52 protein-coding genes (2 of these 52 running past the window's edge) are annotated in these 57,132 nt (G+C 64.3%); 34 read left to right on the plus strand and 18 right to left on the minus strand.

Going from position 1 to position 57,132, the window contains the following annotated elements; translation table 11 throughout:
* A protein-coding gene (ilvD, locus tag AC0NID_RS03115) for a dihydroxy-acid dehydratase (protein ID WP_473450728.1) crosses the window boundary here: on the minus strand, positions 1-1,002 show its 5' portion. 843 nt of this gene lie to the left of the window's left edge; 1,002 of the gene's 1,845 nt are visible here — the first part of the coding sequence; its start codon is at positions 1,000-1,002; its stop codon lies beyond the left edge, outside the window.
* Positions 1,003-1,257: 255 nt separating this feature from the next.
* Here ilvD and AC0NID_RS03120 point away from each other — a divergent pair, with 255 nt between their 5' ends.
* Positions 1,258-1,731, plus strand: coding sequence for a VOC family protein (locus AC0NID_RS03120; RefSeq protein WP_473450730.1), 474 nt, complete (start codon positions 1,258-1,260; stop codon positions 1,729-1,731).
* Positions 1,732-2,017: 286 nt separating this feature from the next.
* Here the strand turns inward: AC0NID_RS03120 and AC0NID_RS03125 are convergent, their stop codons facing one another.
* The gene (locus AC0NID_RS03125) at positions 2,018-3,610 is read right to left on the minus strand and encodes a peptide chain release factor 3 (RefSeq protein WP_473450731.1); all 1,593 of its coding nucleotides are present in this window, start codon (positions 3,608-3,610) and stop codon (positions 2,018-2,020) included.
* Positions 3,611-3,754: 144 nt separating this feature from the next.
* Here AC0NID_RS03125 and AC0NID_RS03130 point away from each other — a divergent pair, with 144 nt between their 5' ends.
* Positions 3,755-4,831: an NAD(P)/FAD-dependent oxidoreductase gene (locus tag AC0NID_RS03130; RefSeq protein WP_473450733.1), complete on the plus strand. Its 1,077-nt coding sequence runs from the start codon at positions 3,755-3,757 to the stop codon at positions 4,829-4,831.
* Between the two features lie 59 nt (positions 4,832-4,890).
* Here AC0NID_RS03130 and AC0NID_RS03135 read toward each other — a convergent pair whose 3' ends face one another.
* A complete protein-coding gene (locus tag AC0NID_RS03135) occupies positions 4,891-5,106 on the minus strand; it encodes a DUF6356 family protein (RefSeq protein ID WP_473450735.1) in 216 nt (71 codons plus the stop codon).
* A gap of 113 nt (positions 5,107-5,219) precedes the next feature.
* On the opposite strand from AC0NID_RS03135, the gene AC0NID_RS03140 reads away from it, so the two are divergent.
* The 6 genes from AC0NID_RS03140 (at position 5,220) to AC0NID_RS03165 (ending at position 9,738) form a co-directional block, all read left to right on the plus strand.
* A complete protein-coding gene (locus tag AC0NID_RS03140; RefSeq protein WP_473450737.1) occupies positions 5,220-5,690 on the plus strand; it encodes an Lrp/AsnC family transcriptional regulator in 471 nt (156 codons plus the stop codon).
* A gap of 84 nt (positions 5,691-5,774) precedes the next feature.
* Positions 5,775-6,260, plus strand: coding sequence for a dUTP diphosphatase (gene dut / locus AC0NID_RS03145; RefSeq protein ID WP_473450739.1), 486 nt, complete (start codon positions 5,775-5,777; stop codon positions 6,258-6,260).
* Entirely contained in the window at positions 6,260-6,922 is a 663-nt protein-coding gene (locus AC0NID_RS03150) for an HAD family hydrolase (RefSeq protein WP_473450741.1), read from the plus strand. Before dut ends, AC0NID_RS03150 begins: the two co-directional genes overlap by 1 nt.
* A gap of 82 nt (positions 6,923-7,004) precedes the next feature.
* On the plus strand, positions 7,005-7,853 hold the full coding sequence (locus tag AC0NID_RS03155) for a hypothetical protein (RefSeq protein WP_473450743.1): 849 nt from the start codon (positions 7,005-7,007) through the stop codon (positions 7,851-7,853).
* 68 nt (positions 7,854-7,921) lie between these two features.
* Positions 7,922-8,725, plus strand: a complete 804-nt coding sequence (locus AC0NID_RS03160; protein WP_473450745.1) for an isocitrate lyase/PEP mutase family protein — start codon at positions 7,922-7,924, stop codon at positions 8,723-8,725.
* 14 nt (positions 8,726-8,739) lie between these two features.
* Positions 8,740-9,738 (plus strand): proline racemase family protein, encoded by a 999-nt coding sequence (locus AC0NID_RS03165; RefSeq protein WP_473450747.1) that lies wholly within the window; start codon positions 8,740-8,742, stop codon positions 9,736-9,738.
* On the opposite strand, the gene AC0NID_RS03170 is transcribed toward AC0NID_RS03165, so the two are convergent.
* Both AC0NID_RS03170 and AC0NID_RS03175 read right to left on the minus strand, forming a co-directional pair.
* On the minus strand, positions 9,735-10,451 hold the full coding sequence (locus AC0NID_RS03170) for a sulfate transporter family protein (RefSeq protein ID WP_473450749.1): 717 nt from the start codon (positions 10,449-10,451) through the stop codon (positions 9,735-9,737). The genes AC0NID_RS03165 and AC0NID_RS03170 overlap by 4 nt on opposite strands.
* A 119-nt stretch (positions 10,452-10,570) precedes the next feature.
* The gene (locus tag AC0NID_RS03175; protein WP_473450751.1) at positions 10,571-11,473 is read right to left on the minus strand and encodes a DMT family transporter; all 903 of its coding nucleotides are present in this window, start codon (positions 11,471-11,473) and stop codon (positions 10,571-10,573) included.
* A gap of 184 nt (positions 11,474-11,657) precedes the next feature.
* On the opposite strand from AC0NID_RS03175, the gene AC0NID_RS03180 reads away from it, so the two are divergent.
* Both AC0NID_RS03180 and AC0NID_RS03185 read left to right on the plus strand, forming a co-directional pair.
* On the plus strand, positions 11,658-12,650 hold the full coding sequence (locus AC0NID_RS03180) for an adenosine kinase (RefSeq protein WP_473450753.1): 993 nt from the start codon (positions 11,658-11,660) through the stop codon (positions 12,648-12,650).
* Between the two features lie 219 nt (positions 12,651-12,869).
* The gene (locus AC0NID_RS03185) at positions 12,870-13,535 is read left to right on the plus strand and encodes a hypothetical protein (protein ID WP_473450754.1); all 666 of its coding nucleotides are present in this window, start codon (positions 12,870-12,872) and stop codon (positions 13,533-13,535) included.
* 160 nt (positions 13,536-13,695) lie between these two features.
* Here the strand turns inward: AC0NID_RS03185 and AC0NID_RS03190 are convergent, their stop codons facing one another.
* Entirely contained in the window at positions 13,696-15,975 is a 2,280-nt protein-coding gene (locus AC0NID_RS03190) for an NADP-dependent malic enzyme (RefSeq protein WP_473450756.1), read from the minus strand.
* A 245-nt stretch (positions 15,976-16,220) separates the two neighbouring features.
* Here AC0NID_RS03190 and mutS point away from each other — a divergent pair, with 245 nt between their 5' ends.
* Entirely contained in the window at positions 16,221-18,950 is a 2,730-nt protein-coding gene (mutS, locus tag AC0NID_RS03195) for a DNA mismatch repair protein MutS (protein ID WP_473450758.1), read from the plus strand.
* Positions 18,951-19,070: 120 nt separating this feature from the next.
* Here mutS and AC0NID_RS03200 read toward each other — a convergent pair whose 3' ends face one another.
* The 3 genes from AC0NID_RS03200 to AC0NID_RS03210 form a co-directional block, all read right to left on the minus strand.
* Positions 19,071-19,916: an aldo/keto reductase gene (locus AC0NID_RS03200; protein ID WP_473450760.1), complete on the minus strand. Its 846-nt coding sequence runs from the start codon at positions 19,914-19,916 to the stop codon at positions 19,071-19,073.
* A gap of 88 nt (positions 19,917-20,004) precedes the next feature.
* The gene (gene copM, locus AC0NID_RS03205; RefSeq protein ID WP_473450762.1) at positions 20,005-20,391 is read right to left on the minus strand and encodes a CopM family metallochaperone; all 387 of its coding nucleotides are present in this window, start codon (positions 20,389-20,391) and stop codon (positions 20,005-20,007) included.
* Positions 20,392-20,435: 44 nt separating this feature from the next.
* Complete coding sequence (locus tag AC0NID_RS03210) at positions 20,436-22,946, minus strand: heavy metal translocating P-type ATPase (RefSeq protein WP_473450764.1); 2,511 nt, start codon at positions 22,944-22,946, stop codon at positions 20,436-20,438.
* 333 nt (positions 22,947-23,279) lie between these two features.
* On the opposite strand from AC0NID_RS03210, the gene AC0NID_RS03215 reads away from it, so the two are divergent.
* The 3 genes from AC0NID_RS03215 (at position 23,280) to trpS (ending at position 29,104) form a co-directional block, all read left to right on the plus strand.
* Positions 23,280-26,081 (plus strand): [protein-PII] uridylyltransferase, encoded by a 2,802-nt coding sequence (locus AC0NID_RS03215; RefSeq protein WP_473450766.1) that lies wholly within the window; start codon positions 23,280-23,282, stop codon positions 26,079-26,081.
* Between the two features lie 46 nt (positions 26,082-26,127).
* Complete coding sequence (gene murJ / locus AC0NID_RS03220) at positions 26,128-27,726, plus strand: murein biosynthesis integral membrane protein MurJ (RefSeq protein WP_473450768.1); 1,599 nt, start codon at positions 26,128-26,130, stop codon at positions 27,724-27,726.
* A 310-nt stretch (positions 27,727-28,036) separates the two neighbouring features.
* On the plus strand, positions 28,037-29,104 hold the full coding sequence (gene trpS / locus AC0NID_RS03225) for a tryptophan--tRNA ligase (protein WP_473450769.1): 1,068 nt from the start codon (positions 28,037-28,039) through the stop codon (positions 29,102-29,104).
* 251 nt (positions 29,105-29,355) lie between these two features.
* Here the strand turns inward: trpS and AC0NID_RS03230 are convergent, their stop codons facing one another.
* Positions 29,356-30,294, minus strand: coding sequence for an IS110 family RNA-guided transposase (locus tag AC0NID_RS03230; protein WP_473450771.1), 939 nt, complete (start codon positions 30,292-30,294; stop codon positions 29,356-29,358).
* Between the two features lie 301 nt (positions 30,295-30,595).
* On the opposite strand from AC0NID_RS03230, the gene AC0NID_RS03235 reads away from it, so the two are divergent.
* Positions 30,596-31,087, plus strand: a complete 492-nt coding sequence (locus tag AC0NID_RS03235) for a universal stress protein (protein WP_473522220.1) — start codon at positions 30,596-30,598, stop codon at positions 31,085-31,087.
* A gap of 189 nt (positions 31,088-31,276) precedes the next feature.
* The gene (locus tag AC0NID_RS03240) at positions 31,277-31,846 is read left to right on the plus strand and encodes a NifU family protein (protein WP_145721860.1); all 570 of its coding nucleotides are present in this window, start codon (positions 31,277-31,279) and stop codon (positions 31,844-31,846) included.
* A 120-nt stretch (positions 31,847-31,966) separates the two neighbouring features.
* On the opposite strand, the gene AC0NID_RS03245 is transcribed toward AC0NID_RS03240, so the two are convergent.
* Positions 31,967-32,584 carry a L,D-transpeptidase gene (locus AC0NID_RS03245; RefSeq protein WP_473522219.1) on the minus strand — a complete coding sequence of 206 codons (618 nt, stop codon included), beginning with the start codon at positions 32,582-32,584 and terminating at the stop codon, positions 31,967-31,969.
* Positions 32,585-32,806: 222 nt separating this feature from the next.
* Here AC0NID_RS03245 and cueR point away from each other — a divergent pair, with 222 nt between their 5' ends.
* Positions 32,807-33,229: a Cu(I)-responsive transcriptional regulator gene (cueR, locus tag AC0NID_RS03250; RefSeq protein ID WP_473522218.1), complete on the plus strand. Its 423-nt coding sequence runs from the start codon at positions 32,807-32,809 to the stop codon at positions 33,227-33,229.
* Between the two features lie 55 nt (positions 33,230-33,284).
* Positions 33,285-33,704, plus strand: coding sequence for an OsmC family protein (locus AC0NID_RS03255; RefSeq protein ID WP_473522217.1), 420 nt, complete (start codon positions 33,285-33,287; stop codon positions 33,702-33,704).
* Positions 33,705-33,770: 66 nt separating this feature from the next.
* Here the strand turns inward: AC0NID_RS03255 and AC0NID_RS03260 are convergent, their stop codons facing one another.
* Positions 33,771-34,097, minus strand: a complete 327-nt coding sequence (locus tag AC0NID_RS03260) for a GYD domain-containing protein (RefSeq protein ID WP_473522216.1) — start codon at positions 34,095-34,097, stop codon at positions 33,771-33,773.
* Positions 34,098-34,247: 150 nt separating this feature from the next.
* Between AC0NID_RS03260 and AC0NID_RS03265 the strand changes: the two genes are divergently transcribed.
* Together AC0NID_RS03265 and AC0NID_RS03270 are read left to right on the plus strand one after the other, a co-directional pair.
* Positions 34,248-34,502, plus strand: a complete 255-nt coding sequence (locus AC0NID_RS03265; protein WP_473522215.1) for a DUF1330 domain-containing protein — start codon at positions 34,248-34,250, stop codon at positions 34,500-34,502.
* A 91-nt stretch (positions 34,503-34,593) separates the two neighbouring features.
* Positions 34,594-35,094 (plus strand): MmcB family DNA repair protein, encoded by a 501-nt coding sequence (locus tag AC0NID_RS03270; protein WP_473522229.1) that lies wholly within the window; start codon positions 34,594-34,596, stop codon positions 35,092-35,094.
* Between the two features lie 220 nt (positions 35,095-35,314).
* Here AC0NID_RS03270 and AC0NID_RS03275 read toward each other — a convergent pair whose 3' ends face one another.
* The 6 genes from AC0NID_RS03275 to AC0NID_RS03300 all read right to left on the minus strand — a co-directional run bounded on the left by AC0NID_RS03275 (position 35,315) and on the right by AC0NID_RS03300 (position 43,721).
* Positions 35,315-36,253: an IS110 family RNA-guided transposase gene (locus AC0NID_RS03275; RefSeq protein ID WP_473450771.1), complete on the minus strand. Its 939-nt coding sequence runs from the start codon at positions 36,251-36,253 to the stop codon at positions 35,315-35,317.
* Between the two features lie 245 nt (positions 36,254-36,498).
* Positions 36,499-37,692: a Na+/H+ antiporter NhaA gene (gene nhaA / locus AC0NID_RS03280; protein ID WP_473450773.1), complete on the minus strand. Its 1,194-nt coding sequence runs from the start codon at positions 37,690-37,692 to the stop codon at positions 36,499-36,501.
* Positions 37,693-38,051: 359 nt separating this feature from the next.
* On the minus strand, positions 38,052-38,615 hold the full coding sequence (locus tag AC0NID_RS03285) for an ActR/PrrA/RegA family redox response regulator transcription factor (RefSeq protein WP_473450775.1): 564 nt from the start codon (positions 38,613-38,615) through the stop codon (positions 38,052-38,054).
* 86 nt (positions 38,616-38,701) lie between these two features.
* A complete protein-coding gene (locus AC0NID_RS03290) occupies positions 38,702-40,027 on the minus strand; it encodes an ActS/PrrB/RegB family redox-sensitive histidine kinase (RefSeq protein ID WP_473451483.1) in 1,326 nt (441 codons plus the stop codon).
* Between the two features lie 134 nt (positions 40,028-40,161).
* Positions 40,162-42,741, minus strand: coding sequence for an ATP-dependent helicase HrpB (gene hrpB, locus AC0NID_RS03295; protein WP_473522214.1), 2,580 nt, complete (start codon positions 42,739-42,741; stop codon positions 40,162-40,164).
* Between the two features lie 89 nt (positions 42,742-42,830).
* Positions 42,831-43,721, minus strand: coding sequence for a DMT family transporter (locus tag AC0NID_RS03300; protein WP_473450779.1), 891 nt, complete (start codon positions 43,719-43,721; stop codon positions 42,831-42,833).
* Between the two features lie 479 nt (positions 43,722-44,200).
* On the opposite strand from AC0NID_RS03300, the gene AC0NID_RS03305 reads away from it, so the two are divergent.
* The 14 genes from AC0NID_RS03305 to AC0NID_RS03370 form a co-directional block, all read left to right on the plus strand.
* Positions 44,201-45,532, plus strand: a complete 1,332-nt coding sequence (locus AC0NID_RS03305) for an ABC transporter substrate-binding protein (protein ID WP_473450781.1) — start codon at positions 44,201-44,203, stop codon at positions 45,530-45,532.
* Positions 45,533-45,652: 120 nt separating this feature from the next.
* Positions 45,653-46,600: a carbohydrate ABC transporter permease gene (locus AC0NID_RS03310; RefSeq protein WP_473451485.1), complete on the plus strand. Its 948-nt coding sequence runs from the start codon at positions 45,653-45,655 to the stop codon at positions 46,598-46,600.
* Positions 46,597-47,547 carry a carbohydrate ABC transporter permease gene (locus AC0NID_RS03315; protein ID WP_473450782.1) on the plus strand — a complete coding sequence of 317 codons (951 nt, stop codon included), beginning with the start codon at positions 46,597-46,599 and terminating at the stop codon, positions 47,545-47,547. The genes AC0NID_RS03310 and AC0NID_RS03315 overlap by 4 nt, the downstream gene beginning before the upstream one ends.
* Complete coding sequence (locus tag AC0NID_RS03320) at positions 47,544-47,750, plus strand: hypothetical protein (RefSeq protein ID WP_145721874.1); 207 nt, start codon at positions 47,544-47,546, stop codon at positions 47,748-47,750. Before AC0NID_RS03315 ends, AC0NID_RS03320 begins: the two co-directional genes overlap by 4 nt.
* A gap of 3 nt (positions 47,751-47,753) precedes the next feature.
* Positions 47,754-48,860, plus strand: coding sequence for an ABC transporter ATP-binding protein (locus AC0NID_RS03325; protein WP_473450784.1), 1,107 nt, complete (start codon positions 47,754-47,756; stop codon positions 48,858-48,860).
* Complete coding sequence (locus AC0NID_RS03330; RefSeq protein ID WP_473450786.1) at positions 48,853-49,872, plus strand: ABC transporter ATP-binding protein; 1,020 nt, start codon at positions 48,853-48,855, stop codon at positions 49,870-49,872. Before AC0NID_RS03325 ends, AC0NID_RS03330 begins: the two co-directional genes overlap by 8 nt.
* The gene (gene dhaL, locus AC0NID_RS03335; protein WP_473450788.1) at positions 49,869-50,504 is read left to right on the plus strand and encodes a dihydroxyacetone kinase subunit DhaL; all 636 of its coding nucleotides are present in this window, start codon (positions 49,869-49,871) and stop codon (positions 50,502-50,504) included. Before AC0NID_RS03330 ends, dhaL begins: the two co-directional genes overlap by 4 nt.
* Positions 50,501-50,890, plus strand: coding sequence for a dihydroxyacetone kinase phosphoryl donor subunit DhaM (gene dhaM / locus AC0NID_RS03340; RefSeq protein WP_127278068.1), 390 nt, complete (start codon positions 50,501-50,503; stop codon positions 50,888-50,890). The genes dhaL and dhaM overlap by 4 nt, the downstream gene beginning before the upstream one ends.
* Before the next feature lie 21 nt (positions 50,891-50,911).
* Entirely contained in the window at positions 50,912-51,214 is a 303-nt protein-coding gene (locus AC0NID_RS03345; RefSeq protein WP_473450790.1) for an HPr family phosphocarrier protein, read from the plus strand.
* Positions 51,198-52,799: a phosphoenolpyruvate--protein phosphotransferase gene (ptsP, locus tag AC0NID_RS03350; protein WP_473450792.1), complete on the plus strand. Its 1,602-nt coding sequence runs from the start codon at positions 51,198-51,200 to the stop codon at positions 52,797-52,799. Before AC0NID_RS03345 ends, ptsP begins: the two co-directional genes overlap by 17 nt.
* Positions 52,800-52,807: 8 nt before the next feature.
* A complete protein-coding gene (locus AC0NID_RS03355) occupies positions 52,808-53,233 on the plus strand; it encodes a hypothetical protein (RefSeq protein WP_473450794.1) in 426 nt (141 codons plus the stop codon).
* Between the two features lie 36 nt (positions 53,234-53,269).
* Positions 53,270-54,256 carry a dihydroxyacetone kinase subunit DhaK gene (gene dhaK / locus AC0NID_RS03360; RefSeq protein ID WP_473450796.1) on the plus strand — a complete coding sequence of 329 codons (987 nt, stop codon included), beginning with the start codon at positions 53,270-53,272 and terminating at the stop codon, positions 54,254-54,256.
* A 447-nt stretch (positions 54,257-54,703) separates the two neighbouring features.
* The gene (locus tag AC0NID_RS03365; RefSeq protein WP_473450798.1) at positions 54,704-56,611 is read left to right on the plus strand and encodes a propionyl-CoA synthetase; all 1,908 of its coding nucleotides are present in this window, start codon (positions 54,704-54,706) and stop codon (positions 56,609-56,611) included.
* An 85-nt stretch (positions 56,612-56,696) separates the two neighbouring features.
* On the plus strand, positions 56,697-57,132 hold the 5' portion of the coding sequence (locus tag AC0NID_RS03370; protein WP_473450800.1) for an acyltransferase family protein. 644 nt of this gene lie beyond the right edge of the window; the window shows 436 of its 1,080 coding nt (coding positions 1-436); the start codon lies at positions 56,697-56,699; its stop codon lies off the right edge, out of view.

Raw genomic sequence — 57,132 nt, forward strand, 5'->3', positions numbered from 1 at the left:
CGCCATGATGCCGCCGGCGCGGTGGACGTCTTCCATGTGAACATCGGATTTCGCCGGCGCCACCTTGCACAGGACAGGTACCCGCCGCGACAGCCGGTCGATGTCCTCCATGGTGAAGTCGACCTCGCCCTCATGCGCCGCAGCCAGAATGTGCAGCACGGTGTTGGTCGAGCCGCCCATGGCGATGTCGAGCGTCATGGCGTTCTCGAAGGCGCCCTTCGAGGCGATGCTGCGCGGCAGCGCGGTTTCGTCGTCCTGCTCGTAGTAGCGCTGGGCGAGATCGACGATCAGATGGCCGGCCTCGACGAACAGCCGCTTGCGGTCGGCATGGGTGGCCAGCGCCGAGCCATTGCCGGGCAGCGAGAGGCCGAGCGCCTCGGTCAGGCAGTTCATTGAATTGGCGGTGAACATGCCCGAGCAGGAGCCGCAGGTCGGACAGGCCGAGCGCTCGATGGTCTTGACGTCCTCGTCGGAGATCTTGTCGTCGGCGGCCGCAACCATGGCGTCGACCAGATCGAGCGCCTGCGTCCTGCCGGCGAGCACCACCTTGCCGGCTTCCATCGGCCCGCCGGAGACGAAGACGGTGGGAATGTTGAGGCGCAGCGACGCCATCAGCATGCCCGGCGTGATCTTGTCGCAATTGGAGATGCAGACCATGGCGTCGGCGCAGTGGGCGTTGACCATGTATTCGACCGAGTCGGCGATCAGCTCGCGCGACGGCAGCGAATAGAGCATGCCGTCATGGCCCATGGCGATGCCGTCGTCGACGGCGATGGTGTTGAACTCCTTGGCCACGCCGCCGGCCTTTTCGATCTCGCGGGCAACCAGCTGGCCGAGATCCTTGAGATGGACATGGCCTGGCACGAACTGGGTGAAGGAATTGACCACGGCTATGATCGGCTTGCCGAAGTCCGAATCCTTCATCCCGGTGGCGCGCCACAGGCCGCGGGCGCCGGCCATGTTGCGGCCATGGGTGGTGGTGCGGGAACGATAGGCGGGCATGCGTCTTTCCTTGCTGACTGGCGCGCGCTGGACTGGCCGAGCCGCGGAGCGGAATTCGGGTCGCAGGCGTTATAGACGCCGGGGTGTGGTCTGGCCACAATTTTGCGATGCGCCAGAACCTCCAAAAAAATCGTCGCCCGGGTGTCGGGTCGTGCTGTGCTCGAACGTCCTTGAGCAACGGCAGGGCAATTAACACCGACGCCAAGCCGGGCCGTTTCACTGTGATAGCCAACTGCAACGCCGAGGAGCAAGCAAATGCAGAAGATCACCCCCTGCCTGTGGTTTGACGACCAGGCCGAGGACGCGATGAACCACTACATCTCCATCTTCAAGAATTCGAGGGTGCTGAGCGTGATGCGCTGGCCCAAGGGCAGCGGCGATCATGAGGGAAAGGTGTTGGTGGCCGAATTCGAGCTCGACGGCGTGCGGTTTCAGGCGCTCAACGGCGGGCCGCAATTCAAGTTCACCGAGGCAGTCTCGCTGTCCATCAACTGCAAGACGCAGGAAGAGGTCGACCATTTCTGGAACAGGCTAATCGAGGGCGGTGGCGAGCCCAGCCAGTGCAGCTGGCTGAAGGACAAATTCGGCCTTTCCTGGCAGGTCGTTCCCGAGCAATTGCCGAAGCTGCTGCAGGATCCCGACAAGGAAAAGGCCGGCCGGGTGATGCAAGCGATGATGCAGATGAGCAAGATCGACATCGCCAAGCTCGAAGAGGCAGCCAAGGGGTGAGTGCGATCACGCCAATTATCGATCTGGCGCCGCCCCTCATCACCCTGCCGGGCTTTCTCCCCGTAAAACGGGGAGAAAGCGGCGGACCGCAACCTCGGCATCCTTCCTGCAACGTTGGTGATTGGCGAAATCATCGATGACGGCGTCCTTCTCCCCGTCGCTATACGGGGAGAAGGACCCGGCAGGGTGATGAGGGCAGCGCAAACGCCTGTACGGGTGGGCGAGACTCAACCTGAAGCGATCGCCTAGTGACTTCCGGAACTACTCACGTCGCACAAGCAGCGCATCAAGCCGCCTTGTCGCGGACCTGATAATCCTTGACCGCGGCGAAGCGGATCGCCTTCCAGCGCTCGGCCTCGTAGTTGAGCGAAAAGGCGTGCTGGGCCAAAAACACCGGGTCGTGGTCGAGGTCGCGGGCGATATCGCCGCGATGCGCCTCGATGAAGCGATGCACCTCGGCCTTGTCGTCGGCCGAGATCCAGCGGCAGACGGAAAAGCGCGACATCTCGAAATCGACGGGCAGCGCGTATTCGACGTTCAGGCGCTCTTTCAGGACGTCGAGCTGCAGCGCGCCGACGACACCGACGATCGCCGGTGAGCCGTCCTCCGGCGAGAACAGTTGCACGACGCCTTCCTCGGCCATCTGGTGCAGCGCTTCCTTCAGCTTCTTGGCCTTCATCGCGTCGCCGAGGCGGACGCGGCGCAGGATTTCCGGCGCGAAATTCGGCACCCCGCGAAACAGGATCTCCTCGCCCTCGGTCAGCGTGTCGCCGATGCGCAGCGTGCCGTGATTGGGGATGCCGACCACATCGCCGGCAAAAGCCTCGTCGGCGGTGACGCGGGTACGGGCAAAGAAGAATTGCGGCGCCGACAGCGACATCGGCTTGCCGGTGCGCACCAGCTTGGCCTTCATGCCGCGCTCGAGCTTGCCCGAGCAGACGCGGACGAAGGCGATGCGGTCGCGGTGGTTGGGGTCCATGTTGGCCTGGATCTTGAAGACGAAGGAGGTCATCTTGTCCTCGGTCGCCTCGACCTTGCGGGTGTCGGCTTCCTGCGCGCGCGGCGGCGGTCCGTAGGCGCCAAGCGCTTCGATCAGGTCGCGCACGCCAAAATTGCGCAGCGCCGAACCGAAATAGACCGGCGTCAGATGGCCCTCGCGAAACGCGTCGATGTCGAGCGGACGGCAGGCTTCGCGCGCCAGCTCCAGCTCCTCGATGAAATCCTCGCGCTCGTTTTCCGGCAACAGGCCGGCGACGCGGTTGGAGTCGGGACCGTTGACCGGCGTGCGTTCCTTTTCCGCGTCGCCCCTGCGCACCGCGTTCAGCGCCAGGTGATAGGTGCCGGAAAAGGTTTTTCCCCGGCCGATCGGCCAGGTGACGGGTGCCGTATCCAGCGCCAGCTTCTGCTCGATCTCGTCGAGGATCTCGAACGGGTCGCGGCTTTCGCGGTCCATCTTGTTGACGAAGGTGATGATCGGAATGTCGCGCAGCCGGCAGACCTCGAACAGCTTCAGCGTGCGCGGCTCGATACCCTTGGCGGCATCGATGACCATGACCGCCGCGTCGACCGCCGATAGCGTGCGATAGGTGTCGTCGGCAAAATCCTCGTGGCCGGGCGTGTCGAGCAGGTTGAAGACATTGTCCTCGTACTCGAAGGTCATCACCGAGGTGACGACCGAAATGCCGCGCTCGCGCTCAATCTTCATCCAGTCCGAGCGGGTCTGGATGCGGTCCTTCTTGGCCTTGACCTCGCCGGCAAGCTGGATGGCGCCGCCGAACAGAAGCAGCTTTTCGGTGAGCGTCGTCTTGCCGGCGTCGGGGTGCGCGATGATCGCGAAAGTGCGGCGGCGCGCCACCGCGTGCGTGATGTCTTCAGCCAATTTATGGAATCCCATGTGGTGCGCGGCTTCTAGCAGCGCTTTTGTGGCCTGTCGAACAGTTTTGGGTGGATGGCCCGCTCGCCCGGCCTTGAGATAGGATCGCCGCAACGACATCAGAAGACCCGATTCGACAAAGGACCATCCATGAGCGCAGCCAAGCAAGTCATCGTCATCGGGGCCGGCATCGTCGGCGCCTCCATCGCCTGGCATCTGGCGAGGGCCGGGGCAAAGGTGACGGTCGTCGCCGACAGCGGCGCCGGCGGGCTCGCCACGCCGAATTCCTTTGCCTGGATCAATGCCAGCTGGGGCAATCCTGAACCCTACTTTCGGCTGCGCACCCGCTCGATGGCCGAATGGACGCGGCTGGCAGAGGACCTGCCCGGCATACCGCTCGCCTGGTGCGGCGGCCTGTGCTGGGACCTGCCGGCGGCAGAACTAGAAACCTATGCCTCAAGACATTCCTCTTGGGGCTATGGTATCGAGCGCGTCGATCGTGCGGGGGCCGCACGCATCGAGCCCAATCTTGCCGAGCTTCCCGAATTCGCCCTGCATGTGCCTGGGGAAGGCGTTGCCGAGCCGGTCGTGGCCACGCGGGCGCTGCTGGCCGATGCCGAGCGCCACGGCGCGCGGGTGATGGCCGGAACCGCCGTGACCGCGTTGGTGGAGGCCAACGGCAGGGTTACCGGCGTGGATACGTCAGGCGGGCGCATTGCCGCCGACGAGGTGGTGATCGCGGCGGGCGCCGGCGCTCCGGCAATCGCCGCGACCGCCGGGGTAAAACTGCCGATCGAGACGCCGCCCGGCCTGATCGTCCACTCGCGGCCCCATGAAAAGCTGCTCAACGGCCTGGTGCTCGCCGAACGGCTGCACATGCGCCAGACGGCGGAAGGCCGCATCATCGCAGGCTCGGATTTCGGCGGCGCCGATCCGGGTATGGATGCCGAAGCCACCGCCCGCGCGTTGCTCGCTGCGATGAAGGGCCTGCTGCGCGGTGCCGACGGGCTGGAACTGGATTTCCACACGGTCGGTTACCGGCCGACGCCAATCGACGGCTTTCCGATCGTCGGACGCGCTGAAGACGTGAGCGGCCTTTATGTCGCGGTCATGCATTCCGGCATCACGCTGGCGCCAGCCGTCGGCCTGTTCGCCACCCGGGAAATCCTCGACGGCGCGCGTGATCGTCTACTCGAGCCCTATGGCCTGGGGCGCTTCTCTCAGTAGCCGGGAGGCCTGCGAACAAGGCAATCGCCTTGGGTTAGCGTCGCCCACCGGCACATCGCTCACCGTCCCCTGTTGTGCGCCCGCTCGTAAAGCTCGCGGATGATTCCGCTTGCCGTGGAATCGAACAGGAACGGCAGGAAAGCGTGAATGAGCGCGGCGAATGCCGCCATGAATAGTCGCGACGAGAACCAGGCGGCGAAAGCCATGTGGCCGAAATAGGTTTCGCCCACCGAAGCCGGGTGAGAGGTGAAAAGTCGCGCAAGCCGTGCTGTCATGTCTCCTCCTGTCGGGCATGCAGACCCGATAACGAGTAGATTGACACGAATCTCCGGTTCATTGGTCCCAAATCATCCTTGTATCTGGTCAATTTTTGGGACAAACATCCCACATGACGCTGAACATCGATGAGATTGACCGAAGGTTGCTGGCCGAGCTGCAACGCGACGGTACGCTGTCGGTCGACCAATTGTCGGAAAGGGTGTCGCTGTCGCGCAACGCCTGCTGGCGCCGGGTCAAGCGGCTGGAAGAGGACGGCGTCATCACCGGCCGGGTGGCGCTGGTCGATGCCGACAAGCTTGGGCTTGGCCTATCGGTGTTCATCCTGGTCCGAACCTCCAATCACGATCCGGACTGGCTGCAGAAATTCCGCGCGGCAGTGACCGGTTTTCCCGAGATCACCGGCGTCTACCGCATGTCCGGCGACCTCGACTATGTGCTGCGCGCCCGCGTCGCCGACGTCAGGGCTTATGACCGGCTCTATCAGCGTCTGATCGCCAAGGTGGCGCTGTCGGACGTCTCGGCCTCCTTCGTCATGGAGGAGATCAAGGAGACGACGGTCGTTCCCGTGGAACTGCGCTGAAGCGGAACCGCGCTGAAAGAAAGCCGTTGATAGCGTAGTCGCCGAGTTGACCGAATCGGTGTTGGCGGCGATAGGATCAGCCTCATGCGCGCAGCACTCTATTCCTCCTCCGTCATCGGTCCGGCCGTCGGCTTCGTCAGGCTGCCGCATGGCGAAGGCCTGCCGCTTCCCGCCTATGAAAGCCCGGGCGCCGCTGGCATGGATTTGCGCGCCGCGGTGCCGGACGACCGGCCGCTGCTGATCCTGCCCGGCAAACGCGCGCTGGTGCCGACCGGGCTGATCCTGGAGATTCCAGAAGGCATGGAAGGCCAGGTCCGGCCGCGCTCGGGTCTCGCCTTCAAGCACGGCCTCACTTGCCTCAACACGCCGGGCACCATCGACAGCGACTATCGCGGCGAGGTGAAAGTGCTGCTGATCAACCTCGGCGACGAGGATTTCGCGGTGACGCGCGGCATGCGGATCGCCCAGATCGTCTTTGCGTCCGTGATGCAGGCGGCGGTCGAGGAGCGCACATTGGCCGGCGGCACGACGCGCGGCTCCGGCGGATTCGGATCGACCGGCACGGCCTGATGTCTGGGTCCCTACCTCAACTCGTCATCTTCGATTGCGACGGGGTCCTGGTCGACACCGAGAACCTGGCCAATCGACGCCTCGCCGAATGGCTTGGCGCCGCCGGCTTTCCGGCGAGCTTCGAATATTGCCGCAGGAATTTTTCCGGCCGCAGCATGGCCTCGGTGCAGAAGGAGGTCGAGGCGACCGGCGTCAGCCTCGGCGCCGATTTCGTCGAACGCTGGAACGCCGGCCTGCCGGACCTGTTCGGGCACGGCGTCGAAGCCATTCCCTACGTCCGGGAGTTCATCGAAGCCGTGCACGCGGCCGATATCGCCAGTTGCGTCGCTTCATCGGCACGGGTGTCGAAGATGCACATCACGCTCGGCCAGACCGGGCTGCTGCCGCTGTTCGAACACGCGCTGTTCAGTTCAAGCATGGTCTCGCGCGGCAAGCCGTTTCCCGACCTGTTCCTGCATGCCGCAAGCACGATGGGCTTCGCGCCCGCCGACTGCATCGTCATCGAGGACAGTGTCGCCGGGACATTAGCCGGCATTGCCGCCGGCATGCGGGTGTTTTCCTATCACGGCGACCCGCATTCCGACCGCGACGGCCTGGCCGAGGCCGGCGGCGTCCTGTTCGACGACATGCGCGAACTGGCCGGGCTGGTGCCGATCCACTGATCTGATATTTCAGGCTGCTTATCCGGCTGTACGCCTCACTCGTCCGTGTTAGCTTGCGAACGCTCGACAGTTCGAGGAACGCATGAATTCCATCCTGCTTCGCTTCATCCTCGCCTTCCTGCTGCTACCGTGTCTGTGGACCGCGGCCGGCGCGCAAGGCGTCAGCTTCCCGGACCTCGGGAGCACCGTCCCCGGTCACGAGGACACGACCTATCTCGATCTCGCCAGGATGGTCATTCCCGATCTGGCGGCGGACAAGGACGGCTTCTACCGTGGTTCCAAGCCGATCGAGATGCGCCATATCGAGGGTCCCGATAGCGGTGGCCCGCCGCCCGAAACGGCGGGGCTTTCCGACGCCGCCGCGCTCGACATCAAGGCCGGTGGCAAGGATCGACTGGCGATGCTGTTCGACCTCGGCGCCGCCGCCGACAGCGCCGAGGGTTTCGCGGTGCTGGCGCTTTACGATCTTGCCGGCAAGCCGAGACTGCTCGACGTTGTCAATGTCGCCGTCGATCGGAGCACCTATTTCCGCGATCCGGGCAAGCTGCCGATCGGGCCCGGCGATGACGTCATCATCACGCTGAGCACGCATTTCAATTCGAACCAGGGCTATGTCGGCACGCCGCTGATCCTGGTCCGCGACGACAGGTTCGAACTGATCGACGTGATCCACACGTTCGACGAGATCCTGTGCGCCTACAAGCGCACGCAGGAATTGGCCTTTCAGACCGTTGCGGACGGCCAGCCCTATGCGGCCATCAAGGCCACGGTGACCGATACCACCGTCCCGAATGGCGAAAACTGCGACGATGCGGCGCCCGACGCTTCCCCGCGCGACATCTCCGTCACCTACCATTGGGACGGGGCCGCATATGTCAGGGATTCCGACGCATTGGATAAATTGGCAGGAGAGAACGCCAAACGCTTCTGAACCCGTCGCATTCGTTTGCCCAGCGCGCGGCGCCGGGATAAAATGGCTTCGCACTCTGGGGAGCATCCATGGACAAGGGCAAAATCTTTCGCGACCTGCATAACTCGATCTTCGTCATGCCCAACCCCTGGGATGTCGGCACGACGAAGCTTTTGGCCTCCTTCGGTTTCGAGGCACTGGCGACGACCAGCGCCGGTTTTGCCTTTTCGCGCGGCCTGCCCGACGGCGCGGTGACCTTCGACACGATGATCCACCATTGCCGCGAGGTGACGGCGGCGACCGCCCTGCCGGTCTCGGCCGACCTAGAGAAGGGCAAGGGCGACAGCGCGACGAGTGCCGCCGAAACCATCTTCGCGGCCGAAGCGGCTGGCCTCGCCGGCTGCTCGATCGAGGACCATACCGGCGAGCCCGACAAGCCGATCTACGATTTTTCGCATGCCGTCGAGCGCGTCGCCGCCGCGGCGGAGGCGGCGCGGGCGCTGAAGCACGATTTCGTCTTCACCGCGCGGGCCGAGAATTTTCTGTGGGGCAGGCCCGACATCGACGACACGATCAAGCGGCTGCAGGCCTTCGAGAAGGCCGGCGCCGACGTGCTCTACGCGCCGGGCATCGGCGACATCGAGACGGTACAGACTATCTGCTCGGCGCTGACCAAGCCGGTCAATGTCCTGGCGAGGCCCGACTTCACCATCGCCGACCTCGCCCAGGCAGGGGTCAAGCGTGTCTCGCTTGGGTCCGGGCTGACCAACTTTGCTTTCGGCATGCTGGAGACCGCGGCGCGCGAGATCCAGCAGGACGGCACGTTCGGCTTCAGCCGCGCCGCCATGCCGTTCGGCAAGCTGCAGGCGCTGTTTGCCGAATCCTTGGCTTAGATAGGCTCCGACCCATGACGCTTGCCGTCGTCGACATGCACACCGGCGGCGAGCCGCTGCGGATCGTCACCGGCGGCTATCCGCAGATTCCCAAAGGCACGATCCTCGAGAAGCGCGCTTATGTGCGCGACCACCTCGATCACCTCAGGAAGATCCTGATGTTCGAGCCGCGCGGCCATTACGACATGTATGGTGCGTTGCTGGTGGAACCCGACCTGCCCAGCGCCGACCTTGCGGTGCTGTTCATGCACAATGAAGGCTATTCGACCATGTGCGGCCACGCCATCGTTGCGCTCGGCCGCTACGCCGTCGACGAAGGGCTGGTGGCGCGACGGGAGCCGGTGACGACGGTCAACATCGAAGCGCCGTGCGGGCTGGTCGTCGCCTCGGTCGAGGTGCAGGACGGCAAGGCGGGTGCTGTGTCGTTCGAAAGCGTCCCGGCCTTTCTGTTCGCCCGCGACCAGCAGATCGAATTGCCGGATTACGGTGCGATCGGCTTCGACATCGCCTATGGCGGCGCCTTCTATGCACTGGCCGACTGCCATCAGTTCGGGCTGGAATTCGATAAGAACCGCGTGCGCGATTTCGTCGATGCGGCGACGGCGCTGACGGGGAAATTAAAGACCGAATTCCCGCTGTCGCACCCCGACCATGCCGATCTCGCCTTTCTCTACGGCACCATCCTGACCGACGGACAGGATGTATTTTCCGATGCCCCGACCAGGAACATCTGCGTCTTCGCCGAGGCCGAGGTCGACCGTTCGCCAACCGGCTCGGGCGTCACCGCGCGGCTGGCGGCGATGCATGCCAAGGGCCAGATCGCGATCGGGCAGGCACGGATCTTCGAGAGCGTCGCCGGCTCGCGCTTTTCCGGCAGCGTGGTGCAGACGGCAAAGGCCGGCCCGCATGACGCCATCATCGCCCGCGTCGGCGGCCGCGCCTTTTATTCCGGGCGGGCCGAATTCATCGTTGAGCCCGACGACGTGTTGGGACGCGGTTTTCTGCTGCGCTAAGTCCGCCGATATTCCGGCCGCGCCGCTTCCCGCGCCGAGATCGCCTTGTGCAGATGCACCATCATGGCGGCGGCGAAGAGCGGCGTCAGGAGGTTGAGCAGCGGCACGGCGAGGAAGGCGGCGACAACCAGCCCGGCGAGGAACACCGTGACGGCATGTTTCCTGCGCAACGCCCTGGCCTCAGCCTCCGGGCGAAAGCGCATGGCGGCGAATTCGAAGAACTCGCGCCCGAGCAGATAGCCGTTGACGATGAAGAAGGCGGCAATGTTGATGCCCGGCACCAGCAGAAGCAGCAAGGCGACGATGTTGCCAAGAATGACGACGCCGAAGAATTTTATCGCCAGCACCATCGAGCGCAGCGCCGGCATGGCGCGGCCGGGCGGGTCGTTGGGGTAGTCGGCGCGCTCGACCAGTTCGGCGACGTCGTCGAGGAACAGGCCGGCGATGATCGCCGTCACCGGCGCGATGAGCAGCGCCATCCCGAAGGCAAGAGCGATAGCGGCGATGATGCCGCCCAGCCAGCCGGCCCAGGACGGCAGGCCGGGTATCAATGTCTCAATCCAGGGCAGGGCCAGCCATTCGACAAGGCTTGTCAGCCCGAACCACAAAGCCGCCAGCGCCAGCAAGGTTAGCGCCAGCGTCTTGATGAAAACCGAGCGGAATTCGGGCGAGAACAGCCGGCTCAGGGCTGCGCGGGCGGCGTCTGATATCACGGCGTTTTCAAACCCCACAGCGCTTTCAAAACCCAGTATGTGTGACGCGCCCATCTGGGCAGGACGCCCCCGAGATAGGAACGGCAAATCACCGGCGCAACTGCCGCTGACAACGCAACCTACCGCGCGAGCGCCGGCTTGCCGGGGGGAATGGTCATCGCCGCCACGCCGGCGACGACGAGGGCCATTCCCCACCACGCCGTCGGGCCAAGGCTTTCGCCGAGGAACACCGCCCCGATGCCGACCCCGATCGGCACGCGCAGATAGGCTTGCGAGGTGGTGCCGACGGAGCCCAGCGTATGGATGAGGCGGAAATAGATGCAGAAGGCCAGCGCGGTTGAAAAGACCGAAAGTCCGAGCAGGGCAAGGATCGAGGCCGTTGACGGCGCCAGCGTCCAGGGTCGGTCGAACACAAGGCTCAAGGGGACGAGGATCGCTGCGCCGCAGAGCATCGAACCGGCGGCCGGTATCATCGGATCGAGGCCCTTGAAGCCCCGGCCGAAAATGGCGGCGCCTGCATAGCAGACCGTCGCAGCGACGACGGCAAGCTGCGCCCACAATTGGTGACCAAGACCGCCAAGCGCCTGGGTGCCGACGATAAGGCATATTCCGGCTATTCCCGCGCCGACGCCGAACAGTTTGCGCATGGTTACCGGCTCGTGGCGCGTGATGAGCGCGGTCAGCAGGAAGGTGAAGATCGGCGAGGTCGCGTTCAGGATCGTGGCAAGGCCGGCGTCCAGCGAGCGCTCGGCCGCCGCGATAAGCGTGAACGGCACGACGCTGTTGAGGCATGCCTGAAACGCGAACCGGCGCCAACTGGCGGCGTCGCGCGGCAGGGCAAGGCCTCGCCAGCGGATGAGAGCGAGAAGAATTCCACCCGCAATCGACGTTCGGGCGGCGATCAGCGTTATCGGCGGGATCGTCTCGACGCCGATCTTGATGAAGGTATAGGAAGCGCCCCACAGCACCGCCAGCGCAACGAGAAGCGCCAGTTCGGTCTTCACAGTGGTTTTCGTGGGCATGGCGACTCGCACCTTCAGGGTGGACATTGATCGACTACGCCATCCCTATAGGCAAGGCACGGAAGAAATGCTTCGATCGTTATCCAACCGTGATTGTTGGCTAGGCAAAGCCGCATCAAATCGCTAGACCCGCCCGCGGCCGGCGTGGCAGAAAGCCGGTGGTTTTATCGCGGAGACATCATTGATGCCGGATTATGACGTGCTTTGTATCGGCAATGCCATCGTCGACATCATCGCCCAGTGCGACGAGGCATTCCTGGAGACGAACGGCATCATCAAGGGCGCGATGAACCTGATCGACACAAGGCGCGCCGAGCTGCTCTACAGCCGCATGGGCCCGGCCATCGAAGCCTCCGGCGGCAGCGCCGGCAACACGGCGGCTGGCGTCGCCAGTTTCGGCGGTCGCGCCGCCTTCTTCGGCAAGGTCTCGAACGACCCGCTCGGCGAGATCTACGCCCACGACATCCACGCGCAGGGCGTCGCCTTCGACACCAGGCCGCTTCAGGGCGAACCGCCGACGGCGCGCTCGATGATCTTCGTCACGCCCGACGGCGAGCGCTCGATGAACACCTATCTCGGCGCCTGCATCGAACTCGGGCCGGAGGACGTCGAGCCCGACAAGGCGTCGGGTGCGGCGGTCACCTATTTCGAGGGTTATCTGTGGGACCCGCCGCGCGCCAAGGAAGCGATCCGGCAGACGGCGAAGCTCGCGCATGCCGCCGGCCGCGAAGTGTCGATGACGCTGTCGGATTCGTTCTGCGTCGACCGCTACCGCGACGAATTCCTGGACCTGATGCGCTCGGGCACGGTCGACATCGTCTTTGCCAACAGCCACGAGATCAAATCGCTCTACCAGACCGCCTCCTTCGACGAGGCGCTGGCCCAGATCCGCAAGGACTGCAAGATCGCCGCCGTCACCCGCTCGGAAAAGGGCTCGGTCATCGTGCGCGGCGACGAGACCGTCACCGTCACCGCGACCAAGATCCGGGAGCTGGTCGACACCACAGGCGCCGGCGACCTCTACGCCGCCGGCTTCCTCTACGGCTACACGCAAGGGCGCAGCCTGAAGGATTGCGGCGATCTCGGCTCGCTGGCGGCCGGGCTGGTCATCCAGCAGCTGGGGCCAAGGCCGCGGCAGAATCTGCGCCGCGAGGCCGAGCAGGCGGGGTTGATTTAGGGATTTTCTCTCCCCTTGCGGGCCCTCGCACGGGATGTCGCCGTGTAGCGGCGGCGGCCTTTGCCGTCGCACTGCACGGGCGAACCGCAACAATTGAAACACTTCAGTCGAGTTTCGGCATTCGTCCGAAACAGTCGGGCGCGAAAAGCCGCGCCATGGAGCGAACCCGACGGGATGGCTCCGCGGCCGAGGCCGCCAACCAACTGAAGGACCCAGAAAATGTCTACTTCCGTAACAGTCGACGATGTCGATCCCAGCGCGTTGACGCCGACGCGGCCCGAGAAGCCCTACACCGGCGCCATAGCTGGTGCGCATCAGGAAAGATCGGCCGCGCTCGCCAAAGGCATGGCGCGCCTGACATCGATGTTCAAGATCGAACGCGCCGGCGTCGTCTTGCTGCTGGCTGCAGTCGTCGGGGCCATGGTCGTCACCAACGGCGCCCGCGCCGAACAAAACAATTTCAAGGTAAGGCACGGTGTTTCGCAGGCCGTGAAGCAGAGCCCGGCGACGCCGCATATTCGCCTCGCTCGCCGCGCCGAAACCCTCAGCACGTCAGGCAAACTGCCGTTTGCCGACAAGATCCGCCCCAGGATAAACGCGAAGATCGACTGCGCCGCGATTGGCTGCAAGGCCAAGCCGCCGATCCTCAAGCATCAGCGCAAAGGTCTGCCTTGCAAGATCGTCGGATGCAAGCCTGGCAATGACGGCCATGGCGGCCACCACGGCGATCACCACAACCACCATAAGCATGGCTCTTGGGCGTGGGGCGGCGTGACGATCGTCGCTTCCGACCATGGCGGCTGCGGCTATGAATTCTGGAAATGGAAGACGACCGGCTGGCGCTACTGGCGGCATGCCTATCTGAGCTGCCGCGACTGGGAATGAGCCGTCACTATGTCAAGTATTTGGCCTTCCCCCGCATGCGGGGGGAGGTTTTTTGCCTACCGATTGCGGCGAGCCGAACCAGGGCCCATCGGCGCTAGCGCGAAGAAAGTTTGCCGGCAAACGGCGTGCCGCCGTCCTGGCATCGGCGACGCGGACCGCTTCAAGTCCCGGCCGAATACGCCGCGATGGCCGCCATGTTGACGATGTCCGAATCCTTGGCGTTGAGCGAAACGATCTGAACCGGCTTGTTGAGGCCGACCAGCAGCGGGCCGATGACGGTCGAGCCGCCGAGTTCCTGCAGCATCTTGGTCGAGATCGAGGCCGAGTGAAACGCCGGCATGATCAGCACATTGGCCGGCCCGGTCAGGCGGATGAACGGGTACTGCGCCATGGCGCGCGGGTTGAGCGCCACGTCGGCGGCCATCTCGCCGTCATATTCGAAATCGACGCGCCGCTTGTCGAGGATACGTACCGCTTCCTGGACGCGCTCGGAGCGCTCGCCCTGCGGATGGCCGAAGGTCGAGTAGGCGAGCATGGCGAGCCTTGGCTCATAGCCCATGCGGCGGGCAAAGCCGGCGGCCTCCTCGGCGATGTCGGCGATCTGTTCGGCATTCGGCATGTCGTGCACGGCGGTGTCTGCGACGATCACGGTTCGGCCCCGCGCCAACACGATCGAGGCGCCGATGACGCGGTGGCCGGGCTTGGCGTCGATGACGCGGCGGATGTCGTCTAGCGCCGTCGAATAGTTGCGGGTTACGCCGGTGACGATGCCGTCGGCGTCGCCCAGCGCCACCATGCAGGCGGCGAAATGGTTGCGGTCGTTGTTGATCAGGCGCTGGCAGTCGCGAAACAGGAAGCCCTTGCGCTGCATGCGCTCGTACAGATAGTCGGTGTAGACGCCGTTGCGGCGCGACAGCCTGGCGTTGATGATCTCGATGCCTTGCCTGTCGAGTTCGATGCCGGCGTTCCTGGCGTTCTCCTTGATGATGTCGTCGCGGCCGAGCAGGATGGCGGTGCCGAGCCGCTGGTTCACATAGGAGACGGCGGCGCGCATGACCTGCTCCTCCTCGCCCTCGGCGAAGACGATGCGCTTGGGCTGGCGGCGCACACGGTCGTAGATGCGCTGCAGCGTCGAGGCGATCGGGTCGCGGCGGGCGGAAAGCTCCTGCGCGTAGCGGTCGAGATCCAGGATCGGCTTGCGGGCGACGCCGCTATCCATCGCCGCCTTGGCGACCGCGATCGGAATGGCCGCGATCAGGCGCGGGTCGAACGGCACCGGGATGATGTAGTTGGGGCCGAATTTCGGCCGGTTGCCCTGATAGGCTGCGGCGACGTCGTCGGGCACGTCCTGGCGCGCCAGCTCGGCCAGCGCCCGCGCCGCGGCGATCTTCATGTCGTCGTTGATGGTGGTGGCCCGCACATCCAGCGCGCCACGGAAGATGTAGGGGAAACCAAGCACGTTGTTGACCTGGTTCGGATAGTCGGAACGCCCCGTCGCCATGATGGCGTCGGTGCGGATCTCGGCCACTTCCTCGGGCGTGATCTCCGGGTCGGGGTTGGCCATCGCGAAGATGATCGGATTCTTGGCCATCGACTGCACCATCGTCGTGGTCAGCGCGCCCTTGGCGGAGAGGCCGAGGAACACGTCGGCGCCGTCCAGCGCCTCGGCCAGCGAGCGTGCGTCGGTCTTGACGGCATGCGCCGACTTCCACTGGTTCATGCCTTCGGTGCGACCCTGGAAGACGACGCCCTTGGTGTCGCAAAGGATGATGTTGTCAGGCGTGAAGCCCATCGCCTTCATCAGCTCGATGCAGGCGATGCCGGCCGCACCCGCCCCGTTGCAGACCATTTTCGTGGTCTTCATGTCGCGGCCGGTGACTTTGAGCGCGTTGATAAGGCCGGCGGCAGAGATGATGGCGGTGCCATGCTGGTCGTCATGGAAGACCGGTATGTCCATCAGCTCGCGCAGCCGCTGCTCGATGATGAAGCATTCCGGCGCCTTGATGTCCTCGAGGTTGATGCCGCCGAACGACGGGCCGAGGAAACGCACGCAGTTGATGAACTCGTCGGCGTCCTCGGTGTCGACCTCCAGGTCGATGGAATCGACGTCGGCGAAGCGCTTGAACAGCACCGCCTTGCCTTCCATCACCGGCTTGGCGGCCAGCGCGCCGAGATTGCCGAGGCCGAGGATGGCGGTGCCGTTGGTGATGACGGCGACCATGTTGCCGCGCGTCGTATAGTCGAAGGCGCGGCTGGGATCCTCGGCGATGGCGAGGACGGGAACCGCGACGCCCGGCGAATAGGCGAGGCTGAGGTCGCGCTGCGTCGCCATCGGCTTGGTGGCGACGATCTCCAGCTTGCCCGGCCGGCCCATGACATGGAAATCCAGCGCCTCCTGCGCACTGACGGAGGGGCCGTTGTTTTCGGTTTTCCTGGCCATGATGCTTTCGGTTTCCTCACCCGTGCGGCACCGCTTGAGACGGGGTGCGTGCTTTTTTGAAGCTTCCGGATTAAGGCTACACGCCGCCGCTGTAAACCGCCAAGCGATCCGCAAATGCTGTTCGGGCTCGATGCCGCCCGGCACTGGACGAGCTCGGCAATTCCCGAGCATGGCCGCGCCGTCTTCCCCTGTTTTTCAAGCCGCCAGCATTAAACCGCGCGATCACATCTGCTAGCGTGCCGCGCATGGACATGCGCACTACGAAAGACACCGACGCCCCGGCGGCCATGACGCCGACGCCCGCCGCCGCAAGCGGCGCCACGCCGATGATGGAGCAGTATATCGAGATCAAGGCGGCGAACCCGGATTCGCTGCTGTTCTACCGCATGGGCGATTTCTACGAGCTGTTCTTCGACGACGCCGAGAAGGCGAGCCGGGCGCTCGGCATCGTCTTGACCAAGCGCGGCAAGCACCTGGGCCTCGACATCCCGATGTGCGGCGTGCCGGTGCATGCCGCCGACGACTATCTGCAGAAGCTGATCGGACAAGGGTTCCGTGTCGCCGTCTGCGAGCAGATCGAGGATCCGGCAGAGGCGAAGAAGCGCGGCGGCAAATCGGTGGTGCGCCGTGACGTGGTGCGGCTTGTGACGCCCGGCACCATCACCGAGGACAAATTGCTGGCGCCGTCGGAATCGAGTTTTCTGATGGCGCTGGGACGGGTCAAGGGCGGAGCCGAACATAACTTTGCCCTGGCCTGGATCGAGATCTCGACCGGAGCCTTCCGCGTTGCCGAGACCACCGCCGACCGACTGCTCGCCGATGTCTTTCGCGTCGACCCGCGCGAGCTGATCGTCGCCGAGCCGGTGTTTTACGACCCGGAGCTGAAACCGGTGTTCGACGTGCTTGGCCGCGTCGCCAACCCGCAGCCGCCGAGCCTGTTCGATTCGGCGTCGGCCGCCGGGCGCATCGCCCGCTTTTTCGAGGTGGCGACGCCGGACAGTTTCGGCACGTTCTCCCGCGCCGAACTGTCGGCGATCTCAGGCGTCATCGCCTATGTCGAAAAGACGCAGAAGGCCGAGCGCCCGCCACTGTCGCGGCCGGAGCGCGAGGAGCAGGGTTCGACGCTGTTCATCGATCCGGCGACGCGCGCCAATCTGGAGCTACTGCGCACCCTGTCCGGCAGCCGCGAAGGTTCGCTGTTCAAGGCGATCGACCGCACGGTGACCGGCGGCGGGGCGCGGCTGCTCGCCGACCGGCTGATGGCGCCGCTGACCGATCCGGCGGCCATCGGCGCAAGGCTGGATTCGGTGTCGTTCTTCCGCTCCGAGACACGCCTGTGCCAGGCGGTGCGGGCGAGCCTGAAGAGTGTCGCCGACATGCCGCGCGCGCTGTCCAGGCTGGCGCTCAACCGGGGCGGCCCGCGCGATCTCGGCGCGCTGCGCGCCGGATTCGAGGCGGCGGGCGCTATCGCCGAACTGTTTGGGGAAATCGCCCTGCCCGCGGAACTCGCGGCGGCTTTTGCCGCGATCGCGGCGCTGCCGCGCCCGTTGGCCGAGCATCTGAGCCAGGCGCTCGGCGACGAGCTGCCGCTGCTCAAGCGCGACGGCGGCTTCGTGCGCGGCGACTACAATGCAGAACTCGACGAGATGCGGGCATTGCGCGACGAGTCGCGAAAGGTGATCGCCGGGCTGGAGCGCTCGCTGATCGACGAGACCGGCATCCGCTCGCTGAAAATCCGGCACAACAATGTGCTCGGCTACTACATCGAAGTCACCGCCAATCACCATGCGATCATGACGGGCAGCGATGGGGCGAAGGCGCGCTTCATCCATCGCCAGACCATGGCCAATGCCATGCGCTTCACCACGACCGAACTGGCCGAGCTGGAAACGAAGATTGCCAATGCCGCCGACCGGGCGCTGGCGATCGAGCTTGCCGCGTTCGACAGGCTGACGGCGGAGGCGGTCGGCGAGGCGGACACAATCCGCGCCGGCGCCGAAGCGCTTGCGGTGCTCGACGTGTCGGCGGCACTTGCGCTGCTCTCCGAGAGCGAGGCCTGGTGCCGGCCCGTGGTGGACGCGAGCCTCGCCTTCGAGATTTCGGGCGGGCGCCATCCGGTGGTGGAACAGTCACTGCGGCGTTCGGGCGAAGGCCCGTTCGTCGCCAATGATTGCGACCTGTCACCGGAAGGCGACGCCAAGAACGGCGCGATCTGGCTGCTGACCGGCCCCAATATGGGCGGCAAGTCGACCTTCCTGAGACAGAACGCACTGATCGCCATACTCGCCCAGACCGGCTCCTTCGTGCCGGCGGCATCAGCTCATATCGGCGTCGTCGACCGGCTGTTTTCACGTGTCGGCGCCTCGGACGATCTGGCGCGCGGCCGCTCGACCTTCATGGTCGAGATGGTCGAAACGGCGGCAATCCTCAACCAGGCCGGCGAACGCGCTCTGGTGATCCTCGACGAGATCGGCCGCGGTACCGCCACCTTCGACGGCCTGTCGATCGCGTGGGCGGCGGTCGAATATCTGCACGAGAAGAACCGCTGCCGGGCGATCTTCGCCACCCATTTCCACGAGATGACGGCGCTGGCCAGCAAACACTCGCGGCTGCACAACGTCACCATGCGGGTCAAGGAATGGGAGGGCGACGTGGTCTTCCTGCACGAGGTCGGCAAGGGCGCCGCCGACCGCTCCTACGGCGTGCAGGTGGCGCGGCTGGCCGGCCTGCCGGAAGCGGTCGTCGGCCGGGCCCGGGAAGTGCTGCGCCAGCTGGAAGCGGGCGAGGTTTCGGGCAAGGCCAACCGGCTGGTCGACGACCTGCCGCTGTTTTCGGTGGCGGTGAGGCGGGAAGCGCAGAAGCCGGCGAAGGATGACGTGCTGGGTGCGGCGCTCGGCGCGATCAACCCCGACGAGATGACGCCGAGGGAGGCGCTGGAGGCGCTGTACCGATTGAAGGGGATGGTGGGGAAGTAGAGTGGCTGAGGTCGTCTGACGGCGTTCCTTCACCCCCCCTCTGTCCTGCCGGACTGTCCGACAGGACAGAGAGGGGTGGGTGGGAATGCGGCTCCTAAATTAAACCTTGGGCCAACTCCCTCAAATCATCTCCAGACCACGCTTTCGGGTCGGCGGCGGGAAGGCGCGGTCGATGTCGGCGAAATCTTCCGGGGTGAGCCTGATATCCAACGCAGCGACATTCTGGCGGACATGCTCCTGTTTGCTGGCCTTCGGAATGGCGATGACACCTGGCTGCGCCATCACCCAGGCAAGTGCGATTTGCGCCGCCGTGGCACCGTGGCGGGCGGCGACGGCTTCGAGCCTGGCGTTGCGCGCCAATACGCCCTGGTCTACCGGCGAATATGCCATCAGCGGAATGCCGCGCTGCCGGCTCCAGGGCGCAAGGTCGAATTCGGGGCCGCGCTGGGACAGATTGTAGAGGATCTGGTTGGTCCGAACGCTGTCGCCGGCCGGCAGGCCGACCAGCGCCTCCATCTCATGGGTGTCGAAATTGCTGACGCCCCAGTGGCGGATCTTGCCGGCCTTTTTCAACGCCTCGAAGGCATCGACCGTTTCCGCCAGCGGTACGCTGCCGGGCCAATGCAGCAGATAGAGATCGATGCGGTCGGTGCGCAGATGCCCAAGGCTTCTGCCGCAGGCCGCCGGCACGCCGGTGCGCGAGGCGTTGGACGGCAGCACCTTGGAGACCAGGAACACCTCGTCGCGGCGCCCGGCAATGGCATCGGCCACCACCTCCTCGGCGCTGCCGCTGGCGTACATCTCTGCTGTGTCGATCAGCGTCATGCCGAGGTCGAGCCCGAGCTTCAGGGCGTTGACCTCATCGGCATGATGGCGAGCGTCCTCGCCCATTTTCCAGGTGCCTTGACCGAGCACGGGAACGGCTTCGCCCGTGGGCAAGGTGGTGGTTCTTATCGTTGACGGCATGGCGTGCTCCAGTCGAGACCCGGATGGCATCACACCCTTCGGGAGAAATCCAGATGAAAGTCCTTCCCTCCCGCGGACCGCTTGATGTCTATTTCACCGGGTGGGCGGCGAGCCAATCCTGCATCCGCTTGATCTCGGCTTCCTGCGCCGCGATGACCGCTTCGGCCAGCTTGCGCATCTCCGGGTCCTTGCCGTTGGCGAGTTCGACCTTGGCCATGTCGATGGCCGCCTGATGGTGCGGGATCATGCCACGGGCGAAATCGACATCGGCATTGCCCGAATATTCTATCGCCATCATGTCGGTGTGCATCTTTTCCATTGCCGCCTTGTAGTCGTCGGTCGAAGGACTTTGCGCGCTCATCGCGGCCATGTCGTGCTGCATCTCCTGGGCTTGCGACGGGATGCTTTCGAGGAAAACGGCGAGCAGCATGCCCGCCGCCATCAGCAGCAGCACGATCTTCTTGGCCAAGGTCATCGATGATCTCCTTCTTGAGCGAATTTCCTATCTGGGGATCTGGCTCAGAGTTTCAACGTCCTCAGCCGCAACGCGTTGGATATGACCGAAACCGACGACAGGCTCATCGCCGCCGCCGCGATCATCGGCGACAGCAGCGTGCCGGTGAGCGGATAGAGCACGCCGGCGGCGACCGGCACGCCAAGCACGTTGTAGAGGAAGGCGAAGAACAGGTTCTGGCGGATGTTGCGGATCGTCGCCTGAGCGAGCGTGCGGGCCCGCACGATGCCGTTGAGATCGCCCTTGACCAGCGTGATCCCGGCGCTTTCGACCGCGACGTCGGCGCCGGTGCCCATGGCGATGCCGACATCGGCGGCGGCCAGCGCCGGCGCGTCGTTGACGCCGTCGCCGGCCATGGCGACGCGGCCGCCGCTGGCGCGCAACGTCTCGATCAGCGTGCTCTTCTGTTCCGGCAGCAGGCCGGCACGCACCTCGTCGATGCCGAGTTTGCTTGCGATGGCTTTCGCCGTGCGTTCGTTGTCGCCGGTCGCCATGATGATCTTCATCCCGCGGTCGTGCAGCGCCTTGATCGCCTCTGCCGTCGTCGCCTTGACCGGGTCGGCGACGGCGACGATGCCGGCCAGTCCCCTGCCGACGGCGATAAACATTACGGTCTTGCCCTCGGTCTGCAACGCCTCGGCGCTGGTGGAGATGGAGGCGATGTCGACGCCGAGATCGGCCATCATGGCGGCGTTGCCGAGCGCGACCTTCTTGCCCGACACCGTGCCGGAAACGCCCTTGCCGGTGACCGCCTCGAAATCACCGACGTCGGGAATCCTCACCCCGCGTTCACGGGCGCCGTCGACGATCGCCTCGGCCAGCGGATGCTCCGAACCTTTTTCCAGGCCGGCGGCAAGTGCCAAGAGATCGTCCTGCGTCATGTCTTGGGCCGCGACGACATCGGTCAATCTCGGCCGGCCTTCGGTCAACGTGCCGGTCTTGTCGACGATCAGCGTGTCGACCGAGGCAAAGCGTTCGAGCGCCTCCGCGTCCTTGATCAGCACGCCGGCATGCGCGCCGCGCCCTGTGGCGGTCATGATCGACATCGGCGTGGCAAGACCCAGCGCGCAAGGACAGGCGATGATCAGCACCGAGACCGCCGAGACGACGGCAAAGATCAGGCTGGGTTGCGGCCCGAAGATCGCCCAAGCGATGAACGCAACGATCGCAACCACCACGACGGCGGGGACGAAATAGAACGAAACGCGGTCGGCAAGGGCCTGGATCGGCGCGCGCGAACGCTGCGCCTTGGCCACGAGTTCGACGATCCGCGCCAGCATGGTTTCGGCGCCAATCCTCTCGGCGCGCATGATCAGCGAACCGTTCTTGTTGAGCGTGCCGCCGGTGAGCGGATCGCCTTGCGTCTTTTCGACCGGCAGCGGCTCGCCCGTTATCATCGATTCGTCGACGGAAGACCGGCCTTCCAGCACGACGCCGTCGACCGGCACGGCATCGCCGGGGCGGATGCGCAGGCGATCGCCGGCCTTGACCGTGTCGAGCGGCACGTCGTCTTCGGAACCGTCCTCGCCGATCAGCCGCGCGGTCTTCGGCGCGAGATCGAGCAGCGCGCGGATCGCAGAGCCGGTTTTTTCACGGGCGCGCAGTTCCAGCACCTGGCCGAGAAAAACCAGAGCCACGATGACGGCGGCCGCCTCGAAATAGACCGGCACCGTGCCCTCATGACCGCGGAACTGGTGCGGGAATAGCTCCGGGAACAGCGTGGCGACGACGCTGTAGAGATAGGCGGCGCCAACGCCGAGCGAGATCAGGGTCCACATGTTGGGGCTGCGGTTGAGAACCGAATCCCAACCGCGATGGAAGAAGGGAAATGCCGCCCATACCACAACAGGGCTGGCCAGCGCCATTTCCAGCCAGACCTTCGCCGAATCGCCGATGAAGGCGCTGAACGTCAGGCCGAGCATCGGCCCCATGGCGAAGATCAGCAACGGCACGGACAGCACGGCACTCACCCAGAAGCGCCTGGTGAAATCGACCAGTTCGGGGTTCGGGCCTTCTTCGCCGGTCGGCACGCCCATCGGCTCCAGCGCCATGCCGCAGATCGGGCAGGCGCCGGGCTTGTCGCGGATGATTTCGGGATGCATCGGGCAGGTGTATTGCGTGCCTTTCGGCATCACCTGCGGCTCCGGCCGGTCGCCAAGATATTTTGCCGGCTCCGCCTCGAATTTCGCCTTGCAACCGGCCGAGCAGAAATAGAAGCCCTGGCCTTCATGCCGGGAAAAGTGCTTTGCCGTGGCGCGGTCGACGCTCATGCCGCAGACAGGGTCGGTGGCGGTAAGATACTGTTCCGGCCCGGCCGCGAATTTCGAAAGGCAGCGCTCGCTGCAGAAATGATAGAGATGGCCGCCATGCTCGGCTGTCGGCTTGCCGGCGGCCGGATCGACGGTCATGCCGCAGACCGGATCGCGAATGACGGCGCCCGCGACGGATGGGGCAGCTTTCGCCGAACAGCAGGAACCTTGTGCGTGGGCGTGTTGATCGTGGTCGGAATGCGTCATGCGGAATGCCTCTATCTCGATGCTGAGGCGGAGGTAGTGCTTCCAGTAACTGGAAGGTCAAGGGCCAAATTCGTTTTTCGTACCGTGAGCGCGATGCTGAACGGCTCAGGCGGAAAATCCCGCATGCAACCGTACTAGAATATTACGATGCTCCCTCCTGCTATCGCATTGATCTTGCTCAAAACGAAATGTCAGGTCATCGAGCTCCCCCGGCTGCGGCAGGAGGCGAGCATCGCATTCGATTGCCGTGGAGAGCGTGGCCGTCCGCCCCATACCCAGCGCCGCGAAAACGCGCTATAGACGCCGCCGAAACGGCGAGGCTGAACGGAATTTATGGCAAGAATATCCCTGAAGCTCGATGAACTGATCGACGGCGACGCCTTGCGCCGCGAAATGACCGCACTGACCGCGGCCACGGCAGGCGACGGCTCCAGCAAGGCTGCGCGCGCCGGCGTACTCAAGCTTCTCAAGGGCAGGCTGGCCGCCGGCCGCACCACCGCCGAACGCATGCTGATGGACGACGGCAGCGGCACCGCCTGCGCCGCCCGGCTGTCGCATCTCATGGACGAGATTATCCGGGCGCTCTACGATTTCGCCGCCAGCCATGTCTATCGCGTGAAAAACCCGTCATCGGCCGAACGCATGGCCGTCGTCGCGGTCGGCGGCTATGGCCGCGGCACGCTGGCGCCGGGATCCGACATCGACCTCCTGTTCCTGCTGCCCTACAAGCAGACGCCCTGGGGCGAGCAGATCGTCGAATACATGCTCTACATGCTGTGGGACCTGGGGCTGAAGGTCGGTCACGCCACGCGCAACATCGACGAATGCCTGCGGCTGTCGCGCACCGACATCACCATCCGCACCTCGATCCTGGAAGCGCGTTTCCTGTGGGGCGAAGAGAAGCTCTATGACGAGCTGCTGCAGCGTTTCGACCACGAGGTGGTGCGCACCACCGGACCCGAATATGTGCAGGCCAAGCTCGCCGAACGCGACGAGCGCCATGCCAAGGCCGGCGAAAGCCGCTACCTGGTCGAACCCAACGTCAAGGACGGCAAGGGCGGCCTGCGCGACCTGCAGACGCTGTTTTGGATCGGCAAGTATTTCTACCGGGTGCGCACCGGCGAGGAACTGGTCGACAAGGGCGTCTTCACCGGCACCGAGTACCGGGAATTCCGGAAGGCCGAGGACTTCCTGTGGGCGGTGCGCTGCCACATGCATTTCCTCACCGGCAAGGCCGAGGAACGGCTGCATTTCGACATTCAGCGCGAGATCGCCGAACGGCTGGGCTACACCACACATCCGGGCCTTTCGGCGGTCGAGCGCTTCATGAAGCATTACTTCCTCGTCGCCAAGGATGTCGGGGATCTCACCCGCATCTTCTGCGCCGCGCTCGAGGAGGAGCAGGCCAAGCATGTGCCGGGCTTCAACCGCATCTTCCTGACCTTCTCGCGCCGCAAGCGCAAGCTTGCCGGCACGTCCGATTTCATTGTCGACAACCATCGCATCAACATCGCCGACGACCTGGTGTTCGAGCGCGATCCGGTCAATCTCCTGAGGCTGTTCTGGTTCGCCGACAAGCACGGCTTGGAGTTCCACCCCGATGCGCTGAAGCTTCTGACCCGTTCGCTCGGCCTCGTAGGCAAGGCGCTGCGGCGCGACGAGGAAGCCAACCGGCTGTTCCTCGACATACTGACCTCGGACCGCAACGCCGAACTCAATCTCAGGCGCATGAACGAGGCGGGACTGCTGGGGAAGCTGATCCCGGATTTCGGCAAGATCGTCGCCATGATGCAGTTCTCGATGTACCACCACTACACGGTGGACGAGCACCTGATCCGCTGCATCGGCGTGCTGGCCGAGATCGAGCGCGGCGACGGCGAAAAGATCCACCCGCTCGCCCACTCGCTGATGCCGGGGCTGAAGAAAAGCCGTGAGGCGCTCTATGTCGCGGTGCTTCTGCACGACATAGCCAAGGGGCGGCCGGAAGACCATTCCGAAGTGGGCGCCCGGATCGCGCGGCGGATCTGCCCGCATATGGGGCTCTCGGCGGCCGACACCGAAACGGTCGCCTGGCTGGTCGAGAACCATCTCGACATGTCGATGACGGCGCAGACCCGCGATCTCAACGATCGCAAGACGATCGAGGATTTCGCCGCAATCGTGCAGTCGGTCGAACGGCTGAAGTTGCTGCTCGTCCTGACCGTCTGCGATATCAGAGGTGTCGGGCCGGGCGTCTGGAACGGCTGGAAGGGGCAATTGCTACGCACGCTCTACTACGAGACCGAATTGCTGCTGACCGGCGGGTTCTCGGAAGTGTCGCGCGCAAAGCGGACGGCAGCGGCGCGCGAGCTGTTGGCCGAGTCGCTCACCGATTGGCCGGAAAAGGCTCGCAAGCGCTATGCCGGCAAGCATTATGAGAATTACCTGCTGACGGTCGATCTCGCCGACCAGCTTCGCCATGCCGAATTCATCCGCGAGGCGGATCAAGCGGGCAAGAAGCTCGCCACCATGATCAAGACCCACCAGTTCGAGGCGGTGACCGAGATCACCGTGCTGGCGCAGGACCATCCCCGGCTGCTTTCGGTCATTGCCGGAGCCTGCGTGGCGGCCGGCGGCAACATCGTCGACGCGCAGATCTTCACCACCTCCGACGGCCGCGCGCTGGACACCATCCTGATCTCGAGGGAATTCGACCTCGACGAGGACGAGCGCCGCCGCGCCGAGCGCGTCGGCCGCCTGATCGAGGACGTGCTGTCGGGCAAGAGCTGGCTGCCGGAGATGATCGAAAAGCGGACCAAGCCGCGGCGCGGCGCCAAGGTCTTCCGCATCCAGCCCCGCGCCGAAATCCGCAACACGCTGTCGAACCGGTTCTCGGTGATCGAGATCGAGGGGCTGGATCGGCCGGGCCTGCTGTCCGAGATCACCGGAGCGTTATCCGACCTGTCGCTCGACATCGCCTCGGCGCACATCACCACCTTCGGCGAAAAGGTCATCGATACCTTCTATGTCACCGATCTCACCGGCCAGAAGATCGACAGCCCGACGCGCATCACCGCCATTCACAACAGGCTGATCGCGGCCCTTGAGGGCACCGTGCCCGAGCGCGGCGGCAAGGCCAAGGCCGCCGCCGAGTGAACGCCGTCCTCGATTTGTCCCAATCACCCAGGCAGTCTCCGCACCGATGAGCCTTGTCAAGAAATTCGCGACGGTCGCTTCCGGCACGCTGATGAGCCGCGCCCTCGGCTTCGCCCGCGAGATGCTGATGGCGGCGGCCCTGGGCACCGGGCCGATCGCCGACGCCTTCAACGCCGCTTTCCAGTTTCCCAACACCTTTCGCCGGCTGTTTGCCGAAGGCGCCTTCAACGCCGCCTTCGTGCCGCTCTTCGCCAAGGAGATCGAAACCCACGGCACCGACGGCGCCAAGCGCTTTTCCGAAGAGGTGTTCGGCGTGCTGTTCACGGCGCTGCTGGCGCTGACCATCGCCATGGAACTGGCGATGCCGCTGATCGTGCGCTACCTGGTGGCGCCGGGCTTTGCCGACTCGCCGGGAAAGTTCGAGATGACGGTCGGGCTTGCGACCATCATGTTCCCCTACCTGATCTGCATGTCGCTCGGCGCCATGATGGCCGGCATGCTGAATTCGCTGCGCCGCTATTTCGCCGCCGCGGTGGCGCCGGTGTTCCTCAACATCATCCTGATCGGCGTGCTCGCCTATGCCTGGTACCAGGGATCGGACGCGCGCGCCGTCGGCTTCGCGCTGGCCTGGGGCGTGCTGGCGGCCGGGCTGGTGCAACTGGCGATCGTCTGGGTGGCGGTGCGCCATGCCGGCATCTCGATCGGCTTTCGCCGGCCAAGGATGACGGCCAACGTCAAGCGGCTGCTGGTGCTGGCGCTGCCGGCGGCGATCACAGGCGGCATCACCCAGATCAACCAGGTGATCGGCACGGCGATCGCCTCGACGCAGGACAGCGCGGTGTCGTCGCTCGCCTATGCCGATCGCATCTACCAGCTGCCGCTCGGCGTCGTCGGCATCGCCGTCGCCATCGTGCTTCTGCCCGAACTGTCGCGGGCGCTGAAGTCAGGCAATCTGGTCGAAGCGGCCAATCTGCAGAACCGGTCGGTGGAGTTCACCCTGTTCCTGACCTTGCCGGCGGCGGCGGCGCTGCTGGTCATGTCCGAGCCGATCGTGCGGCTGGTCTATGAGCGCGGGGCGTTTGCCGCCAACGGCTCGACGCCAGGCGTGGCGGCGATCCTGGCGATCTTCGGCCTCGGCTTGCCGGCCTTCGTGCTGATCAAGGCGTTCACCCCAGGCTATTTCGCCCGCGAGGATACGCGCACGCCGATGATCTTCGCCGCCATCTCGGTGGCGGTGAACGTCACCACCGCGCTGACGCTGTTTCCGTCGATGGGCGCGCCGGGCATCGCCGTCGCCTCCGCCGTCGCCGGCTGGGTCAATGCGCTGATGCTGCTCGGCGTGCTGATCCGGCGCGGCCATTGGGGCCGCGACGCGCCGCTCATGAAACGCATCCCACGGCTAGTGCTGTCGGCGGCGGTCATGGGGGCGGCGCTCTATTTTGCCGAGAACTGGCTCGCCACCCAACTTGCCTCGGGCTCGCCGCTGGCGATCAAGGCGACGACGCTTCTTGCTCTGGTCGCCGGCGGGACGTTGCTCTACTTCGTCGCAGCCTTCGCCACCGGCGGCGCCGATTTCGGCATGATCCGGCGTAATATCAGGCGGAAGGGGTCGCCGCCTGTCGGGGAACAGTCTCCGGATCCGTAAGCCGAAGGCCGAGGATGAGGGGCAGCGCGCGCCTGAAGCGATTACCCCGGGTAAGTTTCAACTTGACTTGACGGCAGTTATGCTAGGAATTTATTCATGGTGCTGAGTTGCGCCAACGACCCGCCGGTGAGGCGGTTATTCATTCCGGGCTTCGGCAAACAGGCTTTCCCCGGCGTTTTGCCAAGCTGGGGCCGAAGCCTTCCTGTCCATCCCACAGCCTCTTGATCCTCTTCTCCGTCTCGTCCATAAGCGCGCCGTCGAAAGACTTTCGCCGCGCGCGAAACGGCCCTCCACAAGCCATGGGGACATCATGACCGCCTTCAAGCCTCTCGTTTTTTCCGGCGTCCAGCCGACCGGCAATCTGCATCTTGGCAACTATCTCGGCGCCATCAAGAAATTCGTCGCGCTGCAGGAGACCTCCGATTGCATATATTGCGTCGTCGATCTGCATTCGCTGACGGCGCAGCTCGTGCATGACGATCTCAAGGACCAGACGCGCGCCATCACCGCGGCGTTTCTCGCCTCCGGCATCGACCCGAAGAAGCACATCGTCTTCAACCAGTCGCGGGTCATGCAGCACGCCGAGCTTGCCTGGATCTTCAACTGCGTGGCGCGCATCGGCTGGATGAACCGGATGACGCAGTTCAAGGACAAGGCCGGCAAGGACCGCGAGAATGCCTCGCTCGGGCTCTTGGCCTATCCGAGCCTGATGGCTGCCGACATCCTGCTCTATCGCGCCACCCACGTCCCGGTGGGTGAGGACCAGAAGCAGCATCTGGAGCTGACACGCGACATCGCCCAGAAATTCAACAACGACTTTTCCGACCGCATCGCCGGCCTTGGCGTTGGCGTCGAGATGAAGGTCGGCGAGGAGACGGTGAACGGCTACTTCCCGCTGACCGAGCCGATCATCGGCGGACCGGCGGCGCGCATCATGAGCTTGCGCGACGGCTCGAAAAAGATGTCGAAATCGGACCCGTCGGACCTGTCGCGCATCAATTTGACCGACGATGCCGAGACGATCTCGAAGAAGATCCGCAAGGCCAAGACCGACCCCGAGGCGTTGCCAGCGGAGTTGGACGGCCTTGCCGGCCGGCCCGAGGCGGAAAACCTCGTCGGCATCTATGCGGGTCTGGCCGAGATCTCGAAGGAAGCGGTGCTGAAAGAGTTCGGCGGCCAGCAGTTCTCGGTGTTCAAGCCGGCATTGGCCGACCTCGCCGTGGAAAGACTGGCGCCGGTCGCCGGCGAGATGCGCCGCATTTCCGACGACCGCGCCTATGTCGACGCGGTGCTCAGGGATGGCGGCGAGCGCGCCGGCGCCCTGGCCGAGGCGACGATGAAGACCGTGCGCGACATCATCGGCCTGCTGCAGGGCTGATTTGCTACACCGGGGCAATCGCTTCAGACAAGGCTAGCGCTTGACCGGCCAAATTGTCGAAGTCGGCGCCGCCCCTCATCCGCCTGCCGGTACCTTCTCCCCGTATAGTGACGGGGAGAAGAGGCTGGCCGCAACCTCGGCACGTTTTCTACAACGCTGGAGATTGGCGAAATCCTTTGCGAAAGCGTCTTTCTCCCCGTCACTATGCGGGGAGAAATGCCCGGCAGGGCAATGAGCGACTATCTGTGGTGTCAAGTTGCATTGGCGAACTCTTTGCGCGCATCGCGTGCTTTTGCATTGAGAATGACAAGGAGTTTGCGCGCCAGCGCCATGCGGATGACCATTTTGGGTTTGCCAGCCTGTTGCAACCTTTCGGCGAAAGCTTGCAGATGAGGATCGTACCTGGCGACGTGTCGGGCAATGATAAAGAGAATGCCACGCGGTCCGGCGCGGCCGCCCCGAATATTACGATGCCCCTCGCGTTTGCCGCTATCGTTGGCGATGGGAGACAGGCCCACCAGTTTGGCGATGGCCTTGTTGGAAACGATGCCGATCTCGGGCACTTCCGCCAGCAGACGGGCAACGGTGCGGTCTGCCAGACCCTTGAAGAAGCGGAACGTCTCGTCGAGCTTGGCCCACAACGGATCGTCGTCAATCAGCGAAGCGATCTCGCCAGCCAGCCGCTTCTCTTCGCGCTTGAGGCAGGTCAGCACCGTGGAGAGACTGGCCAGCGTCTCGGTGTCGGTGGTGGCGCTCTTGCGCTGCTTGTTGATGGTGATGTCGCTGGTGACCTGGGAAAGCCTGGAAACCAGGGTGCTCAACCGTTGCTGCGCGGCACTGGGCGGCGATGTCGGCGCGATCTGCTTGACCGCCGCGAAATAGGCGATCACGGCGGCATCGATGCGATCGGTCTTTTCCAGGATACCCATCGCTTCGGCGAAACGGCGCACGTTGCGGGGGTTGACGATCCCACAAGGCAGGCCCTTTGCCCAAAGCCAAATAAAGGCCAGCCGCTCATAACCGCCTGTGGCCTCCATGACCGCGAGCTCGACGCGATGGCTACGGCAAAACACCAGCAACTCCTCCAGGCCCGTCGCGTCGTTGGCGAAGCGGGCGAACGCGCCGCCTGGCCGGACATGCGCGTCCAGCCAATCTTTCGAAACATCAACTCCACAAATGATCCTGTTCACGGTAACCTGCCTTGTTCGTGCGATTGGAGCCGAGCGACTATTCGGTCGTGCGTGACAAAGGCGAAGATCCCAAGCTCATTGACGGTTGTAACCGGAGGGGCAGCGGGCGACTTCGCCAAGCCTCGGGTCGGATGGCCATCCGGCTCGAGGCTCAGTCGCTTCAATCGCACAAAAATCATCTCGTGCAGATACAAGGGGCAGCGCAGACTGAAACGAATGAACCAGCATCGCCACACCCGCCGGTCGCTTGCGGCCGGGCTGTGGCGGTGGCAGATTGCGACCGAAACCATCGAGGTAGAATATGGTCTCCAAACGCCTCAGCCGCGAAGCCGGCCATCGCCGCAAGTTCCTGGCGATCATCGACGATACGCCCGAATGCGAGCGGGCCGTCGCCTACGCCTCGAAACGCGCGCAGAGCACCAGCGGCGTGCTGGTGCTGCTCTATGTGATCGAACCGGACGATTTCCAGCATTGGCTGGGCGTCGAGAAGATCATGCGCGAGGAAGCCAACGCCACCGCGCGGGCCGCACTTGACGCATACGCCAACAAGGTGCGCCAGAAGCTCGGCATCGAGCCGGAGCTGGTGGTGCGCGAAGGCAAGCCGACGGAAGAGATCCACAAACTGATCGAGGAAGACCAGGACATCGCCATCCTCGTGCTGGCGGCCGGCGCCGGCAAGGAAGGGCCGGGGCCGCTGGTCGGCGCGGTCGCGGGCAAGGGCGCCGCCTTCCCCATCCCGGTGACGGTGGTGCCGCAGAACCTGTCCGACGAAGAAATCGACAGCCTCGCCTGAGGTGTGATGATATTCAGGTGAGACCGGCCTGACCTGACTCTCACACAGATCAAGGGGGCATCGTAGAATCCCTAGCAAAACATTCCGCCAGCCAGCCATTCCCGGGATGCCTTTCGCTTGAATGTCCTGCCGATAAGGCCTATTTAGAATTATTCCAAACTGTCTGCCCGAATGGGCACGGAGACGGCCATGTTCATCCAGACCGAATCGACGCCAAATCCGGCGACATTGAAGTTCCTGCCCGGCAAGGAAGTGCTTGTCGAAGGCACCGCCGATTTCCGCGATGCCGACAGCGCCGCTGCCGCCTCGCCGCTGGCCGGCCGGCTGTTCGAGATCCCGGGCGTCACCGGCGTCTTCTTCGGCTATGATTTCGTCACCGTGACCAAGGACGGCCCCGACTGGCAGCATCTGAAGCCGGCGATCCTCGGCGCCATCATGGAACATTTCATGTCCGGCGCGCCTGTCATGGCCAAGGCCGGCCCCGCCGCCGAGACCAGCCAGACCGGCGAATTCTACGACAAGGCCGACGAGGAACTGGTCATCACCATCAAGGAGCTGCTAGACACGCGGGTGCGCCCGGCCGTCGCCCAGGACGGTGGCGACATCACCTTCCGCGGCTTCGAGAACGGCACCGTGTTCCTCCATATGAAGGGCGCCTGCGCCGGCTGCCCGTCATCGACGGCGACGCTGAAGCACGGCATCCAGAACCTTTTGCGGCATTTCGTGCCCGAGGTGCAGCAGGTCGAACAGGTCTCCTAATTTAGAGACTCGGCTCCAACATCAATCGCCTTCCAGAGAAAACAAAAAACCGGGCCAAAGTGCCCGGTTTTCTGTTTGCGACGTCTATTTGTTGCCTAGACGGTCCGCGCATGATTCCTTTTACAAAACGATGACCTTGGCGCCGACCGACGTGCGGTCGTAAAGGTCGATGATATCCTGGTTCATCAGCCGGATGCAGCCCGACGACATCGCCTTGCCGATCGAGTTCCACTCCGGGCTGCCATGCAGGCGGTAGCCCGAATCGCCGCCCTTGTTGAACAGATACAGGGCGCGCGCGCCGAGTGGGTTGGTCAATCCCGGCTCCATGCCGCCGGCAAATTTGGCGAGCTCCGGCTGACGCCTGATCATCGCCGCAGGCGGCGTCCAGGTCGGCCATTCGCGCTTTACCGCGATACGGGCGGTGCCGCGCCATTCAAAACCCTCGCGGCCGACGCCGATGCCGTAACGCATCGCCTCGCCACCGCCCATGACGTAGTACAGAAACTTGTTCTGCGTATCGACGACGATGGTACCCGGCTTTTCATCGGTGTCGTAGTTCACCACCTGCCGACGGTATTTAAACGGCACCTTTTCGATTGGAATGCGGGGCAATTGATAGCCCGCGTCGGTCACCGCGCCATAGTTGTTGGTGAAAATTCGCGAGCCGATGGTGCTGCAACCAGCGATAGCAGCCGACAACGCAAAGGCAGCGACGGTTGCAAATGGCTTCATGCGCATAAAAATGTTCGATGCCCCGCCAAATAGTGCGGCACGTTACGGCCGCTTTGTCGCCATTATTCATGCTGGCATTTGCTTTGCTTGCCAAGCGCGCGATGTCTATATGCAGGGGCTTGCGTGCGGTAAGTCCGCAACTGTGGCTTTTCGGCAACGGCCGTCGCAGGATTGTGAAGCAAAATCAATGGGGCGGTCCGCCAGACCGCCAGACGTCGAGGAACCGCCATGAATGTCGGAGAAGCCGCCCACCGTTCCGGCCTGCCGGCCAAGACCATTCGCTACTACGAGGAGATCGGCCTGATCCGACCGCAGCGCGCCGGCAACGGCTACCGCGACTATTGCGGCGACGACATCCACCGGCTGGCTTTTCTGCGCCGCGCGCGCAATCTCGGCTTTTCTATCGACGATTGCCGCCAGCTGATGGCGCTCTACGAGGATCGCGGCCGCGCCAGCCATGACGTGCGCGAGATCGCCGCCGCGCATGTGAAGGCAATCGAGGAGAAGGTGCGCGAGCTATGGTCGATGCGCTCGACGCTGCAGAAGCTGATCCACGCCTGCCACGGCGACGAGAGGCCGGACTGCCCGATCCTGGACGATATTGCGGGGGCTGCGGAGGCTGGCGACAAGAGCGCTTCGGCGCGGGTGTGAAAGACTGCGCGGCGGCATTTGGCGCCGTCCTTGATGTTTTTCTAGGAGGGTATCGATGATTTCAACGACCGTCGAACTGCGCACTGTCGAGGGCACTCAGGCGGCCATGGGCTGGGCCGGCGGGCACACGATCGTCGTCGACCGGCCTGAGGGAAAGGCCGGAGGGCTGGGACTCGGCTTCAATGGCGCCCAGTTGCTGGCGCTGGCGATCGGCGGATGCTTCTGCAACGACCTTCGCTATGTCGCCGAGGAGATGGGCGTGAAGGTCGGAAACATCGCCGTCACCGTTACGGTGAATCTCGAAGGCACGCCCTTGCTGGCAACCTCGGCAACGATGACGGTTTCCTGCGAGACACTGGACGGCTCCGATCCCCGGAAAATCATCGACAAGGCCGAGGCGATCACCGCGGTCAGCAATTCGCTGCGCCAGGGCGTGCCGGTGGCGATCGAGATGGCGCGGGTTCGGAATGCATGATTGCCGGACAACGGCTGTAGGGCTAGCGGCCACCCCAACATTCTGCAAAGCCGTAACAGGCGGCCCTTACGACCCCGGCGGGCGGTACCGGATCGACTTCGCCTTGCCAAGCGCTTGCATCGTCTCTTCGACGCTCAGGAGAACGGTGGTCTCGCACGAGCTGAGCGCTCCTCCCGCACCAATGGCGAGCACGACAGATGCCATCGACACGTTGTCTGGCGCCTCCCACAGATTCCAGCCATCGTGCTCCCCGAAGGCGTACCAGAACCCGTGCAGCTTTCCGCCGACCGATTCGATGTAGGTGCGGGCCGCCTCGCGTCTATCTTCGGGGTTTTCGATCAGGCGCGCCCAGGTTTCGGGCGTATAGCTGAATTTAGTGAGATACATCGGCATGGTTCATCTCCTCCCAGAGTTGCCCCTACGAACACAATTAAGCGCCCCAATCCGGGAGAAGGCGAGTCATTTCCGAGGCGTCGTGCCGGCTTAGTTGCGGTATCGCTAATGGACGTGCTTCAATGCGCCTTTCCTCACGGAGTAGTGTCAATGGCAGCCTATCTTATTGCCGATGTGGACATAACCGACGCCGCGGTTTTCGAGGAATACCGCCGGGATGTACCGGCAGCTCGTGGCGGAGCCACCAAAGTGCTGGAAGGCGACTGGGAACCCTCATCGCCTGGTCATTGTCGAGTTCCCGGACATGGCTCCCTCATGGCATGGTACGACTCTGCGGAATACAGCCGGCTCAAAGCCATCCGCGAACGCTGCGCAAAGACGAGGAGCATTGCTCTGGAGGCATGATGCCCGGGGGTTAAAGGCAGGGTTTGTCAACCGTATAATCCCCCGCCAAAAAAGAGTTCAAACCGTGAACAAAATCTGGCATGGTGCGGTCATGCCCATCATCTCGCCTATCCCAGTCAATCCCCTGATCGACGGTCGCCAGTCGGAGCGCGCCATACTGGTGCGGCGCGGCGTGCAGCGGCTGCTCAGGGAGATGGGCGCGCATGTGCTGCCCGAACTATCGCTGGCGACCGGGCGCCGCGCCGATCTCGTCGCGCTGACCCGGCAGGGCGACATCTGGATCATCGAGATCAAATCCTCGATCGAGGACTTCAGGGTCGACCGCAAATGGCCGGACTATCGGCTGCATTCCGACCGCTTCTTCTTCGCCACCCATCCCGGTGTGCCCTCGGAGATCTTTCCGCAGGAATGCGGGTTTATTCTTTCCGACGGCTATGGCGCCGAAATCCTGCGCGACGCGCCCGAGCACCGCATGGCGGCGGCGACGCGCAAGGCGCTGATGCTGAGGATCGCGCGGGCGGGTGCGGCGCGGCTGCTGGCGGCGGAACTGGCCGGCGTGGCGGTGCCGGCGCTGGACGGGGAGAGCGAGTAGGGTTTTCGGATCTCCTTGTAACCTTCGACGTTTGCGCCGCCCCTCATCTGCCTGCCGGCATCTTCTCCCCGTATAGTGACGGGGAGAAGGGGCTTGGCCGCAACCTCGGCTCACTTTCTGCAACGCTGGAGATTGGCGAAATCCTCTGCGAAGGCGTCTTTCTCCCCGTCACTATACGGGGAGAAATGCCCGGCAGGGCAATGAGCGACTATCTGTGGTGTCAAGTTGCATTGGCGAACTCTTTGCGCGCATCGCGTGCTTTTGCATTGAGAATGACAAGGAGTTTGCGCGCCAGCGCCATGCGGATGACCATTTTGGGTTTGCCAGCCTGTTGCAACCTTTCGGCGAAAGCTTGCAGATGAGGATCGTACCTGGCGACGTGTCGGGCAATGATAAAGAGAATGCCACGCGGTCCGGCGCGGCCGCCCCGAATATTACGATGCCCCTCGCGTTTGCCGCTATCGTTGGCGATGGGAGACAGGCCCACCAGTTTGGCGATGGCCTTGTTGGAAACGATGCCGATCTCGGGCACTTCCGCCAGCAGACGGGCAACGGTGCGGTCTGCCAGACCCTTGAAGAAGCGGAACGTCTCGTCGAGCTTGGCCCACAACGGATCGTCGTCAATCAGCGAAGCGATCTCGCCAGCCAGCCGCTTCTCTTCGCGCTTGAGGCAGGTCAGCACCGTGGAGAGACTGGCCAGCGTCTCGGTGTCGGTGGTGGCGCTCTTGCGCTGCTTGTTGATGGTGATGTCGCTGGTGACCTGGGAAAGCCTGGAAACCAGGGTGCTCAACCGTTGCTGCGCGGCACTGGGCGGCGATGTCGGCGCGATCTGCTTGACCGCCGCGAAATAGGCGATCACGGCGGCATCGATGCGATCGGTCTTTTCCAGGATACCCATCGCTTCGGCGAAACGGCGCACGTTGCGGGGGTTGACGATCCCACAAGGCAGGCCCTTTGCCCAAAGCCAAATAAAGGCCAGCCGCTCATAACCGCCTGTGGCCTCCATGACCGCGAGCTCGACGCGATGGCTACGGCAAAACACCAGCAACTCCTCCAGGCCCGTCGCGTCGTTGGCGAAGCGGGCGAACGCGCCGCCTGGCCGGACATGCGCGTCCAGCCAATCTTTCGAAACATCAACTCCACAAATGATCCTGTTCACGGTAACCTGCCTTGTTCGTGCGATTGGAGCCGAGCGACTATTCGGTCGTGCGTGACAAAGGCGAAGATCCCAAGCTCATTGACGGTTGTAACCGGAGGGGCAGCGGGCGACTTCGCCAAGCCTCGGGTCGGATGGCCATCCGGCTCGAGGCTCAGTCGCTTCAATCGCACAAAAATCATCTCGTGCAGATACAAGGGGCGGCGCGACGTTTGTCGGCTGCCTCCAAACGGCGCCGATCGGCCGCTCTATTCTTCGTCCTCTTCCCCATTCGCGGCCGGCGCCATCAGCAGCACGGCGGCGCCGAGGAGGGCGGCGATGACGGATCCGGCGAGGATGCCGACCTTGACCGCGTCCTGCAGCTCGACGTTGCTGGCGAAGGCGAGCAGGCCGATGAACAGGCTCATGGTGAAGCCGATGCCGCAGAGCAGCGAAATGCCGACCATATGCAGCCAGGTGGCATTGACCGGCAGATCGGCAAGGCCGAGCCGGATGGCAAGTGCGGAGGAGCCGAACACGCCGACCAGCTTGCCGACGACGAGGCCGGCCGCGACGCCGAGCGTCAGCGGCTCGACCAAGGTGGCGGCGCTCAGGCCGGCGAGCGAAACGCCGGCATTGGCAAAGCCGAAGATCGGGATGACGAGAAAAGGCACGATGTTGTGCAGGCCATGCTCGAGCCGATGCAGCGGCGAATGGTCGAGATCGTGGCTGATGCCCGGCGTGATCTTCAGGGGTATGGTGAGGGCCAGCGCCACGCCGGCCAGCGTGGCATGTACGCCGGATTTCAGCACCAGAACCCACAGGACGACACCAAGCACGAGATAGGGCAGCAAGGTCAGCACCTGCATGCGGTTGAGGACGACGAGCAGAGCGATGACGGCCAAGGCGGCGCCGAGATAGGCGAGCGACAGGTCGCTTGTGTAGAACATCGCGATGATAATGACGGCGCCGAGGTCGTCGATGATAGCGAGCGCGGTGAGGAATACCTTCAGCGACCCCGGCACACGGCTGCCGAGCAGCGACAGCACGCCGAGCGCAAACGCGATGTCGGTGGCGGTCGGGATCGCCCAGCCGGACAGAGCGGCCGGGTTGTCGCGGTTGATGGCGACATAGACGAGGGCCGGCACAAGCATGCCGCCGGCGGCGGCGATGCCTGGCAGCGCGCGACGCGGCCAGGTCGAGAGCTGTCCGTCCAGCATCTCGCGCTTGATCTCCAGGCCGACCAGCAGGAAGAACACGGCCATCAGGCCGTCATTGATCCAGTGCGATACGCTGAGCGGTCCCAGATAGGCGTGAAGGGCATCGAAATAGGCCTGGGACAGCGGCGAATTGGCGACGATCAGGGCCAGTGCCGCGGCTGCCATCAGGACGATGCCGCCTGCCGCCTCGCTGGCGAGGAACTCGCGAAAAATGGAGATCGGCCGCTGCTTCTGGTCCTGCATGTCGTCTCCGCCATGTCCCCGGTCGGACGGAATCACTTCGCAGGATGATGCGCAAACGCCGGCAATGAGGCAAGCATCGGCCGGTGCTCTCCTTCCGAGCGTTGGCGCTGCCCCTCACCTGCCTGCCGGCATCCTCTCCCCGTATAGTGATGGGGAGAGGGGCGCTCTCATCGCCGATTTCGCCAATCTCCAGCGTTGCAAGAAGGGCGCCGAGGCCGCGGCCATCTCCTTCTCCCCGTCACTATACGGGGAGAAGTGCCCGGCAGGGCGATGAGGGGCGGCGCCGACTTGGATAATTGGTGGTATCCGCCTGGAAACTCTCATTGGTCCGAAGCGATTGCCCTGCGGATTTAGCGATATCAGCGCGGCGCGCGCTTGGCGAGTATCCGCTGCAGCGTGCGGCGGTGCATGTTGAGCCGGCGCGCGGTCTCGGAGACGTTGCGGTCGCACATTTCGTAGACGCGCTGGATGTGCTCCCAGCGCACGCGATCAGCCGACATCGGATTTTCGGGCGGTGCGGCGCGTTCGCCCGCGGTGCGGGTGAGTGCGGCGAAAATGTCGTCGGCATCGGCCGGCTTCGACAGATAGTCGATGGCTCCCAGCTTCACCGCCGTCACCGCGGTGGCGATGTTGCCGTAGCCGGTGAGGATGATGGCGCGGGCGTCTTCGCGCTTCTCGCGGATGGCGGCGACGACGTCGAGGCCGTTGCCGTCGGCGAGCCGCATGTCGACCACCGCATAGGCGGGCGGATTGGCGCGCGCCTTGGCCACCGCCTCCTCGACGCTCTCGGCCGTCTCGACCATGAAACCCCTGGTTTCCATGGCCCGGGCAAGCCGGGTGAGGAACGGCTTGTCGTCGTCGACGATCAACAGCGAGGTGTCCTCGCCTTCAACCATTGCGCCAATCGTTTCGTCGCCGTTCATCGTCTCTGGAATTCCTGCTGCCTGATTTTTACGCAGATATAGTTTTGGAGCGCTATTGTCCAATTTTTACAGCCTCCGGCAGGCTCTCACGCCGTGTCGAACATGGTGGGCGAAGCCGATTCAGGATTGAGGAAGACGCCGCGCGGCCACGATATCTGCACGACGGCGCCCTCGCCCAGCCCGCTCGAATTGCGGAAATCGAGCGTCGCGCCGGAGCGTTCCAGCAAGGTCTTGGCGATGAAAAGGCCAAGGCCCAGGCCGCCGCCGGCCTCGGTGCCCTGGCGCGTCGACATATAGGGCTCGCCGATGCGGTCGATGATTTCGGCAGGGAAGCCCGGTCCATCGTCGATGATCGAGAAGGTGACGGTGGCCTCGTTCCAGCTCCAGCGCACGGTGACGGCCTTGCGGGCGAAGTCGACCGCGTTCTCGACCAGATTGCCGAGGCCGTAGATGACGCCGGGATTGCGCCGCCCGACCGGCTCGGGGCCGATGCGGTCGCCGGGGCGAAGCTTGATCGAGATGCCGAAATCCCGGTGCGGGGCCGTCACCTCCTCGACCAGCGAGGTCAGCGGCAGGCGCGAAAGATGCGCCTCGCCCTCGGAAGACAGGCTGGTCAGGCGCTTGAGGATTTCACGGCAACGCTCGCTCTGCGAGCGCAGCAGCGTCACGTCCTCGCCGTATTTCGGATCGTTGCGGAGCGCCTTCTCCATCTCCTTGGCGACAAGCGTGATGGTGGCAAGCGGCGTGCCGAGTTCATGGGCGGCGGCGGCGGCGAGGCCGTCCAGCGCCGACAGATGCTGCTCGCGCTGCAGCACCAGCTCGGTGGCGGCAAGCGCGTTGGCGAGCAGCCGCGCTTCCTCGGCCACGCGGAAGGCGTAGATCGCGGTGAAGGCGATCGAGGAAAACACCGCCATCCACATGCCGGCGACATAGATGAACGGCATCTCCAGCGGCGCGCCCTCATACCAGGGCAGCGGCAGGTGGAAGAAGACCAGCAGGGTCGCCGCCACCATAACCAGCGCGCCGAGGATGGCGGTCAGGCGCAGCGGCAGCGACGTCGCCGAGATGACCACGGGCACGGTCACCAGCACCGAAAACGGATTGGTGAGGCCGCCGGTCATGTAGAGCAGACCGGCAAGCTGCAGGCTGTCGAAGGTCAGGATGGCGAAAGCCGGCAGCGGGGTCAGCCGATGCGCCGCCGGATAACGGAAGGTCAGCAGCAGGTTCATCCAGGCCGAGCAGGCGATCAGCGCGAAGCAGAGGCTGACGGGCAGCGGGAACTTCAGCCCATAGGCAACGACCAGAACCGTCAGGCTCTGGCCGACAATGGCAAGCCAGCGCAGCCTGATCAGCGTGTTGAGGCGCAGCCGCTGGCTTTGCTGGAAATCGGGCGCCCGCAGGATGTTTATCATGGCCAAGGATTATAGCCGGGAAAGGAAAAGCGGTAGATGTTTCTGTCTTCTGGTTCGACCATGATCTTTTCGGAAAACCGGTCTCCACTTTTCGCTAACGCCGACCTTCGGTTCGGGATCATGGTCCGCACGCATCATGTGCCGCGCGGCTTGGCGCGGCTGGTGGCGGTGGCGAGAAGCGGGTTCTCCGGCCAGACATGCCGGGGGTAGCGGCCGCGCATGTCGGCCCGCACGTCGGCCCAGGAGCCGCGCCAGAAACCGGGCAGGTCGCGCGTCGTCTGGATTGGCCGGTGCGCCGGCGACAGGAGCTCCAGGGTCAGCGGCACGGTGCCGTTGGCGACTGTGGGATGTCGGTCGAGACCGAACAGCTCCTGGACGCGGATCGCCAGCACCGGCCATTCGCCGTCATAGTGGATCGGCACGCGGCTGCCCGACGGCGCGTCGAAATGGGTCGGCGCCAGCGCCTCGATCCCGCGCTGGAGATCGTGCGGCACCAAGGCCATCAGGGCGGCCGAAAGCACGCCCGGATCGATCGCGGCAAAGGACGCCGCACCGGAGAGGTATGGCAACAGCCAGTCGTCGAGGCGCTCGATGAGTGCGGCGTCGGAAATATCGGGCCACGGCGCCCCGAGGCCGCGATGCAGCCAGCCGAGCCGTTGGCGCAGCGTTTCGGCTTCCTTGCCCCACTCCAGCAGCGTTAGCCCGTGTTCGCGCAAGGCGTTGACGACGGCGCGGTCCGCCTCGGCGCCGGCCGGGGCCGGCAGCATGCGTTCGGACAGGGTGATGGCGCCGAGACGGACGGTTTCGCGCACGCGCACCGCGCGCCTGTCGCGGTCGAAGCTGGTTTGGCGGCTTGTCTCGATTTTTTGCGCAAGCGAAGCGCGAATGTCGGTCTCATCTATCGCCGCTGCCGCCGTGATGCGGGCGTTCTGCGCCTTGCCCTGCAGGTCGGCGACGACGAGCCAGGTTTCGCCCGCCAGCGGATCGGCGGCGTCCATCATGGCGCCCGAGCCATTGGCCAGCACGAAACGGCCGCGCTCGCCGCGCGCCCTGGCGACGCGGTCCGGCCAGGCATGGATGAGGAGCGCGCCGGCATTACCCTCCCCCTCGAGGGGAGGGTCGATCCGCGCAGCGGATCGGGGTGGGGTCGGTTCGGGCACGCCATCGGTGACCCCACCCCGTCTCCCTCGCTTCGCTACGCTCAGCTCGCTCGCCGACCCTCCCCTCGAGGGGGAGGGTGAGGCCTGCTTCGCCAACCGTTCGGCAAGCTGCCGGGCAGAAACGGCGCGCGGCGACTTCTCTGTGCGAAACCGCATCAGCCGCCATTCGAGGTCGGCGCCGTCGCCGCCAAGGCCGCGCTCGGTGAGCAGCATGGCGAGCATGGCCGCCTCGAATGCCTGGCCGGTCTTCGCCGCCTCGGTGACCATGTGAGCCAGCCGCACAGGCAGTGCCAGCCGGCGCATCGCAACACCAGACTCGGTCAGGCGTCCTGCCTCGTTAACGGCGTCGAGCGCACGAAGCAGCGCCCTTGCCTCGGCGAGCGCCGGGGCCGGCGGCGGATCGAGGAACGAGAGGCTCACCGGGTCGGCGACACCGAAGGCGGCGCAATCGAGCAGAAGTCCGGAAAGATCGGCTTCGAGGATTTCCGGCGGGGTGAAGGCGGGAAGTGCTGCCGTCTGCTCGGCCCGCCACAGGCGGATGGCAACGCCCGGTTGCGTGCGGCCGGCGCGGCCGGCGCGCTGGTCGGCGGAGGCTCTGCTGACACGCACCGTCTCCAGCCGCGTCAGGCCGCTGGCCGGCTCGTAGCGCGGCAGGCGCGACAGGCCGGAATCGATGACGACACGCACGCCGTCGATGGTGATGGAGGTCTCGGCGATCGACGTCGCCAGCACCACCTTGCGGCGGCCGGACGGCGGCGGCTTGATCGCCGCATCCTGCGCCTTGCCGTCGAGCATGCCATAGAGCGGCACGACGTCGGTCTCGGCGCCAATGCGACCTTGCAGCCGCTCGGCGGTGCGCTCGATCTCGCGCTGGCCGGGCAGGAAGGCGAGCACGCTGCCGCTCTCGTCGGCAAGCGCGACAAGAATCGCCTTGGCCATGGCCTCCTCGACGGCGACGCCGGCCCGCCGCTCGTCATAGCGGATGTCGACCGAAAAGGCGCGGCCTTCGCTCTCGATCACCGGGGCGCCGGAAAGCAGCCGCGCGACACGCGCGCCGTCGAGCGTCGCCGACATGACCAGCAGTCGCAGATCGGGCCGCAGCGCACCTTGCACGTCGAGCGCCAGCGCCAGGCCAAAATCGCCGTCGAGCGAGCGCTCGTGGAATTCGTCGAAGAACACAGCCGAGACGCCGGGCAGTTCCGGGTCGTCGAGGATCATCCGCGATAGCACGCCTTCCGTGACGACGAGGATCCTGGTCCTGGCAGACGTGCGGTTTTCCATGCGCATGGCATAGCCGACCGTTTCGCCCGGCTCCTCGCCGAGCAGTTCGGCCATGCGGCGGGCGGCGGCGCGCGCAGCGAGACGGCGCGGCTCGAGCAGAATGATCTTGCCCGTGCCGAGCCATGCTGCATCGAGCAGCGCCAGCGGCACCAGCGTCGTCTTGCCGGCGCCGGGCGGCGCCACCAGCACGGCGCTGTTGCCAAGGCCAAGCGCGTCGCCGAGCGCCGGCAGCACGGCGGAGACCGGAAGCTCCGGCAAGGTCTTTCTGGTCATTGCTCCAGGGATGCTTCCATCCAATCGCGGCGGATCCGCAGCGCCCGCATATCAGCGCTGACGGCTGTCGCGCAACCGGTGCGGCCGGATCAAAGCCTCATCCGCGAAAACGGATTCCAGCGCACCGTGCCGAGCCTCACCTCCTCGCGCACCATCGTCAAAAGCCCTGAGCCGCCGACGACGGCGAGGCCGACAAGCGACAGGAAATCGGGATATTCCTGGAAGAACAGCGCGCCCAGGATCACCGCCCAGAGGATCTGCGAGTAATGCGTCGGCGCGATCCGGTTGGCGGGCGCGTATTTGACGGCCAGGAGCTGAAGCAACTGGCCGCAGGCGGTGAACACGCCCGACAGCACGAGCCAGGCCAGCTGCCTTGCATCCGGAAGCGAGAATGACGTGGCCGCGGCGCCGATGCCGTTGAAGAACAGGCCGTAGCCGATCAGCACGCCCAGCATCGTCGTGCGCTTTTCCCCAGCCGCGAGCGAACGCATCAGGATGACGCTGGCGGCGGCGAGGAAGGCAACGCCGAACGCGGCGAGGTGACCGAGATGCAGTTCGCGGAAGCCCGGCCGCACGACCAGCATGACGCCGGCAAAGCCGGCAACCACCGCCAGCCATCGCCAGGGGCCGACCTTCTCCTTGAGGATGAGGGTGGAAAGAATGGTGACGCAGAGCGGCGCCAGGAAAATCAGCGCATAGGCTTCCGCCAGCGGGATGGTCGTGAAGGCATAGACGCTGAGCACGCCGGAAGCGATGCCGGACCAGGCGCGGGCCTGCACCGCCCAGGGCCGCTTGGTGTGCCAGAAATCACGCCAGCGTTCGTCGTTCGGCCGGGTGAAGAGAAGAAACAAGCCGGCAAACAATGTCGAGAAAAACCCGATCTCGAACACCGTGAACTGCCCACCCAGGCTTTTGACGACGGCGTCGTTGCACGAATAGCTTGCATAGGCGATCAGGGCGAGCAGGATTCCGTTCGTCACGTTTTTTCATGTCCGGGGAGAAGGCAGAGTCGAGGTGGAGAGAGCAGAGTAATCGGCGCTCGATGCGCATCCGGACGACATCGAGATCCTTCATGCTCGGTACGATGGCCGCTTAAGCCGCGCAAGGCGCAGAATTGGTTTTTACGGCAGGGCGACCCAGGGCCTGCTTGCCGACATACGCACTTCTGCCGCCCAAGCGATCCGACCGGTGACGTCCAGCATCAGAACGATTGAGCCGGCATCCGGCGTGCCGACCAACCCTGCTGGCGCCACTTTTCCCGCACCAGCACCCGGAACGGAAGCGCAATGCTGCGGCGCAGCAACGAATTCGCTTGCCTTGTTTAGTAAAAATTGCATCACTAAACAAATTACTAAACATCCGCGGCCAGACCGCGTCGTCATGTTTAGACCCCTGAGGAGAGGGGTTTGAGGTTTCTTGAGACCGCCATCCAGGCGCGTTTCGCAAATGGGAGGAAGGCATGAAATCGACCTTGAAACTGACGTTGGGACTGACCTCGGCGATGTTTGCGTCGACAGCCGTTTCGAACGTCGCGCATGCGGAAGATCTGACGCTTTGCTGGGCGGCCTGGGACCCGGCCAATGCGCTTGTCGAACTGTCCAAGGACTTCACCAAGGAAACCGGCATCGGCATGAAATTCGAATTCGTGCCGTGGACCAACTATGCCGATCGCTTCCTCAACGAACTGAATTCCAAGGGCAAGCTGTGCGACCTGATCATCGGCGACAGCCAGTGGATCGGCGGCTCCGCCGAGAACGGCCACTACGTCAAGCTGAACGACTTCTTCGACGCGGAGAAGATCAGCATGGACGATTTCGTGCCGGCGACCGTTGTCGGCTATTCGCAATGGCCGAAGAACACGCCGAACTACTGGGCGCTGCCGGCCATGGGCGACGTCGTCGGCTGGACCTATCGCAAGGACTGGTTCTCCAAGCCGGAACTGCAGAAGGAATTCAAGGAAAAGTACGGCTGGGATCTCGCCGCGCCAACGACCTTCGACCAATTGAAGCAGATCGCCGAGTTCTTCCAGAAACGCGAGATCGACGGCAAGACGGTCTATGGCGCCTCGATCTATACCGAGCGCGGCTCCGAAGGCATCACCATGGGCGCCATGGACGTGCTCTACAGCTTCGGCTTCAAATACGAGAATCCCGACAAGCCCTACGAGATGGATGGCTTCGTCAACTCCGAGAAGTCGGTGAAGGGTCTGGAGTTCTACAAGGCGCTCTATGACTGCTGCACGCCTCCTGGAGCCTCGAACAGCTACATGGGCGAAGGCGTCGATGCCTTCAAATCCGGCCAGGTGGCGATGCACATGAACTTCGCCTTTACCTGGCCAGGCCTGCAGAAGGACGAGAATGTCGGCGGCGACAAGATTGGCTATTTCGCCAATCCCAAGGGTCCCGACGGCGATCAGTTCGCCCAGCTTGGTGGCCAGGGCATCTCGGTGGTCTCCTATTCGGACAAGCAGGAAGCCGCGCTCAAATACATCAAATGGTTCGCCAACAAGGACGTGCAGGCCAAATGGTGGTCGCTCGGCGGCTATTCCTGCCTCAACGCGGTCGTGAACGACCCGGGCTTCCCGGCCAGCCAGCCCTATGCGCAGACCTTCCTCGACTCCATGGCCATCGTGAAGGACTTCTGGGCCGAGCCCAGCTATGCACCGCTGCTGCAGGCGTCGCAGAAGCGCTTCCACGATTATGTCGTCGCCGGCCAGGGGTCAGCCAAGGATGCGCTGGACGGCCTGGTCAAGGACTGGACCGAGGTCTTCCAGGACGATGGCAAAATGTAATCAGCGAGAGACCGGCTCCTCCCGAGCCATGACCGCCTGTCCCGTGCCGCCCTTGGCACGGGACACAGTTCAGATAAATTCCATTGTCGAGACGACCAAGTGACCGAAGCGGGACTGACCATGCTCAATCGGACTGCGGACAGCGTTGCCCGGGCCACGCCTGAGCCGTTGGCCCGTAAGGTCCGGGGCATCAGCGACAAGGGCCTCGCCTGGCTGTTCATCTCGCCGACGATCCTCTTGCTTCTCGCCATCAACATCTTCCCGCTGTTCTGGGCGATCTATCTGTCCTTCACCAACTACCGCGCCAACCGCCCCAACGAGGTCGTCAAAAATGTCGGCCTTGCCAATTACCGACGCATCCTCGGCGACCAGGATATCTGGATCGCCATGCAGACGACGGCGCATTTCGTGTTCTGGACCATTCTTCTGCAAACGCTGATCGGTTTTACCCTCGCTTGGCTGATCGACCGGAAGTTTCGCGGCCACGCCTTCTGGACGACCATCATTCTCGTTCCGATGATGTTGTCGCCGGCGGTGGTCGGCAATTTCTGGCGCTTCCTCTACGAGCCGCAGATCGGGCTGTTCGCCTACGCCATCTCGTTCGTGTCAGGCATTCCGGCAACGCAGATCGGCATGCTCTCCAACGTCTCCCTGGCGCCGTGGTCGATCGTCATCGTCGACACCTGGATGTGGACGCCTTACGTGATGCTGATCTGCCTGGCCGGCCTGCGCTCGATCCCCGAATACATCTACGAGGCCGCCGAAGTCGACCGCGCCTCCAACTGGCGGCAGTTCTGGTCGATTACGCTGCCGATGGCGCTGCCCTTCATCATGCTGGCGGTGCTGTTTCGCGGCATCGAGAACTTCAAGATGTTCGACATGGTCAACCTGCTCACCGGCGGCGGGCCTGGATCGACCACCGAGGTCGCCTCGATCACGCTGAAGCGGCAGGCCTTCGAAAGCTGGCGGACGGGCTATTCCTCGGCCTTCGCCATCATCCTGTTCGTCGCGGTGTTCGGGTTGGCCAACATCTACGTCAAGGCGCTCAACAAGGTGAAGCAGAGATGAGCCTGACGTCAGCCCATTCGGTCGTCGCACCCTCGGCCACGTCGAAGCGCGTCGCCGGCACGATCATCGTGCTTTACGCGCTGATCTCGATCGTGCCGCTGCTGTGGATTTTCGCCACCAGCTTCAAGACACCGCCGGATTCGATCGCCTATCCGCCAAAGATCCTGTTCCAGCCGAGCATCGAGGGTTACTGCAATTTGTTCTCGACGCGAACCCGGCAGACGCCGGAATACATCAACTCGCTGGGACCGGCGACGGACGTCTGCGACGAGACGGTGCGCAAGCGCAACATGGTGATCGCCGGCCCGTCCAACTTCATGCCGCGCTTCGTCAATTCACTGATCATCGCCTTCGGTTCGACCTTCTGCGCTGTCTTCCTCGGCACGCTGTCGGCCTATGGCTTCTCGCGCTTCAAGGTGCCGCTGGCGGACGACCTTTTGTTCTTCATCCTGTCGACACGGATGATGCCGCCGATCGCCGTCGCCATCCCCATCTACCTGATGTATCGCGAGCTTGGCCTGTCGGACACCGCGCTCGGCATGATCCTGCTCTACACGGCGGTCAACGTGTCGCTGGCGGTGTGGCTGCTGAAGGGCTTCATCGACGAGATTCCGCGCGAATACGAGGAGGCAGCGATGATCGACGGTTATACGCGGCTGCAGGCGTTCTGGCGCACCGTGCTGCCGCAGGCGACCACCGGCATTGCAGCAACCGCCATCTTCTGCCTGATCTTCGCCTGGAACGAATATGCGTTCGCCGCCCTGCTGACCTCAGGCACGGCGCAGACCGCACCGCCCTTCATCCCGACCATCATCGGCGAAGGCGGCCAGGACTGGCCGGCGGTCGCCGCGGGCACGACGATTTTCCTGGTGCCGATCCTGGTGTTCACCATCCTGCTGCGCAAGCAGCTCTTGCGCGGCATCACTTTCGGAGCGGTGCGCAAATGAGCCTGACCCAACCCGCAAAACGCAAATCGCGCTGGCCGGTGTGGGCCAGGCGCGGCCTGATGGAGAACATCGCCACCGCGATCATCGCCATCGGCTTCCTGATGCTGTTCCAGCCCTTCGCGCTGCCGCTCTATACCTACTCCTTCGTCACCATGCTGGCCGGCACGGCGATGTTCATCATCGTCTCGAAATTTCCGGAGTAGACGATGGCGGAGATCAGGGTCGAGCATCTGAGGAAGGAATTCGGCGATTTCGTCGCGGTGCAGGATTCCAACTTCGTCGTCGAAGACGGCGAGTTCTTCGTCATGCTGGGGCCGTCGGGCTGCGGCAAGACGACGACGCTCAGGATGATCGCCGGGCTCGAACTGCCGACAGGCGGCAAGATCCTGCTCGGCGGCGAGGACGTCACCATGCGGCGGGCGCGGGAGCGTGACATCGCCTTCGTCTTCCAGCTGTTCGCGCTCTACCCGCACATGAACGTCAGGAAGAACATCGGCTTCCCGCTGCTGGCGCAAGGCATGCCCGGTGCCGAGATCCGCGCCAGGGTCGAGGAGACGGCGAAGCTTCTGCGCATCGACCATCTGCTCAACAAATCCGTCTCCGGCCTTGCCGGCGGCGACCGCCAGCGCGTGGCGCTTGGACGCGCCATCGTGCGGCGGCCAAAATGCTTCCTGATGGACGAGCCGCTCGGCACGCTCGACACCGAATTCCGCGATCTCATGGTCCATGAGCTGCGCGAATTGCACAGCCGCATCCACGCCACCACGGTCTACGTCACGCATGACCAGATGGAAGCGATGTCGATGGCCGACAAGATCGCGGTGATGAACCACGGCGTCATCGAGCAGTTTGGCACCCCACGTGAGATCTATGACCGGCCGGCGACCATGTTCGTCGCCGATTTCATCGGTTCGCCGCCGATGAATTTCCTCGGCTTCGGCGGCGGGCTTTCAAAAGGCGCCAGGGAAATCACCGTGCAAGGCGCCAAGGTGGCGGTGCCGGAGGTGCGCGAGGACATCGCGCCGGCCGACATGGCGCTTGGCGTCCGTCCCGAACACATCCGCTTCGACGATGCTTCGAAGCTGCGCGGCGCCATCTACGGCACCGAATATCTCGGCACCACGCAGATCGTAGCGGTGGAGACTGCAGGCGGCATCATCAAGGCGCGGGTCCCGGCCGAAATCCGGCTCAATGCGGGCGACCATGTCGGACTGGCACTGAGCAGCGCGCGGCTGTCGCTGTTCGAGAAGGGCTCGGGGCGCGCGGTGCGCACCGCCATCCATGACGCCACCGCAGAGGTCCGTCATGGCTGACGTGCACATCAAAGGCGTAACCAAGAGCTTCGGCGAGCACACTGCCATCAACAAACTCGATTTGCAGGTCAAGGACGGCGAATTCGTCGTGCTGCTCGGCCCGACCGGCGCCGGCAAGACGACGACGCTACGGCTGATCGCTGGACTGGAACGGCCGGATATGGGTTCAATCCATATCGGCGGCCGCGATGCGACAGCACTCTCGCCGGCCGAGCGCGACACCGCCTTCGTCTTCCAGCAATATTCGCTCTATCCGCATCTGTCGGTCTACGACAACCTCGCCTTTCCGCTGCGCTCACCGGCACGGCGCTTCCCCGAAGAGGCGGTGCGCCGCCGCGTCGAGGAAGTGGCCAGGATGGTGCGCATACATCACAAGCTGGACAACCGCTCGACGAAGCTTTCCGGCGGCGAGATGCAGCGCGTCGCCATCGGACGCGCCTTGGTGCGCAAGCCTTCGATCTATCTGATGGACGAGCCGCTGTCGTCGCTCGACGCCAAGCTGCGCGCCGACCTCCGGCTCGAGCTGAAGCGCATCCAGGCCGAGCTCGGCGCCACCATGCTCTATGTCACGCACGACCAGATCGAAGCGATGACCATGGCCGATCGCATCGGCATTCTCGCAGACGGCGTTCTGGTGCAGATCGGCACGCCGCGGACGATCTATTCGGAGCCGGCCAACCTTCATGTCGCCGCAAGGCTCGGCCAGCCGGCGATCAATCTGCTGCCGACCGGCCTTCTGCCCGATGGCGATGCGCCGGCGGGAACCAAAACGATCGGCGCGCGTACAGAACATCTGTCGATCGGCAAGGCGTCGAACGGCCACGCCGACGGCGTTGTTGACTGGATCGAGCATCTGGGCGACCAGAACCACCTGCATGTGAGCGTCGGGGCCAAAAAACTGGTGACGCTGACCGACCCCGACACGCAACTGGATAAGGGCAACAAGGTGACGATCCGCTACCGGGCACCGTTGTTTTTCGACCAGGCCGGCAACAGGATCGCAAACCGATGAGCGCTGGGACGATGGACAAGACTGCGACGATGGGCAAGGTTGACCTGAAGGCGCTGATATCAGCCACTGCCGACACGATTGCCGCCCACGCGGACGAGTTGACCACGCTCGACCAGGCGATCGGCGACGGCGACCATGGGCTGAACATGAAGCGCGGCTTCGAGGCGGTGCGCGCCGAGGCGGATACGTTCGCGGCAAAGCCATTGCCCGAAGCGCTGAAGGCGATCGGCACCAAATTGGTGATGACGGTTGGCGGCGCTTCCGGCCCGCTGTTCGGCACGCTGTTCATGGCGCTCGGCAAGGAGATTTCCGCTGAGCCGGATCGCGCCAATCTGGCGGCAGCCTTCGGCAAGGCGATCGAAGCGGTGGCGGCCAGAGGCAAGTCGCAGGTCGGGCAAAAGACCATGCTCGACGTGCTGCAGCCGGTGCATGACGCGCTGCTACAGGGAAAGACCGGAGCGGAAATCACCGACGCCGCCGACAGTGCGGCCGACGCCACCGTGCCGATGAAGGCCTTGCGCGGACGTGCCTCGTTCCTCGGCGACCGCTCGATCGGTCATATGGATGCCGGGGCACGCTCGACCGCGCTTCTGGTGCGGGCTGTCACTGAGACTGTCGAGGGACAGGCATGAGCAATGTCGGCATCGTCATCGTATCGCATTCACCGCTGGTCGCCGAGGGCACGGCCGACATGGTGCGCCAGATGGTCGGCGACGAAGTGCCGCTTGCATGGTGCGGCGGAAACGGCCATGGCGGGCTGGGCACAAGCGTCGAGGCGATCATGGGCGCCATCGACAAGGCCTGGTCGGAAGCGGGTGTCGCCATCCTCGTCGATCTCGGCGGCGCCGAGACCAACAGCGAGATGGCGGTCGAGATGATCGGCGAGCCGCGCGCGCAGAAGATCATCGTCTGCAATGCGCCGATCGTCGAGGGCGCGGTGATGGCCGCGACGGAGGCCTCCGGCGGCGCTTCGCTCCGGGAAGTGGTGGCGACGGCACATGAATTGTCGCCGTCGTGAATGAACAGGAATTTTGACTCGATGTCCGCATCCGCCGAAGCCACCGTCCTGATCACCCACGAGGTCGGTCTGCATGCGCGCCCTTCGGTGAAGTTCACCAAGCTCGCCAAGACGTTTTCGGCCGAGGTCGAAGTGGCGCTCGCCGCCAACGGGCCGTGGTTCGACGCCAAGAGCATCGTCAAGGTGATGGCGGCCAAGGCGCCGAAAGGCACGGTGCTGCATATCAGGGCCAGAGGCGCCGGCGCCGGCGAGGCGGTCGGTGCGCTGGTCGAGCTGGTACGGCGCGATTTCGACGAGGGCGCGGATCATGCCCGAATCGCTTAGGCTGAAGGGGATTTCGGCCTCCGCCGGTTATGCCGAAGGGCCGCTGTTCAACCTCGATCCTGTTGGCGCGTGCTACGCCGGCAAGGCGAGCGCCGTGGACGAGAGGCTCGCGCTCGAAACGGCAATCGAGGCAGCCACAAGCCGGCTTGTCACTCTGATTGAGGCGGTCGAGGGCGACGCCGCCGACATTCTTGAATTCCAGATCGCCATGCTGGAGGACGATGCGCTGACCGGCCCGGCCTTTGCCGCGATTGACTCGGGTCAGCCAGCGGATGCGGCATGGCGACAGGCGCTCGACGCCGAAATCGTCGGCTACGAGACGTCGGACCAGGACTATTTCCGGGCTCGCGCCGCCGACATGCGCGATATCAGGGACCAGGTGCTGCGTGCGTTGACCGAGGACAGCGAGGCCGGCGCGCCGGCGGGCGCCATCTTCTACGGCGAGGATATCGCGCCGACGCGCTTCCTCGAAACCGACTGGAGTTCCGGCGGCGGCATCGCGCTGAAAGCGGGGAGTGCCGCCAGCCACGTCGCCATGCTGGCGCGTTCGCGCGGCGTGCCGATGGTCGTGGGGCTTGGGGCAGTTGGGCTTGGTGCTTCGCCGGCTCATCTTGCCGGCGTCGCACTGCTCGACGCCGAGCATGGCGGCATCGTGCTGGCGCCATCGAAGGCCGAGATCGAGGCGTTCCGCCGATCATCGTCCTCGTTTGCCGCGCGTCGCGACAGGGCGGAGGCTTTCCTGGCACGGCCTGCGGTGACGAGAGCAGGCACGGCGGTGAGGGTGCAGGTCAACATCGCCGATCCGTCCGACGTCGACAGTATCGACGTTGCGACCTGCGACGGCGTCGGGCTGATGCGCACCGAATTCCTGTTCGGCAAGACGCTGCCGGATGAGGAAACGCAATATCGCGCCTATCGCAAGGTGCTGGAATGGGCTGATGAAAAGCCGGTGACCATCCGTACCGTAGATGCCGGCGGCGACAAACCGGTGCCGGGGCTCACCGTCGAGGAAGGCAATCCGTTCCTCGGCCTGCGCGGCATCAGGCTGTCGCTGGCGCGGCCGGAGATCTTCCGCGTGCAGATCCGGGCGCTGCTGCGCGCCGCCATGCATGGCAATCTCAAGGTGATGTTCCCGATGATCGCCGTCATGGACGAATATCGGCGAGCAGCCACCCTGTTTGCGGAAGAGCAGGCCGGGCTTTCCGAGCGCGGCGTCGCGCAAAAAATGCCTCCACTCGGCATCATGGTGGAAGTGCCATCGGTGGCGGTCGCACCGGAGGCGTTTGCGGAGGTCGCCTTCTTTTCGATCGGCTCGAACGACCTCACCCAATATGTGATGGCGGCGGCGCGCGACAACGCCTCGGTGGCGCATCTCAATTCGGTCAGGCACCCGGCCGTGCTTCGGCTGATCGCCTCGGTTGCCGCGTTCGGCCGCGCCCAAAAAATACCGGTCAGCCTGTGCGGCGACGCCGGCGGCGATCCGGCGGCGATCCCGGCGCTGATCGAGGCCGGCCTGCGCGACCTTTCCGTGGTTCCCGCCCAGCTCGCAATGGCCAAGGCGGCCATTGCGGATATCCCGATCTAGGCGTCGGCATGACCGAGAAGACGCCCGAAACCGGCTCCGAAGAGGCGATCCGCGCTTACAAGACGATCCTGTCACAGGTCATCGACCAGCGCCCGTCCGGCATGCGCCAGCGTCTCGCCGACGCGCTGGGCAAGCACCGCAGTTTCGTCACGCAGATTTCCAGCCCGGCCTATTCGATCCCGATCCCGTCAAAACATTTGCCGGCTATTTTCTCCGTCTGCCACTTCAGCCCGGCAGAACGCGACCATTTTCTCGCGGCCTACCACCAGGCGCATCCAGGAAAAATGCCGCTGGCAGCAGGTATGCGCAAGACGCGGCATGTCTCGCTCATCGTTCCGGATTTGGGCGACGACAAGCAGAACGCGGCGCTCGACCGGGCGGTCAACGATTTCATCCAGAAGATCACCAGCATCGCCGGCAAGGGCGGGACATAGTCGCGCCACGTTAAGCTATCTCGGGAGGAGACGGTCATGAAGAAGTTTCTGAATTCTGTGGACACGGTGCTGACCGAAAGCCTCGACGGCTTCGTTGCGGCCCATGCCGACATACTGGCGCTCGGCGACGAGTATAAATTTGTCCGCCGCAAGACACTCAAGCCGGGCAAGGTGGCGCTGATTTCCGGCGGTGGCTCCGGCCACGAGCCGCTGCATGGTGGGCTGGTCGGACATGGCATGCTGGATGCCGCCTGCCCCGGCCAGGTGTTCACCTCGCCGACGCCGGACCAGATGATGGCAGCCGCGGAAGCGGTCAACACCGGTGCCGGCTGCCTGTTCATCGTCAAGAACTACGAGGGCGACGTGATGAACTTCGACATGGCCGCCGAGATGTCGGAAGGCGTCATGCAAGTGGTAACCAATGACGATGTCGCGGTCGAGAACTCGTCCTACACCACCGGCCGACGCGGCGTCGCCGGCACGCTGGTGGTCGAGAAGATCGTCGGCGCCGCGGCCGAGCAAGGCGCGGCGCTGAAGCCGCTGAAGGCGCTTGGCGAACGCGTCAACGGGGCGACGCGCTCCATGGGCGTGGCGCTGACCAGTTGCACCGTACCGGCGGCGGGCAAGCCGACCTTCGACATTGGCGACGGCGAGATGGAATTCGGCGTCGGCATCCATGGCGAGCCCGGCCGCCGCCGCGACACGTTGAAAAGCGCCGACGCCATTGCCGAGGAGATCTGCGCGGCGATCGCCGGCGACCTCGGCGACAAGGCAAAAGGTCCGGCGCTGCTGTTCGTCAACGGCTTCGGCGGCACGCCGCTGATGGAGCTTTACCTGATGTACAACAGCGCCCGCAAAATTTTCGAGAGGAATGGCGTAACGGTCACGCGCTCGCTGGTCGGATCCTACGTGACTTCGCTCGACATGGCCGGCTGCTCGATTACGCTGACCATGCTCGACGACGAGACGACCGCATTGTGGGACGCGCCGGTGCATACGGCGGCGCTACGCTGGGGCATGTAGCCCCTCCAGAAATAGCCGGTGGCAAAACTGTCGCCTGCCGAGGATTCTCGGGCCAGTGTGTTGGATTCAGGCAACGATGTTCTTTCTTTACCTCTGGTAAGGTAAGGAATCCGCCAGGTTTTGGGGGCGGAACATGCGTTACAATTGGGATAGGGCACCGACGGGTTTCCAACGTCATAGAAAAACGTTGGCCGCCGTTTTGCTGATCGCCGGCGGTGTTGGACTCATGCTGGCGGCGCTGCCGCTCTAGAACCAATCCGAATGAACGCAGTCGAGATCGCGCTGGGGTGCCCGGGCGCGCGAAGATCCCCAATCACGACGCGGCACGTTTGCGACCAAGGCGAGGTCGCCAAAAGACGAAATTGCATATGCTTGCAAAAACAGCATACGCTGTTTCAAAGACAGCGAACATTCTTCAAAGCAGGCATTTCCTGGGGAGGAAGCTGGATGGCGTCACGCTACCACGAGGTCTATGACGGCTGGAAACGCGACCCGGAAAAATTCTGGGCGGATGCGGCCAAGGCCATCGACTGGTTCTCGCCCTTCGACACCGTGTTCGATCCGACAGCCGGCGTCTATGGGCGCTGGTTCGGCGGCGCCTCGTGCAACACCTGCTTCAACGCCGTCGACCGCCACGTTGCGGATGGCCGCGCCGACCAGATCGCGCTGATTCATGACAGCGCGATCTCAGGCACGGTCAGGAAATTCACCTATGCCGAACTGAAGCGCGAGGTGGTCGCGCTGACATCGGTTATGAAGAACCGCGGCGTCCAAAAAGGCGACCGGGTCATCATCTACATGCCGATGGTGCCGGAAGCGGCCTTTGCCATGCTTGCCTGCGCCCGGATTGGCGCCGTGCATTCGGTGGTCTTCGGCGGCTTTGCCTCGCACGAGCTCGCCACGCGCATCGACGACGCCAAGCCGAAGCTGATCATTTCCGCCTCCTGCGGCCTGGAGCCCGGGCGCGTCGTTGCCTACAAGCCGCTGCTCGACAAGGCGATCGAGATGTCGCGGCACAAGCCCGATGCCTGCCTCATCCTGCAGCGCGACCAATTGCGCTGTGAGATGAAGGAGAACCACGATATCGACTATGCCGACGCGGTCGCCCGCGAGCGGGCCGCGGGCGCCAATGTCGACTGTGTTGCGGTGCTCGCCACCGACCCGCTCTACATTATCTACACATCAGGCACGACCGGCCAACCCAAGGGCATCGTGCGCGACAATGGCGGCCACATGGTCGCGCTGAAATGGTCGATGGAGAACGAGTTCGGCATCAAGCCGGGCGAGGTGTTCTGGGCGGCTTCCGACGTCGGCTGGGTGGTCGGCCATTCCTACATCGTCTACGGCCCGCTGCTGCATGGCTGCACGACCGTCCTGTTCGAGGGCAAGCCGGTCGGCACGCCCGACGCCGGCACCTACTGGCGGGTGATATCGGAGCATGGCGTGGCCGCCCTGTTCACCGCGCCGACCGCCTTCCGCGCCATCAAGGGACAGGATCCAAAGGGCGAGTTCGTCCCGAAATACGACCTTTCGAAATTCCGCACGCTGTTCCTCGCCGGCGAGCGCGCCGATCCGGAAACCATCAAATGGGCGGAGCAGCAATTGCACGTGCCGGTGATCGACCACTGGTGGCAGACCGAGACCGGTTCGCCGATGACCATCAACCCGGCCGGCTTGGGCCTGCTGCCGGTGAAATACGGCTCGCCCGGCGTGCCGATGCCCGGCTACGACATCCGCGTGCTCGACGATGCCGGCCACGAAGTGCCGCGCGGCACGCTGGGCAATGTCGTGGTCAAGCTGCCGCTGCCGGCCGGCTGCCTGCCGACGCTGTGGAACGCCGATGACCGGTTTCGCCAAGCCTATCTTGATGAATTCCCCGGCTTCTACAAGACGGCCGATGCCGGCATGGTGGACGAGGATGGCTATCTCTATGTCATGGCCCGGACCGACGACATCATCAATGTCGCCGGCCACCGGCTGTCGACCGGTGCCATGGAGGAAGTGCTGGCAGCGCATCCGGACGTTGCCGAATGCGCCGTCATCGGCGTCGCCGACGCGATGAAGGGCCAGGTTCCGCTCGGCTTCGTCGTGCTGAATGCAGGTGTCTCGCGCGACACCGGCACTATCGAGACCGAGGTTGTCACCCTAGTGCGTGAGCGGATCGGCCCGGTCGCCGCCCTCAAGACGGTGGTGACGATCAAGCGCCTGCCAAAGACGCGCTCCGGCAAAATCCTGCGCGGCACCATGCAGAAGATTGCTGACAAGGAAGACTGGGCAATGCCGGCGACCATCGACGACCCGGTCATTCTCGACGAAATCACCGCGGCGCTGAAGGGACGCGGGATCGGGCGGTAAAGACATCGGGCCGATAGCCAATCGGCTATTGTGCAACGCAGCAAATCGCCATACAGTTTTGCCGGGGGCCAACCGACGATATGGCATGGCTCAGCAAAAGACTACATTTGGCGGCGTTGACATCCTTCGATTCCTTGCCGCAGTCCTCGTGATGTTCTACCATTACGGTTACTGGGTGTGGGCCTTTCCCGCCGGGGTTTCGGCGCGGGCGACCGGCGGCATCCCGCAGCATCCCTACCTGGAGATGCTCGGCTCAGGATGGGTCGGCGTACAAGTGTTTTTCGTCATCAGCGGCTTCGTCATCGCCTTCAGCGCCGAAAACTCGACCGCATTGCGGTTTTTCGAGGCAAGGGTGAAACGATTGGTGCCGGCGGTCTGGATCTGCGCGCCCATCACCGCGGCGGTGCTGCTCCTGGTCGACCTCAGCTGGCCGTCGGATGCCGTGATCAGGCTCATTCGCACTGCATTGTTCGTTCCCTACTCCCCCTGGGTGGACAGCGTCTATTGGACGCTCGGCATCG

Source organism: Mesorhizobium sp. WSM4821, from assembly GCF_055901555.1.

Bases quoted from the DNA above. Each gene is read 5' to 3' on its own strand.
- AC0NID_RS03120 (WP_473450730.1), top strand. From the start codon at position 1,258: ATGCAGAAGATCACCCCCTGCCTGTGGTTTGACGACCAGGCCGAGGAC.
- AC0NID_RS03130 (WP_473450733.1), top strand. From the start codon at position 3,755: ATGAGCGCAGCCAAGCAAGTCATCGTCATCGGGGCCGGCATCGTCGGC.
- AC0NID_RS03135 (WP_473450735.1), bottom strand. From the start codon at position 5,106: ATGACAGCACGGCTTGCGCGACTTTTCACCTCTCACCCGGCTTCGGTG.
- AC0NID_RS03140 (WP_473450737.1), top strand. From the start codon at position 5,220: ATGACGCTGAACATCGATGAGATTGACCGAAGGTTGCTGGCCGAGCTG.
- dut (WP_473450739.1), top strand. From the start codon at position 5,775: ATGCGCGCAGCACTCTATTCCTCCTCCGTCATCGGTCCGGCCGTCGGC.
- AC0NID_RS03150 (WP_473450741.1), top strand. From the start codon at position 6,260: ATGTCTGGGTCCCTACCTCAACTCGTCATCTTCGATTGCGACGGGGTC.
- AC0NID_RS03155 (WP_473450743.1), top strand. From the start codon at position 7,005: ATGAATTCCATCCTGCTTCGCTTCATCCTCGCCTTCCTGCTGCTACCG.
- AC0NID_RS03160 (WP_473450745.1), top strand. From the start codon at position 7,922: ATGGACAAGGGCAAAATCTTTCGCGACCTGCATAACTCGATCTTCGTC.
- AC0NID_RS03165 (WP_473450747.1), top strand. From the start codon at position 8,740: ATGACGCTTGCCGTCGTCGACATGCACACCGGCGGCGAGCCGCTGCGG.
- AC0NID_RS03175 (WP_473450751.1), bottom strand. From the start codon at position 11,473: ATGCCCACGAAAACCACTGTGAAGACCGAACTGGCGCTTCTCGTTGCG.
- AC0NID_RS03180 (WP_473450753.1), top strand. From the start codon at position 11,658: ATGCCGGATTATGACGTGCTTTGTATCGGCAATGCCATCGTCGACATC.
- AC0NID_RS03185 (WP_473450754.1), top strand. From the start codon at position 12,870: ATGTCTACTTCCGTAACAGTCGACGATGTCGATCCCAGCGCGTTGACG.
- AC0NID_RS03190 (WP_473450756.1), bottom strand. From the start codon at position 15,975: ATGGCCAGGAAAACCGAAAACAACGGCCCCTCCGTCAGTGCGCAGGAG.
- mutS (WP_473450758.1), top strand. From the start codon at position 16,221: ATGGACATGCGCACTACGAAAGACACCGACGCCCCGGCGGCCATGACG.
- AC0NID_RS03200 (WP_473450760.1), bottom strand. From the start codon at position 19,916: ATGCCGTCAACGATAAGAACCACCACCTTGCCCACGGGCGAAGCCGTT.
- copM (WP_473450762.1), bottom strand. From the start codon at position 20,391: ATGACCTTGGCCAAGAAGATCGTGCTGCTGCTGATGGCGGCGGGCATG.
- AC0NID_RS03210 (WP_473450764.1), bottom strand. From the start codon at position 22,946: ATGACGCATTCCGACCACGATCAACACGCCCACGCACAAGGTTCCTGC.
- AC0NID_RS03215 (WP_473450766.1), top strand. From the start codon at position 23,280: ATGGCAAGAATATCCCTGAAGCTCGATGAACTGATCGACGGCGACGCC.
- murJ (WP_473450768.1), top strand. From the start codon at position 26,128: ATGAGCCTTGTCAAGAAATTCGCGACGGTCGCTTCCGGCACGCTGATG.
- trpS (WP_473450769.1), top strand. From the start codon at position 28,037: ATGACCGCCTTCAAGCCTCTCGTTTTTTCCGGCGTCCAGCCGACCGGC.
- AC0NID_RS03235 (WP_473522220.1), top strand. From the start codon at position 30,596: ATGGTCTCCAAACGCCTCAGCCGCGAAGCCGGCCATCGCCGCAAGTTC.
- AC0NID_RS03240 (WP_145721860.1), top strand. From the start codon at position 31,277: ATGTTCATCCAGACCGAATCGACGCCAAATCCGGCGACATTGAAGTTC.
- AC0NID_RS03245 (WP_473522219.1), bottom strand. From the start codon at position 32,584: ATGCGCATGAAGCCATTTGCAACCGTCGCTGCCTTTGCGTTGTCGGCT.
- cueR (WP_473522218.1), top strand. From the start codon at position 32,807: ATGAATGTCGGAGAAGCCGCCCACCGTTCCGGCCTGCCGGCCAAGACC.
- AC0NID_RS03255 (WP_473522217.1), top strand. From the start codon at position 33,285: ATGATTTCAACGACCGTCGAACTGCGCACTGTCGAGGGCACTCAGGCG.
- AC0NID_RS03260 (WP_473522216.1), bottom strand. From the start codon at position 34,097: ATGCCGATGTATCTCACTAAATTCAGCTATACGCCCGAAACCTGGGCG.
- AC0NID_RS03265 (WP_473522215.1), top strand. From the start codon at position 34,248: ATGGCAGCCTATCTTATTGCCGATGTGGACATAACCGACGCCGCGGTT.
- AC0NID_RS03270 (WP_473522229.1), top strand. From the start codon at position 34,594: ATGCCCATCATCTCGCCTATCCCAGTCAATCCCCTGATCGACGGTCGC.
- nhaA (WP_473450773.1), bottom strand. From the start codon at position 37,692: ATGCAGGACCAGAAGCAGCGGCCGATCTCCATTTTTCGCGAGTTCCTC.
- AC0NID_RS03285 (WP_473450775.1), bottom strand. From the start codon at position 38,615: ATGAACGGCGACGAAACGATTGGCGCAATGGTTGAAGGCGAGGACACC.
- AC0NID_RS03290 (WP_473451483.1), bottom strand. From the start codon at position 40,027: ATGATAAACATCCTGCGGGCGCCCGATTTCCAGCAAAGCCAGCGGCTG.
- hrpB (WP_473522214.1), bottom strand. From the start codon at position 42,741: ATGACCAGAAAGACCTTGCCGGAGCTTCCGGTCTCCGCCGTGCTGCCG.
- AC0NID_RS03305 (WP_473450781.1), top strand. From the start codon at position 44,201: ATGAAATCGACCTTGAAACTGACGTTGGGACTGACCTCGGCGATGTTT.
- AC0NID_RS03310 (WP_473451485.1), top strand. From the start codon at position 45,653: ATGCTCAATCGGACTGCGGACAGCGTTGCCCGGGCCACGCCTGAGCCG.
- AC0NID_RS03315 (WP_473450782.1), top strand. From the start codon at position 46,597: ATGAGCCTGACGTCAGCCCATTCGGTCGTCGCACCCTCGGCCACGTCG.
- AC0NID_RS03320 (WP_145721874.1), top strand. From the start codon at position 47,544: ATGAGCCTGACCCAACCCGCAAAACGCAAATCGCGCTGGCCGGTGTGG.
- AC0NID_RS03325 (WP_473450784.1), top strand. From the start codon at position 47,754: ATGGCGGAGATCAGGGTCGAGCATCTGAGGAAGGAATTCGGCGATTTC.
- AC0NID_RS03330 (WP_473450786.1), top strand. From the start codon at position 48,853: ATGGCTGACGTGCACATCAAAGGCGTAACCAAGAGCTTCGGCGAGCAC.
- dhaL (WP_473450788.1), top strand. From the start codon at position 49,869: ATGAGCGCTGGGACGATGGACAAGACTGCGACGATGGGCAAGGTTGAC.
- dhaM (WP_127278068.1), top strand. From the start codon at position 50,501: ATGAGCAATGTCGGCATCGTCATCGTATCGCATTCACCGCTGGTCGCC.
- AC0NID_RS03345 (WP_473450790.1), top strand. From the start codon at position 50,912: ATGTCCGCATCCGCCGAAGCCACCGTCCTGATCACCCACGAGGTCGGT.
- ptsP (WP_473450792.1), top strand. From the start codon at position 51,198: ATGCCCGAATCGCTTAGGCTGAAGGGGATTTCGGCCTCCGCCGGTTAT.
- AC0NID_RS03355 (WP_473450794.1), top strand. From the start codon at position 52,808: ATGACCGAGAAGACGCCCGAAACCGGCTCCGAAGAGGCGATCCGCGCT.
- dhaK (WP_473450796.1), top strand. From the start codon at position 53,270: ATGAAGAAGTTTCTGAATTCTGTGGACACGGTGCTGACCGAAAGCCTC.
- AC0NID_RS03365 (WP_473450798.1), top strand. From the start codon at position 54,704: ATGGCGTCACGCTACCACGAGGTCTATGACGGCTGGAAACGCGACCCG.